Annotated in this window: 53 protein-coding genes (2 of these 53 only partly in view); 16 read left to right on the top strand and 37 right to left on the bottom strand. The window is 46.3% G+C overall.

Annotation, left to right across the window (positions count from 1 at the left end; all coding sequences use genetic code 11):
* From dusA to ICN34_RS06270, 3 genes are all read right to left on the bottom strand, one after another.
* Positions 1-559: the 5' portion of a tRNA dihydrouridine(20/20a) synthase DusA gene (gene dusA / locus ICN34_RS06280; RefSeq protein WP_216121462.1), read on the bottom strand. It extends 524 nt beyond the left edge of the window; only the first 559 of its 1,083 coding nucleotides appear in the window; the start codon lies at positions 557-559; its stop codon lies beyond the left edge, outside the window.
* Between the two features lie 89 nt (positions 560-648).
* Complete coding sequence (locus ICN34_RS06275) at positions 649-909, bottom strand: hypothetical protein (RefSeq protein WP_216121460.1); 261 nt, start codon at positions 907-909, stop codon at positions 649-651.
* A gap of 25 nt (positions 910-934) precedes the next feature.
* A complete protein-coding gene (locus ICN34_RS06270; RefSeq protein ID WP_216121458.1) occupies positions 935-1,318 on the bottom strand; it encodes a translational machinery protein in 384 nt (127 codons plus the stop codon).
* A 162-nt stretch (positions 1,319-1,480) separates the two neighbouring features.
* Here ICN34_RS06270 and ICN34_RS06265 point away from each other — a divergent pair, with 162 nt between their 5' ends.
* Positions 1,481-3,121, top strand: coding sequence for an FMN-binding glutamate synthase family protein (locus tag ICN34_RS06265; protein WP_216121456.1), 1,641 nt, complete (start codon positions 1,481-1,483; stop codon positions 3,119-3,121).
* A 26-nt stretch (positions 3,122-3,147) separates the two neighbouring features.
* Here the strand turns inward: ICN34_RS06265 and ICN34_RS06260 are convergent, their stop codons facing one another.
* From ICN34_RS06260 to ICN34_RS06215, 10 genes are all read right to left on the bottom strand, one after another.
* Positions 3,148-3,384, bottom strand: coding sequence for a diguanylate cyclase domain-containing protein (locus ICN34_RS06260; protein WP_255538586.1), 237 nt, complete (start codon positions 3,382-3,384; stop codon positions 3,148-3,150).
* Positions 3,385-3,434: 50 nt separating this feature from the next.
* Complete coding sequence (locus tag ICN34_RS06255; RefSeq protein WP_216121451.1) at positions 3,435-3,986, bottom strand: diguanylate cyclase domain-containing protein; 552 nt, start codon at positions 3,984-3,986, stop codon at positions 3,435-3,437.
* Positions 3,983-4,300 (bottom strand): hypothetical protein, encoded by a 318-nt coding sequence (locus ICN34_RS06250; RefSeq protein WP_216121449.1) that lies wholly within the window; start codon positions 4,298-4,300, stop codon positions 3,983-3,985. Before ICN34_RS06250 ends, ICN34_RS06255 begins: the two co-directional genes overlap by 4 nt.
* A 98-nt stretch (positions 4,301-4,398) precedes the next feature.
* Positions 4,399-5,301: a pseudouridine synthase gene (locus ICN34_RS06245; RefSeq protein ID WP_216121447.1), complete on the bottom strand. Its 903-nt coding sequence runs from the start codon at positions 5,299-5,301 to the stop codon at positions 4,399-4,401.
* A gap of 59 nt (positions 5,302-5,360) precedes the next feature.
* Positions 5,361-6,149 carry a methylmalonyl-CoA decarboxylase gene (scpB, locus tag ICN34_RS06240; RefSeq protein WP_216121445.1) on the bottom strand — a complete coding sequence of 263 codons (789 nt, stop codon included), beginning with the start codon at positions 6,147-6,149 and terminating at the stop codon, positions 5,361-5,363.
* A 40-nt stretch (positions 6,150-6,189) separates the two neighbouring features.
* On the bottom strand, positions 6,190-6,405 hold the full coding sequence (locus ICN34_RS06235) for a hypothetical protein (RefSeq protein ID WP_216121443.1): 216 nt from the start codon (positions 6,403-6,405) through the stop codon (positions 6,190-6,192).
* A gap of 12 nt (positions 6,406-6,417) precedes the next feature.
* Positions 6,418-7,635, bottom strand: a complete 1,218-nt coding sequence (locus ICN34_RS06230; protein ID WP_216121441.1) for a polyhydroxyalkanoate depolymerase — start codon at positions 7,633-7,635, stop codon at positions 6,418-6,420.
* On the bottom strand, positions 7,632-7,970 hold the full coding sequence (locus ICN34_RS06225; protein WP_072583494.1) for a hypothetical protein: 339 nt from the start codon (positions 7,968-7,970) through the stop codon (positions 7,632-7,634). Before ICN34_RS06225 ends, ICN34_RS06230 begins: the two co-directional genes overlap by 4 nt.
* A complete protein-coding gene (locus ICN34_RS06220) occupies positions 7,961-8,398 on the bottom strand; it encodes a cupin domain-containing protein (RefSeq protein ID WP_072583493.1) in 438 nt (145 codons plus the stop codon). Before ICN34_RS06220 ends, ICN34_RS06225 begins: the two co-directional genes overlap by 10 nt.
* A 2-nt stretch (positions 8,399-8,400) precedes the next feature.
* A complete protein-coding gene (locus tag ICN34_RS06215) occupies positions 8,401-9,060 on the bottom strand; it encodes a glutathione S-transferase family protein (protein WP_216121439.1) in 660 nt (219 codons plus the stop codon).
* A 173-nt stretch (positions 9,061-9,233) separates the two neighbouring features.
* On the opposite strand from ICN34_RS06215, the gene ICN34_RS06210 reads away from it, so the two are divergent.
* From ICN34_RS06210 to ICN34_RS06200, 3 genes are all read left to right on the top strand, one after another.
* The gene (locus tag ICN34_RS06210) at positions 9,234-12,629 is read left to right on the top strand and encodes a DUF2126 domain-containing protein (protein WP_216121437.1); all 3,396 of its coding nucleotides are present in this window, start codon (positions 9,234-9,236) and stop codon (positions 12,627-12,629) included.
* Between the two features lie 71 nt (positions 12,630-12,700).
* The gene (locus ICN34_RS06205; protein WP_370623979.1) at positions 12,701-15,253 is read left to right on the top strand and encodes a circularly permuted type 2 ATP-grasp protein; all 2,553 of its coding nucleotides are present in this window, start codon (positions 12,701-12,703) and stop codon (positions 15,251-15,253) included.
* Positions 15,231-16,184, top strand: coding sequence for a transglutaminase family protein (locus tag ICN34_RS06200; protein ID WP_255538585.1), 954 nt, complete (start codon positions 15,231-15,233; stop codon positions 16,182-16,184). Before ICN34_RS06205 ends, ICN34_RS06200 begins: the two co-directional genes overlap by 23 nt.
* Before the next feature lie 48 nt (positions 16,185-16,232).
* On the opposite strand, the gene ICN34_RS06195 is transcribed toward ICN34_RS06200, so the two are convergent.
* From ICN34_RS06195 to scpB (ICN34_RS06155), 9 genes are all read right to left on the bottom strand, one after another.
* Positions 16,233-18,596, bottom strand: a complete 2,364-nt coding sequence (locus ICN34_RS06195) for a Tex family protein (RefSeq protein ID WP_216121432.1) — start codon at positions 18,594-18,596, stop codon at positions 16,233-16,235.
* Positions 18,597-18,706: 110 nt separating this feature from the next.
* Positions 18,707-20,524, bottom strand: coding sequence for a translational GTPase TypA (gene typA, locus ICN34_RS06190; protein WP_072583488.1), 1,818 nt, complete (start codon positions 20,522-20,524; stop codon positions 18,707-18,709).
* Positions 20,525-20,575: 51 nt separating this feature from the next.
* Positions 20,576-21,487, bottom strand: coding sequence for a tRNA pseudouridine(55) synthase TruB (truB, locus tag ICN34_RS06185; RefSeq protein WP_216121430.1), 912 nt, complete (start codon positions 21,485-21,487; stop codon positions 20,576-20,578).
* 3 nt (positions 21,488-21,490) lie between these two features.
* Positions 21,491-21,871 (bottom strand): 30S ribosome-binding factor RbfA, encoded by a 381-nt coding sequence (gene rbfA / locus ICN34_RS06180; RefSeq protein WP_072583486.1) that lies wholly within the window; start codon positions 21,869-21,871, stop codon positions 21,491-21,493.
* Positions 21,872-21,876: 5 nt separating this feature from the next.
* Positions 21,877-24,636 carry a translation initiation factor IF-2 gene (infB, locus tag ICN34_RS06175; protein ID WP_216121428.1) on the bottom strand — a complete coding sequence of 920 codons (2,760 nt, stop codon included), beginning with the start codon at positions 24,634-24,636 and terminating at the stop codon, positions 21,877-21,879.
* 13 nt (positions 24,637-24,649) lie between these two features.
* Positions 24,650-26,131 carry a transcription termination factor NusA gene (gene nusA / locus ICN34_RS06170; RefSeq protein ID WP_072583484.1) on the bottom strand — a complete coding sequence of 494 codons (1,482 nt, stop codon included), beginning with the start codon at positions 26,129-26,131 and terminating at the stop codon, positions 24,650-24,652.
* Positions 26,128-26,619 (bottom strand): ribosome maturation factor RimP, encoded by a 492-nt coding sequence (rimP, locus tag ICN34_RS06165; protein WP_072583483.1) that lies wholly within the window; start codon positions 26,617-26,619, stop codon positions 26,128-26,130. The genes nusA and rimP overlap by 4 nt, the downstream gene beginning before the upstream one ends.
* Before the next feature lie 175 nt (positions 26,620-26,794).
* On the bottom strand, positions 26,795-28,591 hold the full coding sequence (locus ICN34_RS06160) for a pseudouridine synthase (RefSeq protein WP_216121426.1): 1,797 nt from the start codon (positions 28,589-28,591) through the stop codon (positions 26,795-26,797).
* A gap of 6 nt (positions 28,592-28,597) precedes the next feature.
* Positions 28,598-29,326 (bottom strand): SMC-Scp complex subunit ScpB, encoded by a 729-nt coding sequence (scpB, locus tag ICN34_RS06155; RefSeq protein WP_072583481.1) that lies wholly within the window; start codon positions 29,324-29,326, stop codon positions 28,598-28,600.
* Between the two features lie 186 nt (positions 29,327-29,512).
* Between scpB (ICN34_RS06155) and ICN34_RS06150 the strand changes: the two genes are divergently transcribed.
* Positions 29,513-30,436 carry a patatin-like phospholipase family protein gene (locus ICN34_RS06150; protein WP_143143913.1) on the top strand — a complete coding sequence of 308 codons (924 nt, stop codon included), beginning with the start codon at positions 29,513-29,515 and terminating at the stop codon, positions 30,434-30,436.
* Between the two features lie 26 nt (positions 30,437-30,462).
* Here the strand turns inward: ICN34_RS06150 and ICN34_RS06145 are convergent, their stop codons facing one another.
* From ICN34_RS06145 to ICN34_RS06125, 5 genes are all read right to left on the bottom strand, one after another.
* Positions 30,463-31,110 (bottom strand): C40 family peptidase, encoded by a 648-nt coding sequence (locus ICN34_RS06145; RefSeq protein WP_072583479.1) that lies wholly within the window; start codon positions 31,108-31,110, stop codon positions 30,463-30,465.
* Positions 31,111-31,247: 137 nt separating this feature from the next.
* A complete protein-coding gene (locus tag ICN34_RS06140) occupies positions 31,248-32,885 on the bottom strand; it encodes an ABC transporter ATP-binding protein (RefSeq protein ID WP_072583478.1) in 1,638 nt (545 codons plus the stop codon).
* Positions 32,882-33,907 (bottom strand): ABC transporter permease, encoded by a 1,026-nt coding sequence (locus ICN34_RS06135; RefSeq protein ID WP_072583477.1) that lies wholly within the window; start codon positions 33,905-33,907, stop codon positions 32,882-32,884. Before ICN34_RS06135 ends, ICN34_RS06140 begins: the two co-directional genes overlap by 4 nt.
* Positions 33,904-34,968 (bottom strand): microcin C ABC transporter permease YejB, encoded by a 1,065-nt coding sequence (locus ICN34_RS06130; RefSeq protein WP_192846863.1) that lies wholly within the window; start codon positions 34,966-34,968, stop codon positions 33,904-33,906. Before ICN34_RS06130 ends, ICN34_RS06135 begins: the two co-directional genes overlap by 4 nt.
* A gap of 11 nt (positions 34,969-34,979) precedes the next feature.
* On the bottom strand, positions 34,980-36,848 hold the full coding sequence (locus ICN34_RS06125) for an extracellular solute-binding protein (protein ID WP_216121423.1): 1,869 nt from the start codon (positions 36,846-36,848) through the stop codon (positions 34,980-34,982).
* Positions 36,849-36,898: 50 nt separating this feature from the next.
* On the opposite strand from ICN34_RS06125, the gene fabI reads away from it, so the two are divergent.
* The 6 genes from fabI to ICN34_RS06095 all read left to right on the top strand — a co-directional run bounded on the left by fabI (position 36,899) and on the right by ICN34_RS06095 (position 43,279).
* The gene (gene fabI, locus ICN34_RS06120) at positions 36,899-37,684 is read left to right on the top strand and encodes an enoyl-ACP reductase FabI (protein WP_072583474.1); all 786 of its coding nucleotides are present in this window, start codon (positions 36,899-36,901) and stop codon (positions 37,682-37,684) included.
* An 8-nt stretch (positions 37,685-37,692) separates the two neighbouring features.
* The gene (gene chrA / locus ICN34_RS06115; protein WP_083564276.1) at positions 37,693-39,009 is read left to right on the top strand and encodes a chromate efflux transporter; all 1,317 of its coding nucleotides are present in this window, start codon (positions 37,693-37,695) and stop codon (positions 39,007-39,009) included.
* 22 nt (positions 39,010-39,031) lie between these two features.
* Positions 39,032-39,916 (top strand): MaoC family dehydratase N-terminal domain-containing protein, encoded by an 885-nt coding sequence (locus ICN34_RS06110; protein ID WP_216121421.1) that lies wholly within the window; start codon positions 39,032-39,034, stop codon positions 39,914-39,916.
* Positions 39,917-39,934: 18 nt separating this feature from the next.
* Positions 39,935-41,311, top strand: coding sequence for an MmgE/PrpD family protein (locus tag ICN34_RS06105; protein WP_072583471.1), 1,377 nt, complete (start codon positions 39,935-39,937; stop codon positions 41,309-41,311).
* Positions 41,312-41,349: 38 nt separating this feature from the next.
* Positions 41,350-42,195, top strand: coding sequence for a CoA ester lyase (locus ICN34_RS06100; protein ID WP_072583470.1), 846 nt, complete (start codon positions 41,350-41,352; stop codon positions 42,193-42,195).
* Positions 42,196-42,289: 94 nt separating this feature from the next.
* A complete protein-coding gene (locus ICN34_RS06095; protein WP_072583469.1) occupies positions 42,290-43,279 on the top strand; it encodes a tripartite tricarboxylate transporter substrate binding protein BugD in 990 nt (329 codons plus the stop codon).
* Between the two features lie 60 nt (positions 43,280-43,339).
* On the opposite strand, the gene ICN34_RS06090 is transcribed toward ICN34_RS06095, so the two are convergent.
* From ICN34_RS06090 to ICN34_RS06070, 5 genes are all read right to left on the bottom strand, one after another.
* Positions 43,340-43,708 carry a Rap1a/Tai family immunity protein gene (locus ICN34_RS06090; RefSeq protein WP_216121419.1) on the bottom strand — a complete coding sequence of 123 codons (369 nt, stop codon included), beginning with the start codon at positions 43,706-43,708 and terminating at the stop codon, positions 43,340-43,342.
* Positions 43,709-43,730: 22 nt separating this feature from the next.
* Positions 43,731-44,915 carry a DUF3300 domain-containing protein gene (locus ICN34_RS06085; RefSeq protein WP_216121417.1) on the bottom strand — a complete coding sequence of 395 codons (1,185 nt, stop codon included), beginning with the start codon at positions 44,913-44,915 and terminating at the stop codon, positions 43,731-43,733.
* 181 nt (positions 44,916-45,096) lie between these two features.
* On the bottom strand, positions 45,097-45,699 hold the full coding sequence (locus ICN34_RS06080) for a hypothetical protein (RefSeq protein WP_237767774.1): 603 nt from the start codon (positions 45,697-45,699) through the stop codon (positions 45,097-45,099).
* 8 nt (positions 45,700-45,707) lie between these two features.
* On the bottom strand, positions 45,708-46,946 hold the full coding sequence (locus ICN34_RS06075; protein WP_072583465.1) for an exo-alpha-sialidase: 1,239 nt from the start codon (positions 46,944-46,946) through the stop codon (positions 45,708-45,710).
* Positions 46,943-48,664 carry a glycosyltransferase family 39 protein gene (locus ICN34_RS06070; RefSeq protein ID WP_072583464.1) on the bottom strand — a complete coding sequence of 574 codons (1,722 nt, stop codon included), beginning with the start codon at positions 48,662-48,664 and terminating at the stop codon, positions 46,943-46,945. The genes ICN34_RS06075 and ICN34_RS06070 overlap by 4 nt, the downstream gene beginning before the upstream one ends.
* A 180-nt stretch (positions 48,665-48,844) precedes the next feature.
* Between ICN34_RS06070 and ICN34_RS06065 the strand changes: the two genes are divergently transcribed.
* From ICN34_RS06065 to ICN34_RS06055, 3 genes are all read left to right on the top strand, one after another.
* Positions 48,845-49,177, top strand: a complete 333-nt coding sequence (locus tag ICN34_RS06065) for a c-type cytochrome (protein WP_072583593.1) — start codon at positions 48,845-48,847, stop codon at positions 49,175-49,177.
* 14 nt (positions 49,178-49,191) lie between these two features.
* Positions 49,192-50,466, top strand: a complete 1,275-nt coding sequence (locus ICN34_RS06060; protein ID WP_072583463.1) for an NAD(P)/FAD-dependent oxidoreductase — start codon at positions 49,192-49,194, stop codon at positions 50,464-50,466.
* A gap of 108 nt (positions 50,467-50,574) precedes the next feature.
* Complete coding sequence (locus ICN34_RS06055) at positions 50,575-51,033, top strand: phosphate-starvation-inducible protein PsiE (protein ID WP_143143912.1); 459 nt, start codon at positions 50,575-50,577, stop codon at positions 51,031-51,033.
* A 4-nt stretch (positions 51,034-51,037) separates the two neighbouring features.
* On the opposite strand, the gene ICN34_RS06050 is transcribed toward ICN34_RS06055, so the two are convergent.
* Positions 51,038-52,447 (bottom strand): TAXI family TRAP transporter solute-binding subunit, encoded by a 1,410-nt coding sequence (locus ICN34_RS06050; protein WP_072583462.1) that lies wholly within the window; start codon positions 52,445-52,447, stop codon positions 51,038-51,040.
* An 85-nt stretch (positions 52,448-52,532) separates the two neighbouring features.
* Between ICN34_RS06050 and ICN34_RS06045 the strand changes: the two genes are divergently transcribed.
* Positions 52,533-53,234: a pirin family protein gene (locus ICN34_RS06045; RefSeq protein WP_216121415.1), complete on the top strand. Its 702-nt coding sequence runs from the start codon at positions 52,533-52,535 to the stop codon at positions 53,232-53,234.
* Positions 53,235-53,257: 23 nt separating this feature from the next.
* On the opposite strand, the gene ICN34_RS06040 is transcribed toward ICN34_RS06045, so the two are convergent.
* From ICN34_RS06040 to ICN34_RS06025, 4 genes are read right to left on the bottom strand one after another with little or no spacing between them, the layout of a single operon-like run.
* Positions 53,258-54,241: a tripartite tricarboxylate transporter substrate binding protein gene (locus tag ICN34_RS06040; RefSeq protein ID WP_072583460.1), complete on the bottom strand. Its 984-nt coding sequence runs from the start codon at positions 54,239-54,241 to the stop codon at positions 53,258-53,260.
* A gap of 28 nt (positions 54,242-54,269) precedes the next feature.
* Positions 54,270-55,319: an Ldh family oxidoreductase gene (locus ICN34_RS06035; RefSeq protein WP_370623976.1), complete on the bottom strand. Its 1,050-nt coding sequence runs from the start codon at positions 55,317-55,319 to the stop codon at positions 54,270-54,272.
* 6 nt (positions 55,320-55,325) lie between these two features.
* Positions 55,326-56,060, bottom strand: coding sequence for a GntR family transcriptional regulator (locus ICN34_RS06030; RefSeq protein ID WP_158009046.1), 735 nt, complete (start codon positions 56,058-56,060; stop codon positions 55,326-55,328).
* 1 nt (position 56,061) lies between these two features.
* The gene (locus tag ICN34_RS06025; RefSeq protein ID WP_072583457.1) at positions 56,062-56,994 is read right to left on the bottom strand and encodes an SMP-30/gluconolactonase/LRE family protein; all 933 of its coding nucleotides are present in this window, start codon (positions 56,992-56,994) and stop codon (positions 56,062-56,064) included.
* A 141-nt stretch (positions 56,995-57,135) separates the two neighbouring features.
* On the opposite strand from ICN34_RS06025, the gene ICN34_RS06020 reads away from it, so the two are divergent.
* On the top strand, positions 57,136-57,671 hold the 5' portion of the coding sequence (locus ICN34_RS06020) for a 3-hydroxyacyl-CoA dehydrogenase family protein (protein WP_216121413.1). 400 nt of this gene lie beyond the right edge of the window; only the first 536 of its 936 coding nucleotides appear in the window; its start codon is at positions 57,136-57,138; its stop codon lies off the right edge, out of view.

Raw genomic sequence — 57,671 nt, 5'->3', positions numbered from 1 at the left:
TCTCTTTTGGCGATAAACCTTTAAGCACTGCATTACGTGCATGAATGGTTACCTGACTGGCACCAGCATCGGCAACAGCAAGAATAAAGTTCAGCGCAAATTGGTAATCAGCTTCAGAATTTGCGGCATCCATCGAGTCCAAGCCCAGACGATGCTTTACGGAGATCGGAATATCAACCGCTCCCCTCATAGAGCGCACACAGTCTGCAACTAAATTAGGCTCAGCCATTAAGCAGGCGCCAAAGGCACCACGTTGCACGCGCTCTGAGGGGCAACCGCAATTGAGATCGATTTCATCGTAACCCCACTGTTGAGCTAGTTCGGCAGAACTTGCTAAGTCGCCGGGCTCTGAGCCGCCTAATTGCAAAACAACAGGATGTTGCTCTTGTGAATAATCTAAATGACGTGGCACATCCCCATGCATGAGCGCACCAGAAGTGACCATCTCTGTATAAAGAACAGCCTCTTTAGTGAGCGTGCGATGAAACGAACGGCAATGGCGGTCCGTCCACTCCATCATGGGGGCGACTGCTAAGCGTTTCTTTGGAGTATTGGTCATGAACTTCGATTAAATGGCGATTGACCGCCATTTTAAATGCATAAGGGCAACCGAAGCTGCCCTTACTGAAGATGCACTTGATGGCTAGCTTATTTAGATAGCTTCGCCTCTAACTCAACCGCAAGATCTAAGGCACCCATGTAACCGGACTTCAGATGATTCGGTAGATCGGGGTCACCAACCATAGCGCCCAAGGTTTCTACAAGGCTAAAAACTAAACCTTTAGCAGCGCCCGCGGCAATCGTATTGTTTGCCACAGCTTCATCAATATGATTGACCGCATCCAGAAAATAATCATGCCCTGGGAGGCCATCTGGCCCTAAAGCTTCTTTGTTTAATTCTTTAGTCATTTGTGTCGTCCTATGAAGTCTTTATTTATAGCATTTGATCCACTTTATAGAAAAACTTGCGTGCATAGGCAAGAATTTCTTTATCAGTAGGATGATCAACCGTTTCTACGCCAACAATCTTTTCTGCAATATTGGCATCATGTTTGTGCGCGTGTTTGATGAGCTCTAATTTTGCAGAACCTGGACCAAGAATCAAAATTTCTTTGGATTCATTCACGGCATTAATAACTGAATGCAAATATTTGGAATCTAAAGCTAGTTTGCCACTACCCACTTCATTTGCCTTATGGTGCAAATGCGCATGAGTAGTTTTACTGCGAATCACTTCAGCTTCGCTAGCCTCTGCGCTCAAGAACATGACGTGAGCTTCTTTATGGTCAATCCAAATTACCGCATGATTTAATGACATATTCTTCCTATGATTAGTATTAACTACCCTTTCAGAATACTCCTGCAATGCTTGGTAATTACTGGAAAATCATTACTAAAGGGCTTTTGGGGTTGATTTAAGTCAAATTGTTTGCATTTGTATTAAATTCGTATACTCAGACCATTCACATTTAAGCTCATTATGGCCATGTCCCCCAATAAATACATACCTATTCGATATATTCCATTTAGCCTTTGTATCTTGGGGGCTGTTGTGAGTTTTGCCTCTTTACAACTACACCCACAGGCTTGGAATTTCTTCCTACTATTTGGCTTTTTATCATTCGTGGGCATGTATGACGTCTCACAAACTAAAGTAGCCATTCTTCGCAACTACCCCGTTATTGGTCATTTGCGTTTCATGCTTGAATTCATTCGACCTGAAATTCGCCAGTACTTTATCGAGGGCGACAATGATGAAACCCCTTTTTCAAAAGAGCAGCGCACATTAGTCTATTCACGCGCTAAAGCTGTACCGGATCAAATTCCCTTTGGTACCACGCTGGATGTGATGGCTCCTGGCTACCAATGGATTAATCAATCATTAGCCCCTACCCGTTTGCCCAGCCATGATTTCCGGGTCGAGATTGGTGGCAAAGATTGCAAACAAAAATATTCAGCCAGCATCTTTAATATCTCAGCCATGAGCTTTGGGTCCCTTAGTGCTAACGCTATTTTGGCTTTAAATCTTGGAGCTAAAAAGGGTGGCTTTGCTCATGACACTGGTGAAGGCTCGATCTCCCAATACCATCGCGTACATGGTGGTGATCTCATTTGGGAAATTGGCTCTGGTTACTTTGGCTGCCGCAATACTGATGGTAGCTTTAATGAGAAAAAGTATGAGGAGAATGCTTTAGATCCTCAGGTCAAGATGATCGAGATCAAATTGAGCCAAGGCGCCAAGCCTGGTCATGGCGGCATCTTGCCGGGCTCTAAGGTGACGGCTGAAATAGCTGCAGCACGTGGCGTCAAGGAAGGGGAAGCCTGCATCTCCCCCGCATCACATAGCGCCTTCTCTACGCCACTTGAACTCATTCACTTTGTGAAGAAATTACGCGACCTCTCTGGAGGTAAGCCAGTTGGCTTTAAGTTCTGCGTTGGCCATCCATGGGAATGGTTTGGCATTGTCAAAGCCATGCTAGAGACTGGCATTCATCCGGACTTCATCGTAGTGGATGGCTCTGAAGGCGGGACAGGTGCATCGCCAGTGGAATTTACTAATCACGTGGGCACACCACTACAAGAAGGCCTGCGCCTGGTTCATAACACCCTTGTGGGTGTAAACCTAAGAAATCAAATCAAAATTGGTTGTGCCGGAAAGATCATTAGCGCCTTTGATATGGCTGTAGCTTTTGCTTTAGGTGCCGATTGGTGTAATAGTGCGCGTGGCTTTATGTTCTCCATTGGCTGTATTCAGGCGCAGGTTTGCAATACGGGCAATTGCCCTACTGGCGTCACTACACAGAATCCATTGCGCCAGAAAGCATTGGTAGTGCCGAATAAAGCTGAGCGCGTATACAACTTTCACAATGAAACCCTGAAGACTTTGAAGGAGCTGGTGGAGGCCGCTGGATTACATCATCCCGGTGAAATTGATGCCCCCCATATCATCAGGCGTATTAGCAAACATGAAGTTCGACTTCTCTCTTTCCTGCTGCCTGAGATGCCTGCTGGCCTGCTACTCAACGCTGAACACATAGATCCAGGGTTGAACCTACCAAGAGTATTTGAGCTGTATTGGCATCGCTCCCAAGCACAAAGCTTTTCTGCCCTGAAAGCCTAGGTCTACAGCATTCCTACAGAAGGGTTTTATTGAGGCTTTTTACCTTCAGTTTTATGGCGATACATCTCTAGATCTACTTCATGCAGGATTTCTGAGACGGATCTGGCTGTATCGCTATATGTAGCCATGCCAATACTTAAGCTAACTGGGTATCCGGAGTCACTCATCGTCTGATCAACTGTTTTAACAATATCGCCACATATCTGATGCATTTGCTGCTCATTTACCCTTGATGCAACAATCAAAAACTCATCGCCACCCAAGCGGAAAACATAACATTCTCAACTGTAAATTTCATCAAGGTGTGTGCGATCTATGTCAGAGCTTGATCACCCACCAAATGTCCTCGAACATCATTAATTTTTTTGAAGTCGTTTACGTCAATCAGCGCGACAGAAAATACTTCCTGGGCCTCTTCTAGCCTTGCAATCGCCTGCTCTATCATGATGCGAGCCCAGCGCCTATTCCATAAACCCGTCAATGAATCGGTATTCGCTAGAAGATTTACGCGCAGTTGACTACGTCTGAGCGACCTGGCAAGCCACATAATTAATAGGGTTGCCAGAAAACGAATCAAAATATTTAAAATCTCTATCGTCGTAAAGTAGAAAGGGAAATAACCATCCCCAAAGAGAAAATAATTTTCAAATAAGGTAGCGATAATCAGAGCTGCGATCACCACCTTCATTGACTTTGCATTTAATGCAATGATTGCCGCAGGAAATAAATAGAGCAAAACCAATCGGTAATCATCGGGCGATAAGACATCGATCATTACAATCAATAGCAGCAAACCAAATCCAAGCAGCACGGCAATTTTTGGCTTGACCCCGAACAGACTTTCGACGTTGTTCACTTGCATCATTCCCGATCAACCCAAGTGAGTGAATTTGCAGCCACAGGCGTTAATCGATAAACATAGGTCGATCTTGGAGACACCATAAATCCATTGAGGTCATATAGAAACGATCTTTTACGCGCTACCAATTTATGTTTGACGAGCTTACTAAAGTCACGACTTAATTGTGGGCAGCGTGGATATTCATTGGAACGATAAAAGACTTTTGCACCGGTTGCTTTTACATATTCCACAATGAGGTCGGGGCTGCACTCCTCCAGACCGGCTGGCTGGTGCCTCAATCGATTTAATAGCCAGCGGTAACGAGGTTTAGACGTCATTAGTAATATGTTAGCTTAAGAGCTAATATCGTGCTAGGTTTTATGCCTATTTTTAGTGCAGACCTTGCTCCTACCCTATAAAAGAGAACTGGGTAGAACTAAAGCCCTAGTACTTGAGGGCTATTAAAGACTCTTTTTGACCCATCAATGGGATCAATAAACCCTATCTCTTTGGCAAGCAGTTGTAATGGCTTTGAAAAGTCCAAATCATATTCTTGGTAAGGCGTAAGTATGGGGTAGATCTGATCATGCTTCATGGGGATATTGAGGGAATTGAGATGGCAACGCAGTTGATGCTTTTTGCCGCTACCCGGGGTAAGTCGATACTTAGCCCATGGCTTGTTTGTTGCTATGAGCTCAATCAAGGTATCTGAGTTTGGCTCACCTTCAATTTCTTGCATTTGCAGAAAATGTTCCGATTCTTGAATGCGGCTTTGATAAGTGATTGGAAGCTGTTTTTCTAATTCTTCAGAATACGGTGCTATTGCTTCATACACCTTTTTGACTGCCCTATCCCTGAATAAATTTTGGTATTGAGCTCTTTCACTTGGGTTAACTGAAAAGATAACTAGCCCTGCAGTATCACGATCAATTCGATGTATCGGGCTGAGTGTTTGGATGCCTGTTTTTTTCTTAAGTCGATTTAATAAAGTTTGATGTAAGTAAAGTCCGCTTGGCGTTACAGGCAAGAAATGGGGTTTATCTGCAACCAGAATATGTTCATCTTGATAGAGGATCTGCTCTTCAAATGGGATCTCTGGCTCGCGAGCTAGTCGCCTGAAGTACAGCAAGTGAGTATTGGGCATATAGGCGTCACTTGCATTAAGGGCATGGCCTTCTTGGTCGAGAACAAGCCCTTCATGAAAGCGATCGATCCACTCTACTTCGCTAATGTGCGGAAACTGAGCAACAAAAAATGCCAGCAAATTCAGATGAGATTGATCTGCAGGCAAATACACCCGCGATGCTGAAACTCCTTCTGAATTAACTTGTGTGCTCATAGCGCCCCATAGATAGGAGCCCTATTTTATGCTTTTCCCTGAGCGTTATTGGCGTCGCTTTATTTAGCCTGACCAAATACTGGGTCGCGCTTTTCTAGGAAGGCGGTAATGCCCTCTCGGTAGTCACTTCCCATATACACATTCTTGCGCAAGGATTGCAAGTGCTCAAATACGGCGGGATTCATGACTGCAGCATCAGAGAGCATTTGCGCTTGGGCTTTGAGCACAGAGTTAGCCTGGGGTGAACGCGAAGCAATGGTTCGAGCCATTTGGTAAGTTTTTAGCTCTAATTCACCGGAGACGTAGAGATGATTCAGGATGCCAATCTGCAAGGCACGATCAGCGCCTATAGGATCGGCAGTCAGGAACATTTCTTTAACAACGTTCAAGGGCATGCGTGACATGAAATGCAGAATTCCGCTCGCGGTATAGGGGAGCCCTAACTTGGCCGGTGTAATTGCAAAGGTGGAGTCATGGTCACCAATGGCAATATCGCAACTCATGATTAAATCAGTCGAAGCGCCCCATACTGACCCATCTACCATGGCTATCACCGGCGCCCTAAAGGCTCTGATGGATTGAAGCAAGACCATAACTGGGTCATCAGCGGGCAAAGGATCCCGCTCTGATCTAGGCAATTCCATCACATCATGGCCTGCAGACCAAACTTTATTCTTTTGATCTGATCTCAGCACCAAGACCCGCACATCTTGCTTACCAAACTCTTCTAAAGCATGATGCATCTCTTCTATCAAGCGCTCACTTAATGCATTACGCTTTTCGTAGTGATTAAACCGAATTGTGGCGATTAAATCAGCCTGCTCTGTTTTGATGTATTGATAGTTCAATGCGCTGCCTCTTTATTTATTATTTTTGGTTGTCTGCGTATTAAGCCGCAATCAAAATATCACCTAGCTCCATCTTCTCCCACCAGATAAAGGGTAAAAGATAGACCGGCTCCCCAGCATCCTGAAGAATTTCCAGCGCCCCATCATTGGTCTTGTTGGCCTCATACTTTCCAGGATTGAGAGGTTTGCAGCCATTATCCGTACCATCATTGCGACGCATTCTGGCAATGATATTTCGAGTGATATAGACGACCATATTTCCTCCTGATTAAAGTGCTGACTGAATGTGGTTGCGAACTACTGGATAAATCTGGCTTTCCCAGCGCTTCCCATTGAATACCCCGTAATGGCCGACGCCCGCTTGTAAGTGATGTGACTTCCTGTATCCAGGCAGGCCAGAACAGAGATCTTGCGCCGCTAAAGTTTGTCCAATGCCACAGATATCGTCTCGCTCACCTTCAACGGTGAGCAAAAAGGTTTTCTTAATCAGCTTTGGATTCACTAGCCTGCCTTGGTATGTCAAAGTTCCATTAGCTAGATCGCGATCCATAAATACTTTTTTAATGGTTTCTAAATAGAAAGGCCCCGACAAATCCATAATTGCAAAATATTCTTCATAAAAATCATGAATCACATCCGCCTTCTCATCCTCACCATTAACGCGATACTCATATAGCTTTCTGAAGGATTCTGCATGGCGATCAGGATTCATACTCATAAATGCCATAAGCTGCAAGAAACCTGGATAGACTTTCCGTCCAGTGCCATTGAATTGATTTGGAATAACCCCGATGAGCTTTTCTTCAAACCAAGACATGGGTTTGCTGGTAGCTAATTCATTGACCTTTGTTGGACTTTGACTGACATCAATCGGCCCAGCCATCAAGGTCAAGCTTGCCGGGACATAGGGACTCTTGTCTTCAGACATGATGGCTGTGGCTGCTAAGCAGGCTACTGTTGGCTGACATACCGCCATCAGGTGGGTTTGCGGTCCGATCACCTGCAAGAAGTTAATGATATGCTCGACATAAGCATCAAAGTCAAAGTCACCACAGCTCAATGGAATGTCACGAATGTTCAACCAATCAGTTACATAAACTTCATGATCAGTTAGAAGTGTCTTAATGGTTCCCGCTAACAAAGTAGCAAAGTGTCCTGACATTGGAGCGACTAAGAGGATTTTCGGTTGACCAGAAATGTTGGGCTTTGAAAATCGAATCAAGTTACAAAAATGCGTTGAGTAAATTAATTCCTCTGTAACAGGCTGCTCCACCCCAAATGAATCTATGACAGATTGAATTTTAAAATCAGGTCTTGTGTGCGTAAACCCAAGCAAAGAAATTTGCTCGTAGTGCGCAGCTAATCGCTGCATAGGGTTAAGAGAAAAGTTTCCAAACCAATTAGTAGAGACGCGCTCTGACGCTTTTGCAAACATCCGAACCGGATTATGCAAATTAGCAAAGGTTTGATAAGCTTTGTACATCATCTATGGGCACCGCTTTCTATATGACGCAATGCTCGTTCTGTAGTTTTGAGTGCTGGGTCAAATACCCTACTCAAAGACACATCATTGGCAATAATGGCTGCGGTTTGTGCTGCACGTGCTGCCACGATGGATAAATTCACGAAACCAGCAACATTAAAAGTTTTGAGAAGGTCTGGCAACTCTTCGTCCTCTGAGGCAACTTCGCCAGCCTCTATCTTTTGATAAAGCTCGCGGTAGTAACTCTTCATACCATCGAGCTCCTCAGCAATCGTCATAATCCGCTGAAACAAGACCGCAAAGTCTGATGCCAGCACATTGTTTTTGACTACTTCCATGGGGTTACCCCTGGCACCTCGGCTGGAGCAACAGAAACTGGGATGGTTCCAAAGTCCGCAGGGCCCACTATCTCGAGATATTCCATATCGGGCGAATAGTCAAAGAGGAAATGGGTGATGCCCGGCATTTGATGAACAACATCGCCCGCCTCAACTAAGGTGACCTTATCTTCATACATAAACTTGGCCCAACCTTTAGTCATAATGACAATTTGGAACTCTGCTACGTGATAGTGCCAACCAGTACCATTCTCTGGTGGCTTATTGGCCTTCACGAGATGAGCAATAACCTTGCCCTTAGTGGCCTTAGCGACACCCAAATCTTTATAGAGAAAAAAATCTCTTAGGCCGCCTGGTAAAAACTGAGTATCAGCGGGTTTTACATGAGAAAACTCGGTATCACTTTTAAAGTTTACGGGTGCGTTCATTTTTAAAACTCCACTTCAAGTTCTTCAATGTCATCGGGTTCTTCGAGGGCGCCCATCACCCATTCCTTCATCTCAGGCATCGCCATGATGTGCGTGCAGTAATCCCTGCTCGCCTTGTCCAGCTCTATGTGATATGTCAAGAATCTTGTGACCACTGGCGCAAACATGGCGTCAGCTAATGTGGGCTCCTGGCCAAATAAGAAAGGCCCACCGTATGTTGTTAAGCAGTCCTGCCAGATAACTAGAACGCGATTAATATCAATTTGCGCTTTTGACCAAACCTTGAATGACTCAAACTTTGCTTTGACATTCATAGGCAAAGAAGCGCGCAAGGCAGAGAAGCCGGAATGCATCTCGCCACAGATAGACCGACAATGCGCCCTTGCTACCGGATCCTTGGATAACAAATGGGCTTTAGGATTTAATTCATTAAGATACTCGCCAATAGCCATGGTATCCCATACTTTGCAGCCGTCATGATCTAAACGAGGAACCAGGATGGATGGTGACAAGAGTAAGAGTTCTGCCCGGTTATCCACATCATCCGGATGAACCTGCACTTCCTGGAAAGGGAGGCCAGAAAGCTTGAGCATCAGCCAACCGCGCAATGACCATGAAGAGTAATTTTTGCTACTAATCGTCAAGGTAGTCTGCTTAGGCATAAGAGCTTTCAAATAAGGTACAACTACAACTTATTCCCCCTGAAATAGAGATGGCTTGCTAAATGCCCTGTTTTTGACGGGTTTTACCCAAATCCGGGCATGCTTGGCTTTTACGCACCCATCTTGTGCGCCGCAATAATGCACCCTTGTGGTGAACTTATAGACTTTGAGTCATGTCTATACACGCCGCCCTACACCACGTCACCGAATATATATATGACCGCCCAGTCAAACTGGGGCCGCAGGTAATTCGTTTGCGACCGGCACCTCACTGCCGGAGTCATATTCTTTCTTACTCTCTCAAGATTGAGCCTGAAGATCATTTCATTAACTGGCAACAGGATCCATTTTCAAACTATCAAGCTCGTTTGGTTTTTCCTGAGCCTACGACGCACTTTAAAGTAACGGTCGATCTTGTTACGGAAATGGCCGTATACAACCCATTTGATTTCTTTCTAGAACCAGATGCAGAAGACTACCCCTTTACCTACAGCCAAGATCTGAAGAAAGAGTTGCGCCCCTACCTAGGTAAAAAGCGCAATGACGGCATCAACAGATATTTCAAAACGGTTGATCGCAGCAAGATGCGCACGATCGATTTTTTAGTTGCGCTCAATCAAAAAGTTCACAAGGATATTAGCTACACCATTCGAATGGAGCCTGGAGTACAGACTCCAGATGAGACTTTAAAACTTCGCAGTGGTTCTTGTCGTGATTCTGCTTGGTTAATGGTGAATCTCTTGCGCCTTTGCGGACTCGCGTCTCGCTTTGTTTCGGGCTATCTCATTCAGCTCAAGCCAGATGTCAAAGCACTTGATGGACCGAGTGGAACAGAGGTAGATTTCACTGACTTGCACGCCTGGTGCGAGGTGTATTTGCCAGGCGCGGGATGGATTGGCTTAGACCCGACTTCCGGCCTATTTGCTGGTGAGGGGCATATCCCTGTTGCCTGCACACCTGAACCTTCAGGTGCAGCCCCGATTGAAGGTGGTGTTGACGAATGTGAAGTGCAATTTGCTCACTCCATGGAAGTCACTCGCATTTATGAAGCGCCCCGAGTAACCAAACCATATACCGAAGAACAGTGGCAAGCGATTGTCGATCTGGGCCATCAAGTTGATAAGCAATTGGTTGCAGGCGACGTTCGCTTGACCATGGGTGGTGAGCCTACTTTTGTATCCGTTAATGGTCGCGATGAACGTGAATGGAATGTAGATGCATTAGGACCAACGAAGCGGGGTTACGCAACCGATTTAGTAGAAAAACTTCGCAAAGAATATGGCGATGGTGGCTTCCTTCATTTTGGTCAAGGCAAATGGTATCCAGGAGAACAACTCCCTCGCTGGGCTTTGTCAATCTACTGGAGGGCTGATGGACAACCTATTTGGAAAAATCCCAAACTCTTCGCCGATGAACGTCACCCTACTAACTACACCAGTAAAGATGCTGAAAAATTTGTCTACACACTTTCCAAAAAATTAGGTTTAGCGGATAAATTTATCGAACCCGCTTATGAGGATGTTTTTTATTACCTCTGGCGGGAATCTAAGCTACCAGTCAACGTTGATCCCTTCAAATCAAACCTAGACGATGAGATGGAGCGCACTCGTTTAAAGCGGGTCTTCACGCAGAAATTAGATTCCGTGGTGGGCTATGTCCTCCCTATCGAAGCGAATGAAGGAAAGAATTACCTAGATACCGCTTGGAAGACGGGTCCTTGGGAATATCGTGATGATCGCCTATATCTGCTACCAGGCGACTCGCCAATGGGCTATCGACTCCCCCTGGAGTCCCTACCCTGGGTGAGTAAAGCAGACTACCCCTATCTCATTGAGCAAGATCCATTTGCTCCTAGACCGCCATTAAATAGTCAAGCGTCAATTGTTCACCAACAACAACCAACTCGTAAAGAATTTACAGCGTCTGGCAAAACGATTTGGAGTCAGTCGCAAGAAGTAAGACATCCAAAACGTCAAGAATCAGCCGCATGGGTTACCAGAACAGCGATGTGCGTAGAAGCGCGTGATCCAATGCGCTCCAATGGACCCAAGGCTGAGAATGAGCATGGTGGTAAGTCAGGCGTGCTGTATGTCTTTATGCCCCCACTCGCCCGTCTTGAAGACTATCTCAATTTACTGGAGGCGGTAGAAGCTACTGCTGAAGAGCTGCAGTTTCAAATTGTGCTGGAGGGATACACCCCACCACGCGACCCACGCTTGAAGTTGTTACAGGTGACACCAGATCCAGGCGTTATTGAAGTCAATATTCATCCAGCCCATAACTGGGGCGAGCTAGTTGAGCATACGGAATTCTTATATCAAGCTGCTTTTGAATCTCGTCTTTCTGCTGAGAAATTTATGGCAGATGGCCGTCATACCGGCACAGGTGGTGGCAATCACTTTGTGATGGGTGGCGCAACACCGATTGATAGTCCGTTCTTACGTAAACCTGAGCTCTTGGCCAGCCTGATTTTGTATTGGCACAACCATCCGAGCTTGAGCTATCTCTTTAGTGGTATGTTTATTGGACCAACCAGTCAAGCACCTCGCGTGGATGAAGCACGCAATGACCAAATCTACGAATTAGAAATCGCATTGAAAGAAATTCATGAGAATCGCAAGAAGTTTGGCAAAAGCATGCCGCCGTGGCTGGTCGATAGAACTCTACGCAATATCCTGATTGACGTCACCGGTAATACGCATCGCAGCGAGTTCTGTATTGATAAGATGTATTCACCAGATAGTCAAACGGGTCGCTTAGGCCTACTAGAATTACGTGCTTTTGAGATGCCTCCACATGCGCATATGAGCATTGTTCAGCAATTACTCATTCGCGCCTTGATAGCTCGTTTCTGGGATAAGCCTTATGAGGCACCAATGACGCGCTGGGGAACTGAACTCCATGACCGCTGTCTCTTGCCAACATTTATCAAAATGGACTTTGATGATGTCATTCAAGAGATGCAAAGGCATGGTTACGACTTTAAGCCGGAGTGGTTTGCACCTCACCTCGAGTTCCGCTTCCCCCTCATTGGACAAGTGCAAACGATGGGAACAGAAATTACCTTACGCAATGCACTTGAACCATGGCATGTTATGGGCGAGGAAAATGCTGCAGGAGGTACCGCACGCTATGTTGACTCCTCACTAGAGAGAATAGAATTACGTGTTACCGGCTTAAATCAAAGTCGCTACACCATCACCTGCAATGGCGAGCCTTTGCCACTCCAACCAACAGGTGTTGCGGGAGAGTATGTAGCAGGCGTTCGTTATAAGGCCTGGAATCCTCCATCCAGTCTGCACCCGAGTATTGGTATTCATGTTCCATTGATTTTTGATGTGATTGATACCTGGAATAAACGCTCTGTGGGAGGTTGCCAATATCACGTTGCCCACCCTGGTGGCCGAAACTACGACAACTTCCCTATCAATGCCTATGAGGCAGAGAGTCGCCGCCTTTCCCGCTTCTTTAGGATGGGTCATACCCCTGGAACTGTTGAAGGGGCTCTGGCGAACATTGACCTCCCGGCTAGTAAGGAATTTCCATTTACGCTGGATATGCGGCGGTGAGACAATAGTTTGTGGATAACGCTCAGACCCATTCTTTGAAAGACGCCAGCAACCCTTCGCTGTTGGAGGATATCAACCGCCTATCACCCACGCCCAAAGAGGGGCACTTTGATGAGTTACGAGGGGAATCGGGGGCGCTACTGCCCGAATGGCAAACTTTTTTTGAATCCCTTGGCCCCTCTGGGTTAAGCGATCTTGATCAACGCACCCAAGAGCTCAACAGGCAGATTCGGGATAACGGCATTACATATAACGTCTATGCCGATGAGTTTGGTCCGCAGCGCCCTTGGTCAGTAGATTTATTTCCGCTCCTCATTAGCCCTGATTCTTGGCAAAAAATTCAGTCTGGAGTTTTGCAGCGAGCGCGTTTACTTGAAGCAATCATGGCGGATGTGTATGGGCCGCAAAATTTGTTGAAAGAAGGATGGATTCCTCCAGCATTAATTCACGGGCATCCTGGTTACTTGCGTTCCATGCATGGTGTCGATCTTAAGAATAGAAAATATCTTCATATCATGGCTTTTGATTTAGCCAGAGCGCCTGATGGATCATGGTCAGTTCTGTCGCAACGTACCCAAGCACCTTCTGGTCTTGGGTATCTTTTGGAAAATCGCAATCTGATTGCAAGGCAATTTCCCAAAGCATATGAGCTCATGCAGATTGCCCCACTAGCCAATGCCTATAGAGACTTAATTGATGCATTAAAGCTTGAAAGTCCGGCAGGTGCTAATGCCCATATTGCCCTCCTTACCCCGGGACCTTATAACGAGACCTACTTTGAGCACGCCTATCTCGCTCGTTATCTCGGCCTAACTTTGGTTGAGGGTGGTGACTTAACCGTACGCGACCAACATTTGTTTTTGAAAACGGTACGCGGTTTAGAGCCTGTACATATTTTGCTTAAGCGTTTGGATGATGAGTTTTTAGATCCATTAGAACTGCGCTCTGATTCCGCTCTAGGCGTCCCCGGTCTATTGCAAGTGATACGCGCTGGTAATGTTGTACTGGCAAATGCTCCTGGCTCAGCTTTCCTAGAATCCCCCGCTCTACTGGGATTCTTGCCGTCGATTAGCGAGAGACTTTTAAATGAAAAAGTGCAGCTTCCAGCAATGGATACCTGGTGGTGTGGTGAACGCGCTGCACTTGAGGCTGCCATTCCGAATTTAGGGCATAGCGCCATTAAGCCGACCTTTCCGAATGGCACAGGTCATCAAAGTTACGAATCCGCTTTAGGCTGCGATCTAAATCAGGCTCAGTTAGATGAATGGGTTGGGCGTATTACCAGACAGCCTGATGAGCACACTGTGCAAACCTACATTCCCTTGGCACAAATGCCAACCTGGTTAAATGCCTTTAACCTCAATGATGCGTCTTTGATTGAGCCCCACTCATATATGTTGCGAGTCTTTGCCCTGAGTGATGGTTCTAATAGCTGGCAAGTATTGCCTGGTGGACTTGCCCGTATTGCAAGTACTGATTCAGGTATTGCTTCTATGCAACGAGGCGGCAGTAGTGCTGACGTATGGGTTCAAAGCCCGCAGCCCTCACAAGAGCAAGGACAACATTTACAGCATCCGATTCAAGCCCCTGAAAAAATGATGCGTAAGCGCTTAGTGACCAGTCGCGCCGCTGAGAATCTCTATTGGTTTGGGCGCTATACCGAGCGCAGTGAAAATATTCTGCGCTTGGCTAAGCTTTATCTTGAAAATATTAACAGCGAATACACCCCTTCCCGTGCATTGTGGTCTTGGCTGGAAAACCTATGTCACTACTACGGACTTGTGCCTGAAGGTGTACCAAGTACTTTTGACCAGAGTGATATGCGTCACCGAATTTTTGAGCGCACTTTAATTAGCTCTCTCAATGCCAGCGACAGCGTCACCAGCGTGGGCTATAACCTGAATGCCATGAAACGCACGGCTTCTAATGTAAGAGAACGACTCTCCCCGGAGCAATGGAGCACTATCAATCATTGCATTGAGCAATTTCAAGCTGATTGCCATAAAGCCAATACCTTTAATGATTTTTCTGCCTCGCTCGCTATCGAAGCTTTAAATGGTGCAAGTAGTTGCTTAGCGGCGATCACTGGCGCTCAAACTGACCGTATGACACGTGATGATGGCTGGCAACTACTTTCTATTGGAAGGCATATCGAGAGACTCGCCTTTCTGACAAACGCATTAGATTCAGCTATCGTTTCTGGCTTACTTAATAATCCAAATGCAGACAGCTCAGGTTATACCGCGCTACTCAATTTATTTGATAGCACGATCACTTTCCATGCGCAGCACCAACAAAGCCGTGAGATAGCCCCTTTAATTAGCTTACTGGTGATGGATGATGAAAACCCACGCTCCCTGGCCTGGGTTAGCAAAGCGCTCCGCGCCAGACTCTCTAAACTTGCGGGCACCGAGCGAAATAACCCGGATGAGTTAACTCGTAGTGTCATTAATCTCCTAGATTACGACTTATACACCTTGTCGACTGCCGATGGGTTCGGCAATCTCTCTAACCTGAGAAATTGTTTGAGCAATTGCTCGCAATCTGCCTGGAATGTTTCAGATGCAATTAGCGCACGCTATTTCAATCTGATTCACTCTAATGAATACAGTATCCAAATGTAATGCGCCAATTATGTTGCTAGAAATTACCCACGATACCCGTTACGCTTATGATCCTGATGTTGAGATTGCGCAGCATTTTGCTCACCTTAAACCAGCAGATCTAGAGACGCAACGAGTACTAAATTCCGAAGTTCAGGTGAGCCCAAGGCCTTCTTGGAGCGAAGAGAACATAGATAGCCATGGAAATGTTTGTACCTTCTTTTCTTTGCAGAATAGGCACAGTGAATTACTCATCACAGCCAAGTCGCTGATCGAGACTACAGCTACTGAATATGGCCCTAAGCCCCAGGAAACTGCACCCTGGGAGCTGGTACGCGAATACTTCCGCTATCACTCCAATACTCAATGGGATGCTGCCTCAGAATTTCTATTTACATCTCCATTCATTACTTTGAGACCAGAGTTCGCAGAATTTGCGAGGGCTAATTTCACGGTTGGTAGACCGATACTAGATGCAGCAATTGATTTGATGAAGCGTATCTATAGCGAATTCCATTACGTTAGTAAAAGTACCGATATCAACACCCCTGCACTAGAGGCGCTAAATAAGCGTGAAGGTGTTTGCCAGGACTTTGCACATATTTTGATTGCGTCGCTCCGCAGTATCGGCATTCCAGCAAAATATATGAGCGGCTATATTCTGACGAATCCTGCGCCTGGTCAAGCAAGACTGATTGGCGGCGATGCTTCACATGCTTGGGTCTCAGTTTATGTTCCCAGCATGAATGAAAACGGTATTTTAGGTAAGGGCATTTGGTGTGATCTAGACCCAACTAATAATCGCTGGGGCTACGGAACTCCTGGGGAAGATTATGTTCACTTGGCCCAGGGAAGAGATTACTCCGACGTCTCCCCTATCCGTGGCGTCATTCATGGCGGAGCAGACCATACGCTTGATGTAGCTGTAACGGTAATGCCTATCAATCCCTAAGGATCGATAGAACCTTCAGGCTTCTGCGCCCATACAAAAAATAAGCTGCTATTTTTTTAACTTAGCTAATGCCATAGCCATGGCGTTATTAATGGGCGCAGCCGACCTTCTATCTTCCTGTGGTTTTCTGTTTTCTGTTGACCTAGGGCGATTGGGGGCTCTTTGCTCAGTTTTGGCTGCCGCCTTAGCGCTTTCCTTTGGGGCTTCATCACTTAAGCGCATCGTTAATGCAATACGCTTACGCTTTTCGTCTACCTCTAGCACTTTGACTTTCACAACCTGCCCCGCTTTAACAACGCTATGCGGATCTTTTACGAAGGTATTAGATAAAGCAGAGATATGCACCAAGCCATCTTGATGTACACCAATGTCAACAAAGGCACCAAAGGCGGCAACGTTAGTCACTACGCCTTCTAAAATCATATCCGTTTTGAGGTCGCTAATTTTCTCGACACCATCTTTAAAAGTTGCAGTAGTAAATTCAGGGCGTGGATCTCGACCAGGCTTTTCCAATTCTTTAATAATGTCAGTAACAGTAGGCAGACCAAATTGGCCATCAGCATACTTTTCTGGTGAAAGTGACTTCAGCAAACTAGCATCACCAATCACTTCTTTAACGCCTTTCTTAATATCCTTCAGAATCTTTTCTACCAAAGGATAAGATTCAGGATGAACTGCAGAAGCATCTAATGGATCATCGCCATTCATGATGCGCAAGAATCCAGCAGCTTGCTCATAGGTTTTATCGCCGAGTCGCGGAACGCTCTTGAGATCCGCCCTCGATTTAAATGCACCCTTGCTATCGCGATAGGCCACTATTCCCTCAGCCACTGTTGAGCTTAAACCGGAAACCCGTGCTAGCAATGGGGCTGAAGCCGTGTTCACATCAACACCGACAGCATTCACGCAATCCTCAACTACTGCGACTAATGATTTAGCCAACTGGGTTTGCATCACATCATGCTGGTACTGACCCACACCAATTGATTTAGGATCGATCTTTACCAGTTCGGCTAATGGATCTTGCAGGCGACGTGCAATCGATACTGCGCCACGGAGCGATACATCCATCCCGGGCAATTCTTTTGAGGCATATTCAGATGCAGAGTAAACAGAAGCACCCGCTTCAGAAACAACAATCTTGGTGAGTTTGAGTTCTGGCTTAGCCTTAATCAGTTCTTGGGCTAATTTATCAGTCTCGCGAGATGCAGTACCGTTACCAATCGAGATTAAGGTGGCATTGTGCTTCTCAGCTAATTTAGCCAAAACATGTAATGAACCAGCCCAATCATTTTTTGGTTGATGCGGGTAAATTACTTCAGTGTCCACTACTTTTCCAGTAGCATCCACTACGGCCACTTTCACACCAGTGCGCATGCCGGGGTCGAGACCGATAGTTACCCTTGGGCCAGCAGGCGCTGCCAGCAAGAGGGCTTTAAGGTTGCGAGCAAATACATTAATCGCTTCAGTTTCTGAGCGCTCACGTAACGCTGTCATCAGCTCAGACTCTAAATGCAGTGAGCACTTAATACGCCAAGTCCAGCGAACAGTATCGGCTAACCAAGCATCGGCAGGTCGCCCCTCGTTTTTAATCTTGAAATGATTGGCTATCCGGTTTTCACAAGGATTGTGAGGAGAATCCCATTTTGGCTTTTCTTCTTCAGTATCTAGACGCAGGTTGACCATTAACATCTGTTCCCGACGACCCCTGAATAAAGCTAAGGCACGATGAGATGGAATGGCTTTAATCGGCTCAGAGTAATCAAAGTAATCAGCGAACTTCTCTCCCTCTTGCTCTTTACCAGCAATCACTTTGGATTCGACTACACCGTGATCTTGTAAATACTCTCTAAGAGATTGCACCAATGCTGCATCTTCTGCAAAGCGCTCCATCAAAATTTGACGTGCTCCTTCAAGCGCAGCCTTGGTATCCGCAACGCCAGGATTATCTGTCCCATCGACCTGGAACGCCTCCTTCAGATACTTTGCAGCTTCTGTTTCAGGATCGAGCTTGGGATTATTGAGGAGGTCATTTGCCAAGGGCTCTAAGCCAGCCTCTAAAGCAATTTGTGCCTTAGTCCTTCTCTTAGGTTTATACGGCAGGTAAAGATCCTCCAAGCGAGTCTTATCCTCTGCCAACATTATGGCTTTCAGCAACTCTGGCGCCATCTTGCCCTGCTCCTCAATGGAGGCAACGATTGTCTTGCGGCGATCCTCTAGTTCACGAAGATAGCTAAGACGTTCTTCCAATAAACGTAACTGCGTATCATCCAAGCCACCGGTAGCTTCTTTGCGGTAACGAGCGATAAATGGCACGGTAGCCCCCTCATCCATCAGGGCTATAGCAGCAGCTACTTGAGCAGGTTTAGCAGCAAGTTCTTGGGCAAGGCGTTGTTCAATTGATGGCAGCATGTATATCTAGTTTTATTTATTTAACTTATAAATGATTAATTTATAGTTTTGATTTCAATGAAGAACAAAAGCCACCCGGAGGTGACTTTTGTTGTGTAGCTGGAAAGAGCTTACTCGCGGGATGCTTTCTTACGATCGTGCTCTTTCAGGTGACGCTTACGGATACGTACGCTTTTCGGCGTTACTTCAACCAACTCATCATCGCTAATGAATTCAACCGCATATTCCAAGGTCAAATCAATTGGTGTTACCAAGCGAACTGCTTCGTCAGTACCTGAAGAGCGAACGTTGGTTAATTGCTTACCCTTGATTGGGTTAACAACCAAGTCATTGTCACGACTATGGATACCAATAACCATTCCCTCGTATACAGGATCACCATGGCTAACAAACATACGACCACGATCTTGTAACTTCCAAATAGCATAGGCAACTGCTTCGCCATCATCTTGACTGATCAATACGCCATTATGGCGTTCACCCAAAATGCCATCTTTCGCTGGAGCATAAGAATCAAATGTGTGACTCATCAAACCATTACCGCGAGTCATGGTCATGAAGTCACCCTGGAAGCCGATCAGACCACGTGCAGGAATGCGGTACTCAAGACGGGTGCGGCCTTTGCCGTCACTCACCATATCTTGCAACTCACCCTTACGCTTACCCAAGTCTTCCATCACAGAACCTTGAGTGGCATCTTCTACGTCAACCGTTAAGTTCTCATACGGCTCCATTTTGACGCCATTCTCTTCATGAAAGACAACGCGTGGACGGGAAACGGCCATCTCATAGCCTTCACGACGCATGGTCTCTACCAAGATAGTGAGATGCAACTCGCCGCGACCTGATACCTCAAATACGGTGTCATCATCAGTCTCTTTTACGCGCAGAGCCATATTGGCCTTCAATTCGCGGTCTAAACGTTCACGAATTTGACGGCTAGTTACAAACTTGCCTTCACGACCAGCCAATGGACTAGTGTTCACCATAAAGTTCATGGTCAAGGTTGGCTCATCAATCTTGAGCATTGGCAATGGATCTGGCTTATCAACCGCACATACTGTTGTACCAATGGCCAAATCTTCAATACCATTGATGAGGGCGATATCACCAGCAACCGCCTCGTCAACGATTTCTCGCTCGAGACCTTTAAATTTTAATACTTGGTTGATACGGCCTTTGAATGGCGTGCCATCAGGACCATTCATGCAGACCACTTCCATGCCTGACTTCACGCGGCCCCGGCTAATACGGCCAACACCGATCTTGCCAACATAGCTGTTGTAGTCGATTGAAGAAATCTGGAATTGCAAGGGGCCTTCTGCGTCGTCATCACGCACAGGAACGTGCTTCAGAACAGCATCAAACAAGGGGCGCATAGTACCTTCACGCACATCTTCTGACTCTCCTGCATAACCATTCAAGCCTGATGCATAGATCACCGGGAAATCTAACTGCTCTTCAGTGGCGCCTAGTTTGTCAAACAATTCAAAAGTTGCGTTGATCACGTAGTCGCAACGTGCGCCTGGACGGTCAACCTTATTAATCACAACGATTGGCTTCAAACCTAATGCCAAGGCTTTCTTGGTAACGAAGCGGGTCTGTGGCATTGGACCTTCAACCGCATCAACCAAGAGCAATACACCGTCAACCATCGAGAGTACGCGCTCTACTTCACCACCGAAGTCCGCGTGTCCTGGTGTATCAACGATATTAATATGTGTACCGTCATACTCTACTGCACAGTTCTTGGACAAAATAGTAATGCCACGCTCTTTTTCCAAGTCGTTTGAGTCCATGACGCGTTCAGTCATTTTTTCATTTGAGCGGAATGTGCCAGATTGGCGCAAGAGTTGGTCAACCAAGGTAGTTTTTCCGTGGTCAACGTGGGCGATGATGGCGATGTTACGAAGTGCGCGTTTAGTCATGTGAAGCTTCTTGAGTTAAAGATAAGTAAAAGGGTTATAAATAATGATTAATTAATGAGCCTGCGAAATTAAGCGCTTTGGATGCAAAACACCAGAACGCCAATCAGCAGTACCAATAAAGTTATGAGGAGCAGCAGTCGCACGATAAATGCGTACCAATGCTTCAATGGAAGGTAAGTTCAGCGGAACACGCTGCCCCATTTCAAGACGTTTCGCTTGTTGCTCATCCACTGTTAAGTGTGGCAATGTTTGTAGCAAGGCATCAACAGGCAATATGTAGTCAGCACTATTTTGCAGGCCGCTTTGTATCGCTTCAATCGTAAAGGACTGCTCAAGATTGAGATGCCCTACTTCGGTACGACGCAAGCCAACTAAATGGGCGCCACATCCTAGGGCATTACCAATATCTTCTGCCAGAACACGAATATAAGTTCCTTTGCTACAGCTGACTTCTAACGTAGCTTCGGGCCAAGCAATGTCAGTCCAGCGAATGACGTGAATGGTGATATCTCGTGGAGTGCGCTCTAACTCAACACCTGCGCGAGCGTATTCATATAAAGGTTTGCCATCACGCTTGAGTGCGGAATACATTGGCGGCACTTGAGATATCGGCCCCGTAAATTTTGGAAGTAAAGCATCTAATGCAGATTTGATTTCAACTGCGCTTGCAAATACAGGCAATGGCAACTCTTCAATGATGAGACCTTCAGCATCGCCGGTATCAGTGCGTGAGCCGAACTTTACTCGAGCGATATAAGACTTATCTGCTTCAAGCAAATCTTGTGAATACTTGGTTGCTTCGCCTAAGCAGATAGGCAGTAAGCCGGTCGCCATTGGATCCAAAGTACCAGTATGGCCAGCCTTGTCAGCATTAAAGGCGCGCTTGACTGCAGTAACGGCACCCTGTGAACTCATTCCAGCAGGTTTATCTAGCAGCACTACGCCGTCGATCCGTATTGACATGAACTATTTAGTCTCGTCTTTGTGGTCGCTGCTGCGATCACTATCAACGGCTTGATCGATCAATCGAGACATTTCTATGCCATGCTCTACTGAGCTGTCATAGTGAAAATGTAAGGTAGGAACAGTATGAATATGCAAACGCTTAAACAAGAGTGAGTGCAAATACCCTGCTTTTTCTTGAAGCGCTTTTAAAGCATGCTCAGGCTCAGCACCCAAAACCGTAAAGAACACTTTGGCATGGGCCAGATCCGGTGTGAGCTCAATACTTTGTAAAGTAATCAAGCCCAAACTCGGGCTGCGCAATTCGCGAGGAATAAGTTCGGCCAGGTCTCGCTGAATTTGATCGGCGAGACGCTGGTTACGATGCGGGCTAGTTTTATGCATATTGCTTAGAGTGAACGTGCAACTTCAGTAACTTCAAATACCTCAAGCTGATCACCTTCTTTAATGTCGTTATAGCCTTTTAATGACAGGCCGCACTCGACACCGGCACGAACTTCTTTAGCGTCATCTTTGAAGCGCTTGAGAGAGTCCAGTTCGCCAGTCCAAACAACGATGTTGTCACGCAAGAGACGAACACTAGATGTGCGTTTGATGATTCCATCAACCACCAAGCAACCCGCGATAGCGCCAACCTTAGATACCAAGAAGACTTGACGAATCTCAACGAGACCAGTGATTTCTTCTTTCTTATCTGGAGTCAACATGCCGCTCAGCGCTAACTTCACTTCATCCACTGCGTCATAAATAATGTTGTGATAACGAATATCCACACCATTGTTTTCAGCCAGCTTACGAGCCGCTGCATCAGCGCGGGAATTGAATCCAAAAATAACCGCTTTAGAAGCAACTGCCAAGTTCACGTCAGTTTCAGTAATACCACCAACACCTGCGTGAACAATTTGCACCTTCACCTCGGGTGTAGATAACTTCATTAATGACTGTGCCAAAGCTTCTTGAGAACCTTGTACGTCAGCCTTGATGATCAACGGCAATAACTTGGCTTCAATGGCGCCTTCTTCCATGTTTTCCATCATGGTTTCAAGTTTGAATGCCTGCTGTTTAGCCAACTTCACATCACGGAACTTACCTTGACGGAAAAGTGCAATCTCACGAGCCTTACGCTCATCAGGAACCACTTGTACTGACTCACCAGCTGCAGGAACATCTCCTAAACCTTGAATCTCAACTGGGATAGATGGGCCGGCTTCGTTACATGGCTTACCGTTTTCATCCAACATAGCGCGTACGCGTCCGTAGGTTGAACCTGCCAACAACATATCTCCACGCTTGAGCGTGCCTGATTGAACCAATATGGTTGCTACAGGGCCCTTACCTTTATCCAAACGCGCTTCTATGACTAAACCTTGAGCTGGCGCATCTTTAGGTGCTTTCAATTCCAAGATTTCAGCTTGCAAGAGCACGTTCTCTAGCAAGGCATCAATGCCCTCACCAGTTTTTGCGGATACCGGAATAAATGGCACATCGCCACCGTATTCTTCAGGAACCACTTGCTCTGCCACCAACTCAGTTTTGACGCGCTCAGAATTGGCTTCTGGTTTATCAATCTTGTTAATTGCCACAACAATTGGAACGCCGCCTGCAAGCGCATGGTGAATCGCTTCTTTTGTTTGCGGCATCACACCGTCATCAGCAGCAACTACCAAGATCACAATATCGGTCGCCTTAGCACCACGAGCACGCATTGCCGTAAAAGCTTCGTGACCCGGGGTATCCAAGAAGGTAATCATGCCACGCGGAGTTTCCACATGGTAAGCACCGATATGCTGAGTAATGCCGCCGGCCTCACCAGTAGCTACTTTGGCTGCACGAATCTTATCGAGCAAGGAAGTTTTACCGTGGTCAACGTGACCCATCACCGTTACAACTGGAGGACGCGGCAACAACTCCGCATCATGACCATCTGTACCGAGATCTAAATCTGGATCATCCAATTTTGCAGCAAAGGCTTTGTGACCCATTTCTTCAACAAGAATCATTGCGGTATCTTGGTCAAGCACTTGATTGATGGTGACCATTTGGCCCATACCCATCAAGAGCTTAATCACTTCTGCACTCTTCACCGCCATTGCATGAGCTAACTCAGCAACAGTAATGGTTTCTGGTACATGAACATCACGCACTATAGCTTCTGTTGGCACTTGGAAGTTGGTATCTACGTTCGCTTCAGCAATTTGACGTTGCTTCTTACGACCACCGCCTGAACGCCAACCACCAACACCACCAGAAGAATCTCCGCGCGTCTTTAGGCCACCAGGTTTCTTAGCGCCTTCTTCTTGCCAAGTCGATGATGTCTCGGAAGATTTAATAGTCTTTCCGCCAACTTTAGCAGCAGCCTTCTTCTTATCATCAGCACCTTCAACTTTTGCAGGCTTGTGCAAAGTACCTTTTTTCGCTTCTTCAGCAGCAATTTCACTTGGCGCTTTGAGAACACGTGCAGGAGCGCTCATCATGTCGCGGATTGCTAAAGCCTCAGCTTCAGCAGCAGCACGACGAACACGAATATCTGCTAATTCTTTTTCTTTGCTAGCCGCTAAATCTTTAGCGGCTTTATCTGTTGCTGCCTTTTTCTCTGCTGCCGCTGCGGCAGCAGCCGGCGCTGCATCTACAGGCGCTTCTTCTTTAGCAATTACTGGAGCCGCAACTTCTTTTTGACGTGCTTCTTCGGCGGCCTTCATTTCTGCTTCTTGACGCGCCAATAACTCAGCCTGGCGCGTTGCTTCAGCTGCGCGTTTCTCTAATTCTTCTTCAGAAATTATGGGTTTAGCTGGTGCTGCTGGAGCAACTTCTTTAGCCACTGGAATCGGAGTCTCTTCAGGCGCCTTATCACCGGCCTTAACGAGCACACGTTTTTTACGAACTTCAACTTGTACCGTGCGAGTGCGTCCAGCAGAATCCGCTTGACGAATTTCTGAACTCTCACGCTTGATTAAAGTAATCTTTTTGCGAGCGCCAGAATCTGCACTGCCATGTTCTTTTTGCAAATGCTCGAGCAGGACAGTTTTGTCCTTTTCGGTAATGCTATCGTCCTCAGAACCTTTTTCAATACCGGCCGCCTTCAACTGCTCCAAGAGGTCTGGCGCGGTACGTTTTAATTCTTTAGCGAGTACTTTTACTGTTGTTGCCATGCACTACTTCCTCTCATGAAGTAAACCAATGTTCGCGCGCTTTCATGATGAGCGTTTTCGCAGTTTCTTCGTCAATTTGTGTCGCCTCAACTAGCTCATCAACAGCTAATTCAGCAAGGTCGTCACGGGTATGTACTTGATTGTCAGCAAGCTTAGCAATCAGCTCTGTAGTCATTCCTTCCAGGGAGCGTAAATCTTGTGAAACCTCACCAATACGCTCTTCCTTTGCCAACTCCATGGTCAACAAAGAGTCACGAGCGCGGGTACGCAACTCATTCACAGTATCTTCATCAAATGAATCAATCTCTAACATTTCAGACAATGGTACGTAGGCCACTTCTTCTAATGTGTTGAAACCTTCTTCAATCAAAATATCAGCCACTTCTTGGTCTACGTCCAACTTGTCCATGAACAATTGACGTACAGAAGAAGCTTCTTTTTCAGTTTTCTCAGCAGACTCTTCAGGAGTCATGATGTTGATCTGCCAACCAGTCAAATCACTCGCCAAACGAACGTTCTGTCCACTACGGCCAATAGCGATTGCCAAATTCTCTTCGTCAACCACTACATCCATCGCATGACGCTCTTCATCAACCACGATTGATGAAACTTGAGCTGGAGCCAAAGCACCAATCACAAATTGCGCTGGATCTTCAGACCACAATACGATGTCGACCGCTTCGCCGGCTACTTCGTTACGGACAGCAGTTACGCGTGTACCACGTACGCCAACGCAAGTGCCAATTGGATCGATGCGCTTGTCATAAGTAATCACAGCAATCTTTGCGCGCACACCAGGATCACGGGCAGCGCCCTTAATCTCCAGTAAGCCCTGTTCCATTTCTGGAACTTCGTTCTCAAACAACTTAATCAAGAAGTCTGGGCAAGTACGTGAGAGTTCGATTTGTGGGCCACGTGCTTCGCGATCCACCTTAAGAATATAGGCGCGAACACGATCACCAGAGCGTAAGTTCTCTTTTGGGATCATTTGATCACGACGCAGCAAGGCTTCAACACGACCGGATTCAATGATCAGGCCATTCTTGTCGGCACGCTTGACGGTACCGGTCATGACTTTTTCGCCACGCTCAAGGTAGTCGTTCAAAATCTGTTCGCGTTCAGCGTCACGAATGCGCTGCAAGATGACTTGCTTAGCAGCTTGTGCGCCGATACGACCAAATGCTAAAGATTCAATTTCCTCTTCGATGTAGTCACCAACTTCCATGTCGGCGAGTTGCTCTTGGGCTTCAAATTGCAGAATCTCTTTGTCCGGCTCTTGCAAACCAGCTTCATTGGGCACAACCAACCAGCGACGGAAGGTTTCGTATTCACCAGTTTCACGATCAATTGAAACGCGGATATCCACGTCTTCTGTAGCGTAGCGCTTCTTGGTCGCAGAGGCCAAAGCCATCTCCAACGCCTCGAACACAATTGCTTGATCAACGTTCTTTTCACGCGCTAACGCGTCTGCCAACATGAGAACTTCTCGGCTCATGACTTTCTTCCTTTGAAATCAATAACAGGGACCAACCGAGTCTTATCGACCTCGGCTAAAGAGAACTCCAATTGAGAAGGCTGACCATCAGCACCCTCAAATACCAAACCAAACTTTGCATCCGGTGAATTCAATTCACCACTCAGCAAACCTTGTAACTCACCACGAAAATTCTTGCGACCGCCAACTGCCACGCGCAATTTCAAATCCACTTGCATTCCAGCGAAGCGCTCATAATCAGCGGCACTTTTCACTGGACGATCCAATCCTGGAGATGAAATTTCTAAACGCTCATAAGGAATGTTTTCAACTGGCAAGGTGTAGCTCAATTGATGGCTCACCTTCTCGCAATCCAAAACAGAAATCAAGCGTTCGTAATCTGGGTTTTCAATCGTGACGCGCAGCAATCCTCCGGCTTCACGCTCTATCTCCACTAGCGTGTAACCCAAGTTTTCCAGCTCTGCAGAAATAACCTGCTGATCCTTCACGACATCCCCTCATACCAAAATGGCAAAAAAAAATGGGCTTCAAAGCCCATATTCTTGAAATTCAGAACAGGCCGACTTACGTTGATCGCAACATCAGTCGGTAACTACTAAATACAGCAGAAACCTGCTGTAAGACCAAAAAATTATAGCCTATTTGGCATAAAACTGATACAAATCAGAAGCTTTCGCCGGGATTACGGGGTTTTCTAGGTCCTTTATTGAAGGGTTTGCGCCCTTTTGGCGCGCTACGTTTAGGCCCATTTCCAGGACTCTGGGGGTTGCCCGTCACAAAAGCAGACTGCCCGTGGTGAACTTTGCTGCCTTTACTGCGGTTTTGGCCCTGACCACCTTGACCACCCTGTCCGCCTTGCCCACTTCGACCGCCTTGACCACCCTGTCCAGGTCTGCCACCTTGAGTACGACCACGGAAAGGTCCACGCCCTTCGCCAGAACCACTGCCGCCACCAGGTTTTCCACCTCTACCCTGATGCGTTAGGCCGTTATGGCCACTAGCAAGGGTTAGAGCATCACGGGATCCCCAGTAGGAAACGGAGGTTTGCATTGGATCCGGCTGGAAATCTTCTCCAACTGGACGACGATCTCGATTATTAGGGTTAGGGCCACGGCCCTTATCTTGAGGCTGTGGCATTTTTAAACCAGCAGACTTCATCAAGTTATAGATGCCGCCAGCCTCAATCTCTTCCCATTTGCCACGTCGGAGGCGTGGAGGTAATAAGAAAATGCCGTAACGAGTTCTAATCAAGCGAGAGACTGTATGACCAACTGCTTCGAACATACGACGCACTTCGCGATTACGACCCTCACTTAATGCAACGTGATACCAACGGTTAGCGCCTTCGCCGCCGCCCATCGCTAGGCGCAAGAATTTAGCTTGGCCATCATCGAGCGTAATGCCACTCTTTAAGAGCGAAGTATTTTCTTGACTCAAGTCGCCCAAGATGCGCACGGCGTATTCACGCTCGACACCGTAACGGGGATGCATTAAGCGATTTGCTAACTCACCAGAAGTGGTGAACAACAAAAGACCTTCGGTATTAAAGTCCAATCGACCTACCGCGATCCAGCGTCCTTGACGCGGTTTAGGTAAACGATCAAATACGGTTGGACGACCCTCTGGGTCTGACTGGCTAACGATCTCACCTGCCGGCTTGTGATACATGATCACGCGCGGCGGCTTAGTCTGAATCTTGCGATGTACAGGTTTGCCATTGATACGCACTTGATCTGTTGGTCCAATACGCTGACCAATATGCGCTGGTAATCCGTTAACTGATACGCGCCCTTGAATAATCAAGTCTTCCATATCGCGACGGGATCCCATACCAACATCAGCTAATACCTTGTGCAACTTAACGGTATCTTCATCATCAGCATCATCATCTAAACCATCGAGGTCAGACCAAACTTCATCACGCAAACTGAGTGGGAGATCATCAACGTTCGCAAACTGCAGACTACTCATTTCCTCATCCGTTGGCGCATCTGAATCCTCATCTTCGCGTGAGCGTTGTGCACGCTGCGCGCGACGCTCTGCACCAGTTTGATGAGATACCTCATTCTCATTCACACTATCAGGATTTTTTAATTCCTCAACTTCAGGAGCATCTAAAGCAGCGTCAAACTCACCAGAGACAACTGAGGCAAACAAAGCCTCACTCTCAGCTGGATTGGGAGCTAATTTAGAAGATTGGTTATTGCCTTGATTATTACCGCCTTCGCGCGGACCATTGGAATCAGTACCTTCACGGCGTGGCCGATCTTTATTAAATGGGCGCTTCTTATTAAATGGGTGTTTACTACCTCCGGCACCTTGGCGGCGCGGGCGACGTTCACCACGCTCTCCGCCTTCAGACTTTTGGCCATCCGAGTTCGATGGTGCAGCATCTGCATTAGAAGGGGTTGCCGATGGATTTACTACCGGGGATGAATCGTTTTCGTTAGGGCTTGTCATTAATTATTATTTTGTTTCGTCTGGGTTGTCTTCAGACTCAGGGGTAACTTCATTAGCCTCTTCTTCAGAAACCTCAATGCTGGCTTCTTCTAAAGTGGCTTCAGTTGTCTCTTCGTCAATCTCGCTCACCTCTTGAGCATCCGCATCAATCACTACCGTCTCAACAGTGGCAGATGGATCAAACTCCATCACCGCTTGACCTAATTGCGCTGCAGCAGCCATTGGCGCCGCATCTTCCAAAATCGGCAAGCTTTGTAAATTGGTCAGACTGAGATCATCTAAAAATTGTTTGGTGGTGGCATACAAGCCTGGGCGACCAATAGTTTCTTTATGACCAATTACCTCAACCCAACCACGATCTTCTAATTGCTTCATTACGTTACTACTCACAGCAACACCACGGATTTCCTCGATCTCACCACGGGTTACAGGTTGGCGGTAAGCGATGATGGCTAAAGTTTCCATAACAGCACGTGAATACTTCGGCGGCTTTTCTGGAGTCAGGCGATCAAGGTACTCACGCATCGAAAGACGGCTTTGAAAACGCCAGCCAGTTGCGATATGCACCAATTCCATACCCTTGTCATCCCAAGCGCGTTGCAGCTCGACTAATGCTTCATCGATATCTGCCGTAGTGATGTCTTCTATAAATAAGCGAGACAAATCAGCAACGGTGAGTGGTTCCTGTGCGCACAGGAGGGCTGTTTCAATGACGCGCTTATTGTGATCGTCCATAAAATTCGGGCTTCCAGGAGTAATCCTGACTAGGCTTTAAAAGGTATTTAGTAATGGGTTTTGGTGTTCTCAAGCTACTACGGACAATCCATCTCATCAATTCTTCTTGGGATATGCCCGCGCTGAAACGAAGTACTTTTCGTTCACCTTGCGCCCATTATAAGGTAGGCTCAATACAATAGCCATATGCATAAGAATTCCACAAAACCCCCTTTATCCAGGCCTCAGGCCATCCATTCCTTGGAGCGCCGTCGACTCCTTGGCCTCGGAATTGGCATGGGCGCCCTCCTTGGGGGCGTAGGTTTGAGCTCTTGCAGCCTTGTTGGGAGTAAAAAACCTGTGGTTGGCCTAGTTCTAGGCGCTGGAGCAGCTCGAGGTTTTGCTCACGTGGGCGTCATCAAGGCATTAGAAGCCCAAGGCATCAGACCCGATATTGTTGTTGGTAGTAGCGCTGGTAGCGTGATTGCCACCCTACTCGCATCAGGCGCCACTGGGAATGATCTCAATCGCTTAGCCCTCAATCTAGATGAGGCCACGATTGCCGACTGGGGCCTCCCATTTGCTGGCCGATTTGGCGGACTCATCAAGGGTGATGCCCTGCAAAATATGGTGAATCGAGAAGTGCAAAACAAATCGATTGAACAAATGCGCATCCCCTTAGGAATTGTTGCTACTGAATTGCAATCTGGCCAAGGGGTTCTATTTAGAACAGGCAATACAGGCTTAGCCGTTCGCGCATCTTGCAGCGTACCCGGAGTATTTCAGCCGGCAGTGATCAGCGGCAAAGAATATGTCGATGGCGGTTTAGTGGCACCAGTACCAGTCAGCTATGCAAGACAGATGGGGGCAACCTTAGTCATTGCAGTAAATATTTCTTCCGAGCCGGCTCATCAAGATGCCAGCGGAACCTTAGGTGTTTTGCAACAAACCATCTCTATCATGCAGAGAAGCATCAATCAGTACGAACTCAAGAGCGCTGATATCGTGATTCAGCCGCAGTTAAAGCAAATGGGTAGCGGTGATTTCAAATCCAGAAATGCCGCCATACTCGCCGGTGAAGCTGCGGCGCAAGAGCAAATGGGTTTGATTAAAGAGAAGCTGAAAGGCTAGCAACCATCAGGCTGCAGAGGGCTTGATTAAAGGCTGCGTGAATTACGCTTAAGATTTTTGACTTCGTTAAGAAGCTCTTGACGCTCAGAGTCATCGAGATTGTCGCTACCGTCTAAACGACGTGCCCCGTCAAAACGTTTATCCCAATAGAGGCTACCGAGATCATCCACTCGAACATTGGTGCCTTTGGAAGGTGAGTGAATGAATTTGTTATCGCCCACATAAATTCCGACGTGAGAAAAAGTGAGGCGCATCGTATTAAAAAATACGAGATCTCCTGGCTGCAATTCTTCACGGGTAATCGGCTTACCAACACGACTCATTTGCGTTGACTTGCGTGGCAATAAGAATCCCAACTTATCTTTGAAGACGTAGCCAACAAAGCTACTGCCATCTAATCCAGACTGCGGTAATTCTGTATCCCAGCGATAGCGCACGCCAATGACTTCCATAGCGCGGTTAATTAATTCGTCTGACTTGCCAGTCACGGTATCGGCCAAGCGGTCCGATACTCGGGCAATGTAGGAGCGCCCTGCTTGGAACATGCTTTCTTTGGGAACTACAGCATCCGCAGATGCCTCTACCGCCGTATCAACCGCATAGGCAGATACAGAGATGATGGCGCCTAAACCTAGGCCCAGCAGTTTTAAAAGAAGTGCTTTTTTCAATGACATCGGATCAGTTTAACAAAGAACCCTCAATTAACCAAGTCTTCACTCTATGCTTAAGTCTTTGTTTATAATGATAAAATTGCTTTATATCAGGGCGCATGCACCAAATTAGCCCATTCAAAGGGGGTTTGATCCGCCATCTAAGTCAACTCTGCAGCTGCAAATAGTTCCCTGGTATAGATCTGACGGGGATGCTTAATGAGGGTTTCGGTATCACCAAATTCCACCACCTTGCCCCCTTTGAGAACCATCACTTCGTGAGACATTGCTCTAATGACTGCTAGATCGTGACTAATCATGAGATAGGCTAAGTTGTACTTTTTTTGCAGCTCGGTCAATAAGGCAAGCACCTGCTTTTGAATAGAGACATCCAATGCCGAGGTGGGCTCATCTAATACCAAAATTTGTGGGCGCAAAATTAAGGCACGCGCAATCGCAATTCTTTGGCGCTGTCCTCCAGAAAATTCATGGGGGTAGCGCAGAAGCGCAGAACGATCTAAACCCACCTCTTTAAGCATATCCACTACACGTGTCTCACGTTCTGCAGTAGATAGTTTCGGAAAATGCACATCCAATCCCTCAGAAATAATCTGCAATACGTTCATGCGCGGTGACAGCGAGCCAAAGGGATCTTGAAAGATCACCTGCAAGCTAGAACGCATCGCACGTCGCTCCATAGGCATGAGTTTTTGCCAATCGCTGCCAAGCACATCAACATTGCCAGTCACTTCTGCCATTGAATCACCTAGCAAACCGAGCACAGCCATACCTAGGGTGGTTTTGCCAGAGCCAGATTCTCCAATCACACCAATGGTCTGTCCTTGCTTTAATGCAAAGCTGACTTTTTTCAACACTTTATGTGATGGCGCTTTTTTAAACCAAGAGACTGATTCTTCGCTCGGGTAAGCAACCGAGAGATCCTCTGTTTTCAACAACACTGGAGCTAATGGCATCAGAGGTGCCGGGTCGCGTACCGGCTCACTATTGACCAAGGTGCGCGTATAAGGATCCTCTGGATGTTCAAACACTTGTTTGGTTGGCCCAGCCTCCATCAAGTTACCTTGATTGAGCACAGCGACACGTTGTGCAAAATGCTTCACCAAATTGAGATCGTGGGTGATCAACAGAATGCCCATACCGCCATGATCTTTAGATTCTTCTTGGAGCTCTTTGAGTAAATCCAAGATTTGCAAACGCAAGCTCACATCTAAAGCTGTCGTAGGCTCATCGGCAATCAGTAGCCGAGGCTTACATGCCAAAGCCATCGCAATCATGGCGCGTTGTCTTTGGCCGCCTGAGAGTTGATGTGGATAAGAATGAAAGCGGCGCTCAGGCTCAGGTATTCCCGTCTTACGAAGCAAATCAATCGCGGCATCAATCGAATCCGCTTTAGATATCAAAGGTTGATAGATCTGCACTGCTTCAATAATTTGATTGCCCACAGTAAAGAGCGGGTTCAAGGCCGTCATCGGCTCCTGAAACACCATCGCAATTTCACGACCGCGAATCTCCCGAATATCTTGGATAGACATCGAGAGCAAATCTACCGTGCCCTTCCCATCTTTTTTATTCCACAGAATCTTTCCAGAGACTTTGGCGCCCTCGGGCTCTAAACGTAATGGCGCCAATGCAGTCAGCGTCTTACCTGAGCCGGATTCCCCAACCAATGCCACACGCTCACCAATGCCGATTTCTAAATCAAGATGATTGACTGCAAACTTTTCCCGACGACCCGTTCCAAATGAAATGCACAGATCTTCATAACGAAGCAAACTCATGAGCGACCTCCGCTCATTACGCCAGCCTTACGAGAATCAAAAGCATTACGCAATGCTTCACCCATAAAAGTTAATAGCAACAGAGTTGCGACCAAGACAACAAAGGTTGATAGAGAGATCCACCAGGCATCGAGATTGCTTTTGCCTTGAGAGAGCAGTTCGCCCAAGCTTGGAGTGCCCGGGGGTACGCCCAAGCCTAAAAAGTCCAAACTGGTTAAGGACAAAATGGCGGCACTCATGCGAAATGGCAAAAAGGTAATCACTGGGGTCAAGCTATTAGGCAGGATGTGACGCCACATGATTTGTAAATTGGTTAAACCTAATGCTCTTGCTGCACGCACATATTCCAGGGCGCGATTGCGGAAAAATTCTGCACGGACGTAATCTGATAGACCCATCCAACCAAAAGCGGCTAACAAAATAATCAGCAGGGAAACGCTAGGATTAAAGATCGAGGCAAAAATGATGAGCAAGTACAGCTCTGGCATAGCTGACCAGATTTCTATGAGGCGCTGAGAGACTAGGTCAAACTTTCCTCCAAAGAAGCCCATTAAGGATCCAGTGATGATGCCCACACTCACGCCAACAATCGTTAGTGCAAGACCAAAAAGAATCGATAAGCGGAAACCATAGATCAGACGAGCCAAAACATCGCGCCCACGATCATCAGTCCCCAACCAGTTCTCCCATGAAGGTGGTGCTGGATTAGGCACTTGTGAAAAATAATTGAGCGTCTCATAGCTATAGTGAATCGGCGGGTAGATTGCCCAGTTTCCATTACTAGTAATGTTCTGACGAATATCGGGATCTAAGAAATCAGTTGGAGTCGCAAAGTCACCACCAAAGACAGTTTCTGGCTGACTCTTCACAATCGGAAAATAGAAATGGCCTTCATAGCGCACCACTAAAGGCTTGTCATTCGCAATCAATTCGGCGCACATCGATAAACCAAACAGGACCATAAAGATCCATAAGCTTGCATAACCCATGCGACTATTCTTGAAGCGCTGCCAACGACTCATGAGCCGCCTCCTGCACCAAACTGAATGCGTGGGTCTACATAAACGTAACAAAGATCGGAGATTAACTTGGTAAACAAGCCAATCAGGGTGAATAAATACAGAGTGCCGAAGACTACTGGGTAGTCACGACGCATTACGGACTCGTATGAAAGCAAACCGAGCCCGTCTAATGAGAATAATGTTTCGATCAACAGTGAGCCAGTAAAGAATGCGCCGATAAATGCTGCCGGGAAACCCGTTACTAAAGGCAAGAGTGCATTACGGAACACATGTTTCCACAACACTTGCTTTTCGGTAAGACCCTTTGCTCGTGCAGTCAGAACATACTGTTTACGAATCTCTTCTAGAAAAGAATTCTTGGTCAGCATAGTCACTACTGCAAAACTACCCAAAACAGAGGCGGTAATCGGCAACACTAAATGCCACAAGTAATCCATGACTTTGCCAAACAAACTCAGATCACTCCAATTATCCGAAGTAAGGCCTCGTAGCGGAAATAACTGTAAGAAACTGCCTCCACCAAACAGCACCAGCAATAAGACACCCAGCACAAAACCAGGAATGGCATAACCCACCAAGATCATGCTGCTGGTGACGGCATCAAAGCGAGAGCCATCGCGTACTGCTTTAGCTATTCCTAAGGGTATGGAAACTAAATATGTAATAAAGAAGGTCCACAGTCCAATACTGATCGAGACTGGCAACTTAGAGACCACTAAAGTCCAAACGCTTTCGTGTTGGTAGTAGCTTTCACCCAAGTCAAATCTGGCAAAGCGGCCCAACATCATGAAATAGCGTTCGAGTGGCGGCTTATCGAAACCGTATAAGGCTTTAACTTCCTCTAGACGCTGTGCATCGACACCTTGACGGCCGCGATAGGTTGATCCGGATCCGGAGGACTCGGAGCCGCCTGTTGCAGCACCGCCCTTCCCTTTTAACTCCAATACCATTTGCTCTACTGGACCACCTGGAACAAATTGCACTACTGCAAAGGTAAGAGTTAGCACCCCCAAGATTGTCGGAATCATTAGAAGCAAACGTTTAAAAATATAGGCGCGCATTTGACCTTGCATTATTTAGCCTCTTCTTTCCACCAGTTTTGCATGATCCATGCCTCGGCCGAGTAATACAAAGGAGGCTCTGGATAACGCATCTCGTGGCGAAAGGCAACGCGATGGGTTGGGTTGTACCACTGCGGCACAACGTAGTAACTATTCCACAGAACTCTATCTAGAGCTCTCGTTGCGGTTCTTAGCTGTTCCCGATTTTGTGCTTTGGTAATTTCATCAATCAAAGCATCCACCACGGGAGACTGCACGCCAATCACATTATCAGAGCCTTTTTCTTTAGCGGCCTGACTGCCAAAGCGGTCCCAGAGTTCATTTCCTGGATTTTGGGAGTCCTGAAATCTGACGGTGGTCATATCAAAGTCGTATTCATTCATACGCTTTTGATGCAAAGCAAAATCGCTGGTCCGAATATCTACTTGCACTCCCAGCTTTTCTAAGTTGCGTACATAAGCAGAAATCACTCTCAAGAAAAATCCACCATCTTCAACTATCTCAAAACGAAATGGCTCACCCTTTTCATTGCGCAATGCACCGTCACGATATTGCCAGCCCGCATGAAGAAGGAGTTCACGGGCTTTCTTCAAATTCTGGCGTAGGCTGCCAGGCGACTTAGTTGATGGCGCCGCAGGCATCGGGCCAAAGACTGCATCCGGAACCCACTGTGGGTATTTTGCTTTTAAGGGCTTGAGTAGCTTTAGCTCTGACTCTGTAGGTTTGGGAGGGCCATCAAAGTTGGCACTCAAATCACTGTTGGTGAAATAACTATTGATACGGCTGTACTGATCAAAAAATATTTGGCGATTGAGCCATTCAAAATCAAGTGCATAGCCTAAGGCTTCGCGCACACGCGCATCTTTAAAAATAGGCCGTCGCACATTCATAGCGAAACCTTGCATGCCAGCGCCATTATGATTTAGGAATGCTTTCTTTAAGAGAACGCCTTGATCAAACTTAGAGCCCACATACCCTTTAGCCCAGATCTTGGCGCGATATTCAACCAGAGCATCAAACTCCCCCGCTTTAAAGGCTTCCAGCCTAACAGCATCATCGCTGTAAAGCTTATAAAGGACTCGATCAAAGTTATAAAAGCCAACGCGGATATTTAACGGTTTTCCGAGTTGATCAGCCCAATAGTTTGGGTTCTTTTTAAAAACAATCGATTTACCTGCTTTGAAAGATTCAATCAAATAAGGCCCACTACCGATTGGCGTTTCAAAGGCAAGACTCTCAAATGGAATCACCGTTCCATCTGCTTGCTTGCCCCAGTTCCGCGAGAACACTGGGAATGTTCCTGCCAGGATAGGTAGTTCAGTATTGTCATTCTTAAAGTCGAAGCGGATGGATCGATCAGACAAAACAACCGCTTCTTTAATATCCGCAAAGGTAGTTTTATAACGCGGATGCGCTTTACCGCTCATCAAGGTATCAAAGCTATATTTAACATCAGCAGCCAAGACTGGACTGCCATCTGAAAATTTTGCCTCAGATCGAAGATGGAAGGTGACCGATTTGTGATCTTTGGCTACCTGAATATCATCTGCTAATAAACCGTAAATACTGGAGACCTCATCAGCACTTCCCTCGGCCAATGACTCAAACATCAATTCGATACCGGGAGCGGTGATACCTCTCAGGGTAAATGGGTTGAATTTATCAAAGCTCGTTCTTTGCCCTGGGTTTGGCAAGACCAGGGTTCCACCGCGGGGAGCATTGGGATTAACGTAATCAAAATGGGCAAATCCATCGGGATATTTAGGCTTGCCGTATTGTGCAATCCCTTGTCCTGCCAGAGCTATATTGGCCCCTAGCCCCGCTAGCAGGGCTAGCAGCAATAAATAGGCAATTTGTCGAATGGGCTTTAAGGTGGGCATATATGCAACAATTGTAGATAGCTAATCATATTTGAAGTAAAGGACACAACATGGGCTTTCTCACCGGCAAAAAAATCCTCATTACCGGCCTCCTCTCCAACCGTTCTATTGCCTATGGCATAGCCAAGGCCTGCCACCGCGAAGGTGCTGAACTAGCCTTTACCTATGTAGGTGAGCGCTTTAAGGACCGCATCGTTGATTTTGCAAAAGAATTCAATACCGAACTGATTTTTGACTGCGATGTGGGCAGCGACGAACAAATCAGCGCCCTTTTTAAGGATTTAGCCAAATCCTGGCCCCAATTTGATGGTTTTGTACACGCGATTGGCTTTGCGCCACGCGAAGCAATTGCCGGCGATTTCTTGGAAGGTCTTTCTCGTGAAGGCTTCAAGATTGCTCACGACATTTCTGCTTACAGCTTCCCAGCGATGGCAAAAGAAGCGCTCCCAATGTTGCGTGATAAATCTTCATTGCTCACATTGACTTATTTAGGATCCATGAAGAATGTTCCTAACTACAACACTATGGGTTTAGCAAAAGCATCGCTTGAAGCATCCGTTCGCTACCTCGCTGGCTCAGTTGGCCCTAAAGGCATTCGCGCTAACGGCATCTCTGCTGGCCCAATTAAAACTTTGGCCGCTTCTGGCATAAAAGGCTTTGGCAAGATTTTGCAAGCGGTTGAGGAAACTGCTCCACTGCGCCGTAATGTGACGATTGATGATGTAGGCAATACTGCTGCATTCTTATTGTCTGACTTAGCCAATGGCATCACCGCTGAAATCATTTACGTTGACAACGGCTTTAGTCAAGTGGTTGGCGGAATGGATGAAGTTTGAGCATTCCAATGCGCGAGGCCCTGAAGTTTTGGGCTAAGCTAGGCTTCATCAGTTTTGGTGGGCCAGCAGGACAGATTGCCGTTCTACACCAGGAGTTAGTTGAAAAGCGTCGCTGGATTTCTGAGCGGCGCTTTTTACATGCGCTGAACTACTGCATGCTATTACCAGGGCCAGAGGCCCAACAGCTAGTGACCTATATTGGCTGGCTCATGCACCGCAGCTGGGGCGGTATCCTAGCGGGTACGCTCTTTGTGCTGCCTTCCCTGTTCATTTTGATTGGGTTGTCGTGGGTATATCTCACCTTCGGACAAGTCCCCTGGATTGCCGCCATCTTTTTTGGCATCAAACCTGCAGTGACTGCAATCGTGTTGCACGCTGCCGTGCGAATTGGTAAACGCACAATTCATAACCAAGCACTCCAATGGATCGCTCTTGGATCTTTTCTCGCCATCTTTATTCTGAATCTCGCTTTTCCCATCATCGTACTGATTGCAGCAGCAATCGGATATTGGGGTGGTAAACGCTATCCAGAATATTTCCAACAAGCTGGTGGGCATAGCACGAAAGAAGCAAAACAATTTGGTAGCGCCATCATTGATGACGACACCCCTACTCCCGAACACGCCAGATTTACTTATTCAAAAGCGGTCCGTCATAGCCTTGTCGCATTTACTTGCTGGCTCCTTCCTATTGGTGTATTAATAGCCATCTTTGACTGGAAGACCTTGTACCCAAATATCGCGTGGTTCTTTACCAAAGCCGCCTTAATGACTTTTGGTGGTGCGTACGCAGTTCTACCCTACGTATACCAAGGAGCAGTCGAACACTTTCATTGGCTCAGCGCCAACCAAATGATTGATGGTTTAGCGCTAGGCGAGGCTACGCCAGGACCACTCATCATGGTAGTGGCTTTTGTTGGCTATCTTGCAGGACATATCCAACATCTCATTGGCAATACCAATCCATTTTGGTTTGGGGTGTTGGGTGCTTGTGTTGCTACTTGGTTTACTTTTTTACCCTCCTTCTTTTTTATCTTAGTAGGCGGTCCGTTAATTGAGTCAACACATGGCAAGCTAGGATTTACAGCCCCGCTAACAGCAATCACAGCGGCAGTCGTTGGTGTCATTGCTAATCTAGGCCTCTTCTTTGCTTATCACGTCTTTCTACCAAGAGGCTTTGGCGGCTCGATCTCTTGGATCTCGATTTTGATCTGCGCTCTAGCTGGTTTAGCTTTATTTAAGTTTCAAAAGGGTGTTCTTTCGGTATTGGGCGGGTCAGCCTTAGCTGGATTACTCTTCTACTACATCTCTATTTTGATAGGGTGAGTTTTTTCACAAGATTGGCATAATGGAACTTATGCGAATCGAACCTCAAACTATCACCCACCTGCAAGAATGGCTTGGTAAAACAGAGTCTCTGCAGGACACCGTCACAGCAGCCCCCGTGCGCGGACTATCCGCAACCTTGGATCGCGATGATGCTGCACCAAGTAAGGGGACTTTTTTACCTGAGCTGTGGCACTGGTTGTATTTTCTGCCCCACGCCCGCGAATCCGAAATTGGATCTGATGGTCATCCAAAACGTGGTGGCTTTCTTCCGCCGGTTCCACTACCTCGTCGCATGTGGGCAGGTAGCCGCATTGAATGGTTAAAACCACTTGCTGTTGGCGACGAGATTGAACGCGTTTCCACGATTGAGTCAGTAACCCATAAAGCAGGTCGCACCGGTGATTTAATTTTCGTATTGGTCAATCACAAAATCTCCAACCAGAACGGTCTAGCGATTATTGAAGAGCATGACATTGTGTATCGGGATGCGCCCGGGCCAGACGATAAACCTGTTGCCCCTACTGCCGCACCGACGGATGCTAAATGGAGTAAAACAATTACACCTGATGACGTACTTCTATTTCGTTATTCAGCATTAACTTTTAATGGCCATCGCATTCACTATGATCGCAAATATGTCACTGAAGTTGAAGGCTACCCCGGTTTAATCGTGCACGGCCCTTTGATTGCGACACTATTGGTAGATCTAGTGCGCCAAAGCATTCTAGGATGCAAGCTTAAAAGTTTTGAGTTCCGCGCTATACGCCCTACTTTTGATATCAACATCTTTAAAGTCAATGCCAAGCCGGATCTAGAAAAAGATCCGAGTGGAAAAACCATTTCCATTTGGGCGGAGGACCATGAAGGCTGGCTCACTATGCAAGCAACCGGTGTTCTAGCCTAAACACATGAAGGTTTACTGATGACCACTCAACACCTTTCTCTTGAGCTAGCTAGCTTTGCGGCCAATTTAAAAGCTGCAGATATTCCAAGCGACGTCATGAGCCGCGCCGAAGACCTATTGGTTGATTGGTTTGGTTCAGCTATTGCTGGCAAAGGCTCGCGCCCAGTGGAACTCATTACTCAGTTTGCCCAAAATATGGGTGGGTTTGATGCAAGACACGCTGGTCCCTCTGAAGTTTTAGTTTCTCGCAAAACCTCTAGCCCCTTTTTAGCGGCAATGGCTAATGCAGCAGCATCACATGTTGCAGAACAAGACGACGTCCACAATGGATCAGTCTTTCATCCAGCTACGGTGGTATTTCCTCCAGCATTAGCCTACGCGCAAGCCATTGGCGCTTCTGGTGAAGATTTATTGGTTGCTGCAGTGGCAGGCTACGAGGTAGGTATTCGGGTTGGGGAATTTTTAGGTCGCTCTCATTACAAAGTGTTTCATACCACCGGAACGGCCGGCACATTAGCTGCTGCTGCGGCAGTTGGTCGCCTACTCAAACTCAATTCAGAACAAATGCTCCATGCCTTTGGCTCTGCGGGGACTCAATCAGCCGGCCTTTGGGAGTTTCTGCGTGATGCCGCAGACTCCAAACAACTACATACCGCCCATGCGGCCTCCACTGGCTTAATGTCTGCCTATATTGCACAAGCTGGCTTTACAGGTGCTGAACATATCCTGGAAGGTAAGCAGGGATTAGCGGCAGGCATGTCAAGCGATAGTGACCCCAGTAAATTGGTTGATCGTTTAGGTACTCGCTGGGCTTTAGCAGAAACAAGCTTTAAGTATTACGCCTCCTGTCGTCATACTCACCCCGCTGCTGACGCCCTACTTCAAGTCATGTTGGTAAACAAACTAACGCCTAACGATATTGCGAAAATAGAAACCTTGGTTCACCAAGGTGCTATTGATGTATTAGGCCCGGTAACTGACCCTGCTACTGTGCATCAGTCTAAGTTTTCTATGGGAACGGTGCTCGCTTTGGTTGCACATTACCAATTTGCTGGCCTGCAAGAATTTGATCAGCACTTTCATGATGATGCAATCTGCACCTTCCGTGAGCGCGTCTCGATGATTCTCGATCCAGAGGTTGATAGTGCTTATCCGCAACGTTGGATTGGCAAAGTCAAAGTTCATCTGAACAATGGACAAATTCTGGAGGGTCGCGTAGACGAACCTAAAGGCGACCCTGGTAATACCCTATCTCGCGCAGAGATAACAGACAAGGCAATGCGCTTAGCTGCTTTTAGCGGGGGTGCCAGCCCAACAGAGATGAGTAAAGCAATTGATCTCTTGTGGAATATCCGCAAACAAGCCAAGATAGGCTTTCTACTGCCATCCGCATAAGTAAACCCACCACTCGCTCCCTTATTTTCTAGATTGATATGAACCCACTTGATACACCACTAGGCTTTAGTACTAACTTTCTATTTGTACCAGGCACTCGTCCTGAACGTTTTATGAAAGCCCTCGATAGTGGTGCTAGCGGCGTTGTCTTGGATTTAGAAGATGCCGTTGCGGAGGAAGATAAAGAGAGTGCGCGTGACGCCATTCGCACTGCATGGCCTAGCTTTAGTCCTGAGCAAAAGAAGCGTCTAGTCATTCGTACAAACTCACCTGGTAGTAAATTTTATTCAGGCGATTTAATTCTCGCGCAACAACTTGAAGTTGCCTGTCTATTGATTCCCAAAAGCGAATCGCTCGACCAAATTAATGGTGCCGCCCTCATACTCCCCAATACTGCAATCATTCCCATGATTGAAACGGCAATTGGCCTGGATAAACTGAAAGAAATTGCATACTCCAACCAAGTGATTCGCCTTGCTTTGGGTAATTTAGATTTACAAGCGGATCTGGGCATGGTCTGCGACCGCCAAGAGATCGAATTACAAACAGCTCGGTTTCAGATCGTTTTAGCATCACGACTTGCACAGATTGCCCCTCCTATTGATGGGGTTACACCATCTACTGACGACATTGAGCGCATTACCGATGACTCAGAACGCGCAAAGCGTATGGGTTTTGGCGGAAAACTCTGTATTCACCCAAAACAAGTGGCTATCGTCATCAAGGCATTTACGCCAACCGAAGAAGAACTAGCCTGGGCCCAACGGGTCGTTGAGGCAGATGTGGCCTCCAAGGGCAGCGCTGTAAAGCTAGATGGCCGTATGATTGATCGACCCGTGGTGCTACTAGCCAAAAGAACCCTGGCAATTGCTGGTAAACACTAAGAGTTTCCTATGTCTAAGGAGTTGCAAAACTGGCAAAATAACCCAGAGTTGTTTTGCACTCATATAATTTTTATAACTACTACTAGAGACTAAAATGAAATTACGTAAATCACTATTTGCCGGTTTCTATGCAATCACTACCCTAGGATTTATTGCAGGTAATGTGTTAGCTGCAGATCCCTATCCAAATAAGCCCATCACCTTGGTTGTACCTTTTGCTGCCGGCGGACCTACAGACGCTGTTGCCCGTCTGATTGCTGTGCCGATGGGTAAAGAATTGGGTCAAACCGTTATTGTTGAGAATACTGTTGGCGCAGGCGGCACCATTGCAGCCACCCGAGTTGCGCGTTCCGCTCCAGATGGCTACATGATTTTTATTCATCACATGGGCATGGCTACTGCGCCGGCTTTGTATAAAAAATTGAACTTTGACCCGATGAAGGACTTTGAATACATCGGCCAAGTCGTGGATGTACCAATGGTGCTTTTGGGTCGCAAGAATTTCCCACCAAACAACTTTAAAGAATTAGAGACCTACATCAAGGCCAATAAGGATAAAGTGACGCTAGCTAACGCTGGTCCTGGTGCGGTGTCTCAGTTGTGCGGCCTTTTATTTATGTCGCGTGAAGGCGTGGAATTAACAACCGTTCCCTACAAAGGAACCGGCCCTGCATTAACCGATTTGCTTGGTGGCCAGGTTGACCTACTCTGCGATCAGACCACGCAGACTGTTCCTTATATTAAAGATGGTTTAGTAAAAGCCTATGGTGTTACCACACCAAAACGCCTGCCAGCCTTACCGAACATACCCACCTTGGATGAACAAGGCTTGAAAGGTTTTGAAGTAAAAGTTTGGCACGGTATGTATGTCTCTAAAGGCACGCCTCCAGCAGTTGTCAATAAAATCAATAAGGCGCTTAACGTTGCTTTGAATGACCCTGAAGTAAAGGCTCGTTTAGCAGAGTCCAATATTGAAATTGTTCCACCAGCTAAGAGAACTCCAAAAGGCTTGCAAGAACATCTTGAGGCTGAGATTAATAAATGGGGTCCTGTAATTCGCAAGGCTGGAGCCTATGCTGATTAAGGACTTACCTTAGAAATAAAAAAGCCAGCATCTCGCTGGCTTTTTTATTGTGCTGAGTTCTTATTTACAGGGGTAATTATCAACAAAGAAACGCATTAAAGTTTTAGCTGCTTTCTCTTTATTAAACTGAGGGTTTGTCTTGGTCCATACCAGGAACTTTTGCAAGACCTCATTACGAGTCTCGCTCTTATTTACAAAGCAAATGGCTGGCTCGGCATCTGGACGACGATTCGCCAAGTATCCCTGATAGACTCCTTCGCCAAAACCAAAACAAAAACTGCGACCTTGATCATCATCAGGATTTTTGCAGAGCTCAACAAATGCAGTAGTACTAGCATCATCCGCTGGGAGATCCTTCTGCGCAAATGCACTTGGAGCAGAGGAAAGGATGGATACAATAAGTACAAATGTTGCTGTGAATGTTTTCATGATTCTTTTCTCTCAGTAAATGTTAACGCCTAAAACCGCTCATGTGCCCACCGCCAAAGCCACTCATATGGCCACCACCGCCTCCACCGCCACCAAATCCGCCCATATGTCCGCCACCACCACCGGCAAATCCACCCATATGGCCGCCGCCAAATCCTCCATCTCGCCCACCCTCATCAAAGCTACGTGAGCGATCTTGATCACCATCAAAGCGCGCTTGATCTCGCAAAGCGTTTTCTTGAGCGGCCTCGCGATAGATATTGGGATTAGATCTATCCATCTGGGCATCATTGCGCGCTTCTTGATTTAATCGCGCTGCCTGACTTCTTTCTTCAGGAGTTGCATCTTTCTGAAAAGCATTATTAGCGCGCTGACCATCCATTCTGGCCGCCTGCCTCTCCTCTGGAGTAGCTTTATTTTTCCAGTCGTTCAGCAAGCGCTGCTGGTTAGCAACATTTGCTGGTCCGATAATTGCACGAGAGGGTATGCGCCCAGATGCATTGATGTTCGTAGAATTAATCGTGCCATTATTCCAATTGGGTTGCGTCCAAAAATCATCGCCGATCATAAATCCCGCACCAAAAGTCATCAGACCCCAAGCTGGGTTGTAGATAGGATACGGAGGGTACTCTGGATATGGCCAGGGCCCATAAACAACCGTGGGGTTATAGGTTGGGATGTAAACTACTTTTGTATTGGCTGGGCTGATCAAGACGTTCCCGTCCGCATCAGCTGTTACGGTAATTTGCTTATTAGTCTTTAGGGTACCGGCCTTAACAGCCATTTTTCTGAGAGCTTGAACTGCTTTCATGGTATCTGCGGCTTGGAGCTTATAAGCATTACCTAAATTCTGGGTCCACTGCAATTTATTGCCCATCATATTGAATGCTTTTGGAAACGACATTAAAGATTTAACACTATCGTTCCAAGATTGGGCCTTGAGTGCATTTTGCAGATCATCACCCGCCAATGAAGCATTGCTAGCTCGCCAATTATGAGCTTCTGCTACCTCTAACGGGTAGGTTGAGGCCAGCAGCATCAGCGACAGCAAAGAATCGGGATACAGCGCAATTGGCGAGACCAATGACTGTAATTGCTCTGAAGAAATAGTTTGCGGGCCAGCGTTGTAGCCGGATCCAGCGTATCCTCCGCCTTGCACATAACCTTGAGGGTAATATCCGCTAGATTGATAAGGATCAGGGCTCATAACGCATCCATTGAGAAGGGATCCAAAAGTGATCATTACTAACGTTAGCAACCTCACTTTCTTACTCAACACAGAAATACTTTGTTGGCTTGTCTGCTTCATATCTGCCTCAGCATTGATCTATATAAATTCAATAACTCACTAGATGCATATTACTTTACAACCTTGCGTTTGATGAGTCCTAACCCGGTCTAAACAAATATCCAGAGCGGGCTTTGTCCCTTTTCCTTCTATACATCATGCCAATACAGGCGCATATAGCCCAGATGGTCAAGAATGGATCCAGCAAGTAATCCCAAAGATTGGCAGACTCATGCCAATGGACTGTCCAAGCAAGAATGGCGATAGCAATAATCCATACACCCTTCATCCAATTTGCCAAGCCACAGACTAGGGCAAAAAATAGGACCGGAATTAAGAATGGTATGGATCCGTAACCCCATACATAAGGATCGACCATTCCCAAGCCCAGGGCAAATGGATAAAAACATAATGCGATGATTGTCACCACAAATTTAAAAACAATCGGTGCAGGCTTATTGGCTGGTAGCAATGAGCTCCACAACAATAAAGTCAGCACGATGCTCAGATCACCAGTCAAGCCACGCACATAGGCAACCAAAGGTAAATTCATACCAAATGGCCAAAACAGAATATTTCCCATCAGAAGGACAAAAAATACTTTGATAGCGAATGGAAAAGCATTTGGAGAAAACTTTTGCAAGATCCAAATACCCACTACCGCACAGGAAATGGATAATTCAATCAAAGCTATGATTTGCATGAACTGATTCATTGCCGCACCTCCTGATGAGCCGGATCTGCTTCAGCACTGTTTATTTGCTGATAGGCATGTCTTAGCCAAGCACCAGAAAAATAACGATGTCGGATCTTCTTGCGATCCCAGGTATAGACTAAATGTGCATCATCACCGTCTACAGTGATTAAGTAAGGGTATGAGAACTCTTTACGTTGAGCTTCAGGTATAGCTTCATCGTCCTCCAATACCTCAACGGTTTGCCATTGCTCAGATTTAACATCGCTCATCAATAAGACCAAACGATAGCGCCCATTTTCAATATTGTTTAAAACCAAAATGCGAGCGCCGCTTTTGAGAACAAGCCCAGCAACTGCAGAATTGGGATTGGCAATATCCAAATCTTCTGCCTGCTGCCATGTTTGACCCGCATTTTCTGTATGACTAACCGGGATTTTCTTTGGTAACCCAGAGCTCCGTGTTTGCCGGAAATATGCACTGGCATATTGCGCGTCATTTACAAATACGAGTGGCTGAATCGCACCGCGCCCAGAACTCATACGACGCTTATCAATTACCTGCCCTGCATCCAACCTTAAGAACTCGCCAAAACGCCCTATCCACTCATGATAGGCAGGCAAGCCTAGTAGACCATCGGTGAACATCACATTAGGGGATTTCACGAGAGTGCTTAAATTCAGTAACGGGGAGCTGATGAGGCGTTGCGGCTTACTCCATGTCAAACCTTCATCATCCGAAGTCATTGCAGAAATTGAACTACCCGCCCAACCGCCAATAGAGACGGTGACGAAGAACAATTGCAGACGTCCATCAGCCAATCTGGCTGGCACAGGATTGCCTAACTTAGCGATATAACGTGAAAGCCCCTTCTCCGCACTAATGCGATCCATCACAACAATGGGCGCACTCCAGCTAGAAGACTTCGGGTCATATACGGAGCTGTAGATCGATACATCAGCAGCACCTTCGCGACTACCGGCAAACCAAAACGCTCTCACTGCACCATCCTTGAGGGCAATCATTGAAGCTGCATGGACTGAGGCAGCGCCAGTATCAGGAAGCCAACGTGATTGCGGTACGGAAATATTAATCTTGATGAGATCTTTTGTCTTCATTACTACAGGCTCATCCAGAACATCATCTACTTGGAAAGAAGGAGTAGCAAATGGCGCCCACACTGGGCGACTATCAATATGCAGAAAGCCAATCACTGCAGCAAGCAACAAAAAACAAAGAGCAATGACACGACTCATCTACAAACATCCTTTAAGTTGGATAAATCTGGGGTCGCCACCGGTGTAAAAATCAGGTATTCATTAACAAATAAATATTTACCAATATGCCCCATCAACATTTCCTGAATTTCTTCATTAGAGTGACGGGCCCTCATCTCCATTCTTTGTCCAACAATCTGACAAGAATCACATAGTGCAGGCTGAGTACCCAAAGAAGTGTGCACCGCAACTAGAGAGTAGACGGATGTCAGAGTTGCGACATCACTAGCATCTTTCGCTAAATAGCCATGCAGCTTTGCACCTGGTAGCAACAATCGATACTCCTCATCCTTGGCTCGATAGTCACAAGGAATCCAAACATCCCTGCCTGCCAACCGAGCAATCGTTTCTACCGAGTAGCGCCCTAAGCGCCCTTCTAATGGAGCAAGACTACTAGTCAACCCGCAATAAACCAAAAAGCAGGCTGCCAAAGAAATGGTTTTAGTGAAACGCCGATTCAGCAAGCCAAGCAAGACCAGCAATATTCCTGCCGCCATGAGAATCCAATGACAATAGGAATAAGTCCATGCGCCAGCATCACCCATAAATTGTGAGAACTGAAGATTGATACCAATCCAAAACAAGAGTGATAACACCAGTAATTGCAAGAGCAAGGCAATGCGGAAGCCCCATAAAGGCAACTTATCCCAATATAAGGCAATCAGCGCCGCAAAGGCTGGCATCACTGGCAAAAGATAACGACCTGAACGCTGACTAGGTAAGCTGAACACAATAAAGAACGCTGCTATCAAAAGCAGTAATAGCACCTCTTCTAAATTCAGAAAGCGACGTGTACGCCAGCATTGCATCAAACTTGATATCAATACAAAGCTAAATAGGCCTGCATTAGCAATCGTCGTCAAAATTAAAAGCCAAATGCTATCTCCACCGCGCAGCAAATCCATAAAATAACTAGACTGACGAGCGGCAAACTTACCGGCATTCTCGCCCAGTACAAATTCGCTCCAAACAGCTTCTGGATATGGGTCCATGGCAAACCACAAGGCAAATACGCCGAGGGCAAGTACAGTAATCAGGATCAACTTATATAGGTCGCGGATGAGTACCTGAGGAATACTCCACTGCCGCCAGCGCCAGTAATAGAGCCCCAAAGCAAAATTAGCAGGAACGATGTAGGCAAAAGATTTTGCAAATAGCGCAAGACCAAAACACACCCCCGCCATCAATGGGAAAAAGAATTTAGATTCAAATGCACTTTTACCCCAATACAAAATCGCCATAAATGGTAGCGATACCCAAAATACTTCTGGGGGGTCCGCTAAGAATGGTCGACCGTAGCGATAGGTTGCAAAAAAGGAGAGCCATACTAATGATGCCAATATTCCAGTTTGCGTTTTGCCACTGAAACGTCGGACTGCTAAAAATAAGAAAAATGCCGTTAGTGCGGTATATAAAACACTAGGCCAACGCAAATTTGCCAAACTCCATTCGCTTGCCCAATGCGTACTAGCAATACCCTGCCAAAATATCAGTGGCGGCTTAGTGTTTTTAATGCCATCCATTTCAGACTGCAGTGGCAGCCATTGGGCCGAGTCTGCCGTCATGCGCACAATATGCATATAGGGATACTCATCACCGTTTTTTGGCGCAAATCGGCTATCCAAACCATAAAGGTAGGTAAATACACCTAAAAGGAGTATCAATAAGGCGGAACGGTAAGAAAATGAAATTCTCATACCCGTAGTTTATAGGGCTTATAGGAAATTCCAACAAAATACATCAGGCCCGCATTTTCGAATGAGTTTATGAAAAATGAATCTGAGGTAAGCGCTACTTTTTATGGATTTCTTGATTAAGATACTCATAAAGCAATACACCTATAAGTCAAAAAAATAATTCGAATGGAGAAAGGCCGCATGCGAGCACTGTTTTCAAGACCCGGAATCGTAGTATCGACATATATTGGATTGTGTCTATGGAGCAGTCTTTCTTTAGCGCAAAATCCAGATGCAAGCAATTTATATAAACGTAGTCTTGCAGCAACCTGCGCAAATTGTCATGGCACTGACGGAAACGGTGTTGTTGATGGCAACATCCCACTCATCAACAATCTTACTCACGCGCAAATATTAGAAAAATTGATGGCTTATAAATCTGGGTCATTGGACGGCACTATCATGCCGCAGCTTACCAAGGGCTATACCGAAGAACAGCTTAATACCATCGCCAATCAACTTGGCAAGAACTAACAAGGAAGCCCACCATGGATCGTCGACACTTTATAGGTCAGAGCACCGCCGCACTTGGTTTGCTGGCAGGCTTTTCTGGTCAAGCCCACGCTAATTTACAAAAGGCAGAAATCCTTGTGATTGGCGGAGGATATGGTGGCGCTACCGCTGCTAAATATTTACGCTTGTTCTCTAACAACACTGCTAAGGTGACATTGATTGAGCCCAATGCAGCCTTTGTTTCCTGCCCACTATCTAATTTAGTTGTAGGTGGCTCACGCACAATATCTGAAATTACGACCCCTTATGACAATCTGAGTAAGCGTCATGGCGTGAAGATCATTCGGGACAGCGTCTCCAGCATCGACCCCGATAAAAAAACAGTCAAGCTTGCCTCTGGGAAAACCTTACGCTATGACAAAGCGATCGTTTCACCCGGTGTTGCCTTAATGATGAACAGTATTGAAGGACTGGCTCAAGCCAATAAAGCAGGCGTTACCCTCCAGGCCTGGAAAGCGGGTCCTGAAACTACCGCCTTACATAAACAACTCGCCTCTATGCGTGATGGTGGCACTTTTGCCATTAGTATTCCAGAAGCCCCCTATCGCTGCCCTCCAGGACCTTACGAGCGAGCCTGCCAGGTAGCAAACTATCTTAAGCACCACAAGCCTAAGTCTAAAGTTCTCATTTTGGATGCTAACCAAGATGTCACTTCAAAAGGTGCGCTCTTTAAGAAGGTGTGGGCAGAACAGTACCCAGGATTCATTGAGTATTTGCCCAAATACAATGTCACCGCCGTGGATGCAAAAACAAAAACTTTGAAATTTGAAGTGCAAGAAGATATTAAAGCAGATGTTTTAAATCTTCTACCGGCGATGAGCGCCGGTGAGATTGCCGTCAAAACTGGTTTAGCAAATGCTAACGGCCGCTGGGTTAATGTGAATTATCTCAACTTTGAATCTACTGCACAAAAAGACATTCATGTCTTGGGTGACTCGATTCAAGTAGCGCCAGCAATGCCTAAGTCAGGGCACATGGCCAATCAACATGCCAAAGTGGCGGCTGCCGCGATTGTGGCTGAACTCAGTAACTGGGAAGTTAATCCAGCGCCAGTAGTGAACAATACTTGCTACAGTTTTGTGAACGAACGAGAAGTAATTCACGTGGCTAGCGTTCATCAATACAGTGTCGCTAAGAAAACTTTTGAGCCTGTTCATGGTGCAGGCGGACTATCTCCGGCACCCTCAACTCTTGAAGGGGTATATGCCTGGGGCTGGGCTCATAATATTTGGGCGGACAGCCTGGGTTGATCTAAGTCAATACTTCCAAAAAAAGGGGGCTTGGCGCCTCTTTTTTTGTTTACATGGCCGCATAGATACCTATACTAAACAAAACAGATTAAAAAACTCGGAGGCTTAATGAATATGACCCCTACCTCACCAAAAGATGCATCCAAATTAGAAGATGCCATTGAAAGATGGACCGTTCCCATTGGAAACTTATTTGTCTCTTTATTTCATCGGATTGCATTATTTGGAATCGGTGCCGCAACCGTTTGGTCAGCAGCTGTTGCATTCCTGGGTATGGTTAATAAAGGATCGGCTTCAATCGAAGACCTGCTCTTGCTATTTATCTATCTCGAAATTGGCGCCATGGTCGGGATTTATTTCAAAACCAATCATATGCCAGTTCGCTTTTTGATTTATGTAGCGATTACTGCGGTAACTCGTCTCATCATTGACTTAGTTAACACCAAGCACGAGGCTGATATGGCCATCCTCTTTATGGGGCTTACCATTCTCATTTTGGCTCTGGCTAATGCAGTCGTTCGTTACGCTTCATTTAAATTCCCCAGCAGAAATGGTGATAGCGAATAAAGCCCTATAAGTCGGGATCAATGCCTTCATCAAATTGATAGGGGTGTACGCCCCTATTCAAGCAATTACGCACGTAATCAATGCTAGCTCGCAAGGCATAGTAGTCGCCAGACAGGCGCTTAGAAACTTTAATATTTAAAGCTTGATACTCAAGTAAATTAAGCCTCTTTAGATATTCATCCCGCTGTTGATCGTCAAACCCATTCAGTAATTCTTGCTCCAAGGATTTTAAAGAACCATATAAGCGATTGATCTTATTTTGCATGCGCTTAGCGCGATATCCTGGCAGAGCCTGTAAAAGCGGATAGCTCAATACACAGAAGGGCAGGAATACAAAAATGAGGCGATTAATAAGCTCGGCCACCCAGAACGGGAAATAGGCTACCAATAAGGGGTAATTATTTTTCTCATAATGAATTGCGACGGGACTTTCAGGCAACATGGAATCTTTAAAGGATGGAAACTCTCCGCGCTCAGCAAAGAAAGATTCTTTGCCATTAATCTGTCTGGCAGCTTCTAAAAATAGAAATTGAATCGCCGGATGCATGCGATCATCAATCAATAGATTTGTTGTTGTTGCCAACAGCTTCATATCCGTTGGTGGAAAGTTGCGTGGCAAATTAAAAGCCCCCTGGGGGACATCCAAAATATTGAGATAAGGCATTAATTTGACATAGGCTGCTGCACGTTTAAAAGTGACTAAATGCAATGACTTATCGTTTAACAAGGTCTGTACATTGGGAGCATCATAGGAATCCACAATAAAGGCTCCATCTATCTCGCCCGCCTGGAGCGCCTTCACCGCATCATATCCAGCAAGATTGAGAATTTGTACCCCTTTTTTATAGCCTGCGGCCTTCAGTATTTTGGTTGACTGAGCGTAGGTACCGCTGCCCTCAATTCCCACAGAAATCTTTTTATTGGCAAAATGTTGAAATACGACGCCAACTGAATCGGACTCGGTAGACTTTAGCTCCGAACCTCGATAAAAAAACCAAATAGGATCATAGGCAATTGCACCCAAGGACTGAATACCAGTTACTTCCTTGGTGTGGTCTACTCCAGCCTGAACAAAAGCAACTTGTACGGGGTCATCACGATCTGCTAAGCGATCAATGTTTTCTTGCGCGCCTGTTGTGGCTACCAACTCTAAAGTAATACCCTTTGCCTTGAAAAACTCTACATACTTTTTCCCAAGAGCTTCGTATGAACCGCCTGATGATCCGGTGGCCATAAGGACATGTCTTGGGGGCGGTGGATCCGCATACAACCAGATGCCCATCAGTATTGCCAGCAAGAGAATAAGGAGCGGCCAAGCCTCCTGTAGGAACTGGGTAAAGTCATCCCACTTCTCCCGAACGCTCTCAGAAAGCCCTAGATACGTTTCTTGAATGTCTTGTTTAAAGCTTCCCATTTGCTACCGATCGACAAATATCATTAAAGCTAATGATAATAGGCTTATTCTGAATCCTTCAACTAGTCCTTTAACGCCCTAAAACATGATAAATCTTAGAAAATCCCAGGATCGTGGCTATGCTGACCATGGCTGGCTTAAAAGCTTTCACTCCTTCTCATTTGCGGGCTACCATGACCCCCGCTTTATGGGCTGGGGGAATCTGCGCGTCATTAATGAAGATCGCGTAGCTGCAGGAATGGGTTTTGGCAAGCATAGCCATCGCAATATGGAAATTATCAGTTACGTACTATCTGGAGAGTTGGCGCACGAAGATAGTATGGGCAATATCAAAGGAATCCCACCGGGGGATGTCCAACGCATGAGCGCCGGTAGTGGAGTTACTCATAGCGAGTTCAATCACGCCAGAGATCAAACTACTCATTTTTTACAGATCTGGATAGAGCCCAATGTCTTAGAAATTGAGCCTAGCTACGAGCAAAAAACCATTCCCGCCATTGAAAAATCTGGGAAGTTGCGCATCATCGCATCCCCTACCGGAAATGATGGGGCCGTCAAGATTCATGCTGATGCCAAGATTTACGCTGGACTCTTTGATCAAGGTCAATCATTCGAGCTAGCATTAGATCCCAATAGAAAATTCTACGTTCACCTTATTCGTGGCTCACTTGATGTGAACGGTCAAGCATTGGATGGTGGGGATGCCCTCTTATTTCAAGAAGAAGACCGATTGGCAATTTCTAATGGAAAAAGCGCTGAGGTCTTGGTTTTTGACCTCAGCGCTTAACCTCTATTTTAAGGATCAGGTGATTAATCTAGCTTGATCTTTGCCTTCTCAATCACCGTTTTCCAGCGAGCAATGTCTGAAAAATACAGGTCCGAGAATTGCTGAGTATTCATCGGGGCAATTTGTACTCCAGCCTTTTGAAAGCGGTCCTTCATCTCAGGGGTTTCTAGGATCTTCAAAATAGAGTTATTTAACTCCTTGATGATTCCTTGAGGCGTTTTGGCAGGAACAAATACTCCCTGCCACAAAGCCATCTCGTAACCCTTAACGCCCGCCTCTTGAATCGTTACTAATTCTGGGGCGCCACTAAAACGATTTTTACTGGTGACAGCCAATGCCCTTACCTTGTCGCCTTTATACAAAGGGAGGCCTACTGGCATGCCTGCGAAATAAAAGTCGATCTGCCCGCCCATTAAGTCTGTAGCAGCGGGTGAGCCACCCTTATAGGGAATATGAATCGCTTGTAATCCAGTAGTGGCTAAAAATAATTCGCCAGCCATATGATCGGAGTTACCAATTCCTGAAGAGCCAAAACTCAATTTACCTGGCTCGGCCTTAAGCATTGCTATTAAATCTGCAACACTCTTGGCTGGTGAGTTGTTATTGACAATCAGAATATGAGGAGTTGCCGCGACCCCAACGACCGGCAATAAATCTTTTTGGCCATTGAACGGCAGTTTTGGATTGGCTGCCACATTAATAGCCAGGCCATTTTGTGCGAACAAGATGGTGTAGCCATCGGGGGCGCTTTTTGCCACCGCATCTGCTGCTAGGCTTCCTGCTGCGCCGCCACGATTCTCAACAATAATGGGCTGCTTTAAAGCAAGACTGAGATCATTGGCAATCATCCTGCCGACAATATCAGTAGAGCTTCCTGGCGCATAGCCAATCATCATTTTGATGGGTTTATCTGGGTAGGCAGCCCAGGCTGCCCCTGCAAATACTGGAACAACCGCCGGAACAACTACCGCACTTATTACTATGTTTTTTATTAGTTTTTTAAACATATGTCTCCTCCAGTAATTTAGTATTTTTTTAAAACGTTAAAGCGGGGATGCCGCATTCCTGAGCGCAAGCATTCAATGCCTCTAGCAGCTCGGGCGAGACAGGGATACCCCTTTCACCTCTCTCTGCCATTGTTTTTGCTGCGCCTTCACCTGGCACACGAATATCTTTAACGCCAGGCAATGTTGATGAATTTTTCAAATCATTCACTAAAGCAATTACCCTGTTAATAAACTCTTCCGTGTTTCCAAACGCACTTGGATCGACCGCAATAATCGTTTGCCCCGTGTTTGTAACCAAGTCATGGTGAGCATTGAAATCAATTGTTCCTTTGCCAACTGCTGCATTATTAAGTGCGCCTGCAAGCAAGCCAATCATGACTGCTAAGCCATAACCCTTATATCCACCAATGGGCAATAAAGATCCTTCGGCAGATTTTTTAGGATCTGTAATTGGCTTACCCTGGCGATCAATCATCCAATCATCTGGAATGGACTCCCCCTTTTGCGCAGCTACTTTTACTTTGCCGTAGGCCGCTACAGTAGTTGCAATATCCAAAAGCACTGTTGGCCCATCGCCTGCTGGAACTGCAATTGCAATTGGGTTGGTTGATAACAATAAGTCAATGCCGCCCCATGGCGCCATATGATTTGCATTACCAACAGCCATATAAATACCGATATAACCCTGCTCCGCTAACTTACGAACATATACCGAAGCAGCTCCTGAATGATTGCCGTAATGACTACCAATCCAACATACGCTGTGCTGCTTCACTTTTTCGATAGCGAGGTCTACAGCTCTATTCATCACCAAATGCCCTAAGGCATTGTCACCATTAATCAACGCAGTTGCACCCTGCTCGCGCTCAATATGAATATTGGGATTTAAATTCACGCCGCCAGCCCGAATTCTTTTTAAATAAGCCGGCAAACGGAAAATACCATGACCATCAGCGCCAACGAGATCAGACTGCACCATCAGACTGGCAATAATGTCTGCATCACTTGCAGGAACTTTCTCTGCTTGGAGTGCGCTCGAGATAAAATGCTCTGCATCAGTTATAGATAAATAGTTCACTGTGATTTAAGCCTCTGAGCTCGCTTTAAATTCCATGCTGTAAACATATTTTTTCTCCGGATGATGCGTTACCGTCACTTCAAATAATTTATCCTGATCATCAAAATAGCGGCGAATAATGACCAGACATGCAGTGTCGGGCTTGATGTGGAGTTTTCCCGCAATTTCTGGCGACACTTGAGAGGCATATACATCTACCTCCGCCCTCTCGATACGGGCGCCATATTTTTCCTCAATCTGCTCGTACACCATTACCTGGGTATGTTCTGGATCTTTTGTCAACGAAGCAAACTGGGGCAATATATAAATATCCGTCCAGGCAATGACCTCCTCTGCCTGTTGACGCTTTCGAATTCCGCCAATGTGATACCAAGATGATCCAATCGGTGCGCCAACAATCTGACTTAGAGACTTATCTAGCTCAATGAATTCTTCGACTATGTTCTGACGATAGGTATCCCGTGAATAACTCAGAATATCAATTGGAGAGTTATAGCTTTGGGTGAAACGGCGTAAGCGCTGTCTAGACACCACTTTTGTAGGCGCGCCTTGATGGCGATAAATAAGGCCATTAGCCTCTAGAATTTGCAATGCATGCCGCAATGTATGCCGACTAGACTGAAAATCCCGACAAAGATCCGCCTCGGCAGGCAAGACGGATCCCACTGGCCAATCACCGTTATAAATACGCTGCTCTAGCGTTTTGGCTAGAGACTTATATAACGGTGATCGTTCACTCAATTTAAGAAAGTCCAAACATTTTTTTACCAGCAACTGGCAGACGTGCTTTCAGAATATCGCCAGATAAAGACTCGGTAATGTAGAGATCTTTTCCGTCTGCCCCACCAAAACACATATTAGCCAAATGATGGTGATGTGGGTTCTCAGAGTAGATCAAGTGGGTTGGCAGCATATTGTTATCAAATCTCCAGATTCCAATACCAAGGTGACATACCAACAAACCATTTTCTGAGTCCATTTCAATACCATCTGGACCCGCAACGCCACCTGTTAACTGTATCGCTACACCTGTCTTGGAAACGGAGCCGTCAGCCATCAAAGGCAATCTCCAAATTTGCTGAGATCTAGTGGCCGCTACGAATACATGCTTTTCTTGAGTATTCAAAGTAATGCCGTTTGGGCTTGGCACATTAAGCGCCAAACGATCCAGTTGCCCATTGGCACGCAATCTAAACACGCGACCAGTTGGGTCAGCAATACCGGTCTGACCTTGATCTGTGAAATACAAATCGCCATTCGAGGCAAAGTGTAGATCGTTCAAACCTTTAAAGTTTTCGCTATACATTGATCCTAAGATAGTTTCAATTTTTCCAGTCTTTGGATCTAGTGCCAACAACCCTGCTTTGTAGTCACAAATAAAAGCGCGCCCATCTTTATGAAATTTCATGCCGTTTGGCCAACCATCATATTGAGTAATCAGCTCCCACTCACCCTTGGTGTCAATGCGGAAAATGCGACCAAAGGGAATATCGACAAACCACAAATTGCCTTCACGATCGAATGAAGGCCCCTCTAAAAAGCACTCAACCTCTGCACCTTGACGATTAGGATCGGACCATCCAGTACGGGATTTTTTGCGAAACTTCTCTGGCATGGTTGAAAACACTTCCGTTTTAATTTTCTCAACGGGCTGGAAAGGGTTATGCATCGTCATGGGGAGATCTCCTAGGGTAAGTTATACGGATAAGTACGTTTTATTATTAAACAATTAAACCATAAATAATGATAACCTTTAGTTGTTGTTGATCAAAATTAATTTAAGCTGTTTATAACTTAACCGAATAAGTTGAAAAATATGAAATCTGTAGCTGTTATTGGAACCGGAATCATGGGCGCTGGCATTGCAGCTGGATTTATTGCTCAAAACATACCCGTAGTCATATTGGGCAGAACAAAAGATAAGGCTGACGCTTGCTTGGACAAAGCCATCAGCCTTGCAAAAAAAATAGGTATGGTTGGAGACAACGCCACTAAAGATGACGCTGACATTAAGAAGCAGCAATTCATTGGCGTCCTAGAGGATTGGCAGGACTGGAATCAATTCTCCTGGGTGATTGAGACTGTTGCCGAGAACTTAGAGCTAAAGCAAAAGGTTTTTCAATACCTTGATCAAGTGGTACCGGCCGATATTCCTATTGGTAGCAATAGTTCAGGCTTCCCTATTAGCAAAATTGCAGAAGGACTCAAAACAGCAAACCGTATGATGGGCGCGCACTACTTCATGCCTGCAGAAGTAGTGCCCTTGGTTGAAATTGTCATGGGACAAAAGACGGAACTCAAATATGCGGAGCACGCTTGCGAGCTTTATAGAGCTATCGAAAAGAAGCCTGT

The sequence above is a fragment of the Polynucleobacter sp. Tro8-14-1 genome, from assembly GCF_018881655.1.
GTDB lineage: Bacteria > Pseudomonadota > Gammaproteobacteria > Burkholderiales > Burkholderiaceae > Polynucleobacter.
Note: the sequence above shows the minus strand (reverse complement) of the source record. Positions and strands in the feature narration are given on the sequence as shown.

What these genes read in the sequence shown, in the direction of transcription:
- ICN34_RS06275 (WP_216121460.1), bottom strand. Translation starts at nt 909, where the DNA reads ATGACTAAAGAATTAAACAAAGAAGCTTTAGGGCCAGATGGCCTCCCA.
- ICN34_RS06270 (WP_216121458.1), bottom strand. Translation starts at nt 1,318, where the DNA reads ATGTCATTAAATCATGCGGTAATTTGGATTGACCATAAAGAAGCTCAC.
- ICN34_RS06265 (WP_216121456.1), top strand. Translation starts at nt 1,481, where the DNA reads ATGGCCATGTCCCCCAATAAATACATACCTATTCGATATATTCCATTT.
- ICN34_RS06255 (WP_216121451.1), bottom strand. Translation starts at nt 3,986, where the DNA reads ATGATGCAAGTGAACAACGTCGAAAGTCTGTTCGGGGTCAAGCCAAAA.
- ICN34_RS06250 (WP_216121449.1), bottom strand. Translation starts at nt 4,300, where the DNA reads ATGACGTCTAAACCTCGTTACCGCTGGCTATTAAATCGATTGAGGCAC.
- ICN34_RS06245 (WP_216121447.1), bottom strand. Translation starts at nt 5,301, where the DNA reads ATGAGCACACAAGTTAATTCAGAAGGAGTTTCAGCATCGCGGGTGTAT.
- ICN34_RS06235 (WP_216121443.1), bottom strand. Translation starts at nt 6,405, where the DNA reads ATGGTCGTCTATATCACTCGAAATATCATTGCCAGAATGCGTCGCAAT.
- ICN34_RS06230 (WP_216121441.1), bottom strand. Translation starts at nt 7,635, where the DNA reads ATGATGTACAAAGCTTATCAAACCTTTGCTAATTTGCATAATCCGGTT.
- ICN34_RS06225 (WP_072583494.1), bottom strand. Translation starts at nt 7,970, where the DNA reads ATGGAAGTAGTCAAAAACAATGTGCTGGCATCAGACTTTGCGGTCTTG.
- ICN34_RS06220 (WP_072583493.1), bottom strand. Translation starts at nt 8,398, where the DNA reads ATGAACGCACCCGTAAACTTTAAAAGTGATACCGAGTTTTCTCATGTA.
- ICN34_RS06215 (WP_216121439.1), bottom strand. Translation starts at nt 9,060, where the DNA reads ATGCCTAAGCAGACTACCTTGACGATTAGTAGCAAAAATTACTCTTCA.
- ICN34_RS06210 (WP_216121437.1), top strand. Translation starts at nt 9,234, where the DNA reads ATGTCTATACACGCCGCCCTACACCACGTCACCGAATATATATATGAC.
- ICN34_RS06200 (WP_255538585.1), top strand. Translation starts at nt 15,231, where the DNA reads ATGAATACAGTATCCAAATGTAATGCGCCAATTATGTTGCTAGAAATT.
- ICN34_RS06195 (WP_216121432.1), bottom strand. Translation starts at nt 18,596, where the DNA reads ATGCTGCCATCAATTGAACAACGCCTTGCCCAAGAACTTGCTGCTAAA.
- typA (WP_072583488.1), bottom strand. Translation starts at nt 20,524, where the DNA reads ATGACTAAACGCGCACTTCGTAACATCGCCATCATCGCCCACGTTGAC.
- truB (WP_216121430.1), bottom strand. Translation starts at nt 21,487, where the DNA reads ATGTCAATACGGATCGACGGCGTAGTGCTGCTAGATAAACCTGCTGGA.
- rbfA (WP_072583486.1), bottom strand. Translation starts at nt 21,871, where the DNA reads ATGCATAAAACTAGCCCGCATCGTAACCAGCGTCTCGCCGATCAAATT.
- infB (WP_216121428.1), bottom strand. Translation starts at nt 24,636, where the DNA reads ATGGCAACAACAGTAAAAGTACTCGCTAAAGAATTAAAACGTACCGCG.
- nusA (WP_072583484.1), bottom strand. Translation starts at nt 26,131, where the DNA reads ATGAGCCGAGAAGTTCTCATGTTGGCAGACGCGTTAGCGCGTGAAAAG.
- ICN34_RS06160 (WP_216121426.1), bottom strand. Translation starts at nt 28,591, where the DNA reads ATGACAAGCCCTAACGAAAACGATTCATCCCCGGTAGTAAATCCATCG.
- scpB (WP_072583481.1), bottom strand. Translation starts at nt 29,326, where the DNA reads ATGGACGATCACAATAAGCGCGTCATTGAAACAGCCCTCCTGTGCGCA.
- ICN34_RS06150 (WP_143143913.1), top strand. Translation starts at nt 29,513, where the DNA reads ATGCATAAGAATTCCACAAAACCCCCTTTATCCAGGCCTCAGGCCATC.
- ICN34_RS06145 (WP_072583479.1), bottom strand. Translation starts at nt 31,110, where the DNA reads ATGTCATTGAAAAAAGCACTTCTTTTAAAACTGCTGGGCCTAGGTTTA.
- ICN34_RS06140 (WP_072583478.1), bottom strand. Translation starts at nt 32,885, where the DNA reads ATGAGTTTGCTTCGTTATGAAGATCTGTGCATTTCATTTGGAACGGGT.
- ICN34_RS06135 (WP_072583477.1), bottom strand. Translation starts at nt 33,907, where the DNA reads ATGAGTCGTTGGCAGCGCTTCAAGAATAGTCGCATGGGTTATGCAAGC.
- ICN34_RS06130 (WP_192846863.1), bottom strand. Translation starts at nt 34,968, where the DNA reads ATGCGCGCCTATATTTTTAAACGTTTGCTTCTAATGATTCCGACAATC.
- ICN34_RS06125 (WP_216121423.1), bottom strand. Translation starts at nt 36,848, where the DNA reads ATGCCCACCTTAAAGCCCATTCGACAAATTGCCTATTTATTGCTGCTA.
- fabI (WP_072583474.1), top strand. Translation starts at nt 36,899, where the DNA reads ATGGGCTTTCTCACCGGCAAAAAAATCCTCATTACCGGCCTCCTCTCC.
- chrA (WP_083564276.1), top strand. Translation starts at nt 37,693, where the DNA reads ATGCGCGAGGCCCTGAAGTTTTGGGCTAAGCTAGGCTTCATCAGTTTT.
- ICN34_RS06110 (WP_216121421.1), top strand. Translation starts at nt 39,032, where the DNA reads ATGGAACTTATGCGAATCGAACCTCAAACTATCACCCACCTGCAAGAA.
- ICN34_RS06105 (WP_072583471.1), top strand. Translation starts at nt 39,935, where the DNA reads ATGACCACTCAACACCTTTCTCTTGAGCTAGCTAGCTTTGCGGCCAAT.
- ICN34_RS06100 (WP_072583470.1), top strand. Translation starts at nt 41,350, where the DNA reads ATGAACCCACTTGATACACCACTAGGCTTTAGTACTAACTTTCTATTT.
- ICN34_RS06095 (WP_072583469.1), top strand. Translation starts at nt 42,290, where the DNA reads ATGAAATTACGTAAATCACTATTTGCCGGTTTCTATGCAATCACTACC.
- ICN34_RS06090 (WP_216121419.1), bottom strand. Translation starts at nt 43,708, where the DNA reads ATGAAAACATTCACAGCAACATTTGTACTTATTGTATCCATCCTTTCC.
- ICN34_RS06085 (WP_216121417.1), bottom strand. Translation starts at nt 44,915, where the DNA reads ATGAGCCCTGATCCTTATCAATCTAGCGGATATTACCCTCAAGGTTAT.
- ICN34_RS06080 (WP_237767774.1), bottom strand. Translation starts at nt 45,699, where the DNA reads ATGCAAATCATAGCTTTGATTGAATTATCCATTTCCTGTGCGGTAGTG.
- ICN34_RS06075 (WP_072583465.1), bottom strand. Translation starts at nt 46,946, where the DNA reads ATGAGTCGTGTCATTGCTCTTTGTTTTTTGTTGCTTGCTGCAGTGATT.
- ICN34_RS06070 (WP_072583464.1), bottom strand. Translation starts at nt 48,664, where the DNA reads ATGAGAATTTCATTTTCTTACCGTTCCGCCTTATTGATACTCCTTTTA.
- ICN34_RS06065 (WP_072583593.1), top strand. Translation starts at nt 48,845, where the DNA reads ATGCGAGCACTGTTTTCAAGACCCGGAATCGTAGTATCGACATATATT.
- ICN34_RS06060 (WP_072583463.1), top strand. Translation starts at nt 49,192, where the DNA reads ATGGATCGTCGACACTTTATAGGTCAGAGCACCGCCGCACTTGGTTTG.
- ICN34_RS06055 (WP_143143912.1), top strand. Translation starts at nt 50,575, where the DNA reads ATGAATATGACCCCTACCTCACCAAAAGATGCATCCAAATTAGAAGAT.
- ICN34_RS06050 (WP_072583462.1), bottom strand. Translation starts at nt 52,447, where the DNA reads ATGGGAAGCTTTAAACAAGACATTCAAGAAACGTATCTAGGGCTTTCT.
- ICN34_RS06045 (WP_216121415.1), top strand. Translation starts at nt 52,533, where the DNA reads ATGATAAATCTTAGAAAATCCCAGGATCGTGGCTATGCTGACCATGGC.
- ICN34_RS06040 (WP_072583460.1), bottom strand. Translation starts at nt 54,241, where the DNA reads ATGTTTAAAAAACTAATAAAAAACATAGTAATAAGTGCGGTAGTTGTT.
- ICN34_RS06025 (WP_072583457.1), bottom strand. Translation starts at nt 56,994, where the DNA reads ATGACGATGCATAACCCTTTCCAGCCCGTTGAGAAAATTAAAACGGAA.